The sequence below is a fragment of the Pseudarthrobacter sp. HLT1-7 genome (genome assembly GCF_059383435.1).
On sequence record NZ_JBWZCH010000001.1, the window covers coordinates 227,172 to 282,348 of the forward strand.

57 protein-coding genes and 2 pseudogenes (1 of these 59 running past the window's edge) are annotated in these 55,177 nt (G+C 67.0%); 33 read left to right on the forward strand and 26 right to left on the reverse strand.

Features of this window, described 5'->3' with window-relative positions:
• Positions 1-112 precede the first annotated feature (112 nt).
• Positions 113-1,021, reverse strand: coding sequence for a LysR substrate-binding domain-containing protein (locus AC50X6_RS01070; RefSeq protein ID WP_494964477.1), 909 nt, complete (start codon positions 1,019-1,021; stop codon positions 113-115).
• A 173-nt stretch (positions 1,022-1,194) separates the two neighbouring features.
• Here AC50X6_RS01070 and AC50X6_RS01075 point away from each other — a divergent pair, with 173 nt between their 5' ends.
• The 7 genes from AC50X6_RS01075 (at position 1,195) to AC50X6_RS01105 (ending at position 8,052) form a co-directional block, all read left to right on the forward strand.
• Positions 1,195-2,445, forward strand: a complete 1,251-nt coding sequence (locus tag AC50X6_RS01075) for a CaiB/BaiF CoA transferase family protein (RefSeq protein WP_494964478.1) — start codon at positions 1,195-1,197, stop codon at positions 2,443-2,445.
• Positions 2,438-2,902, forward strand: a complete 465-nt coding sequence (locus tag AC50X6_RS01080; RefSeq protein WP_494964479.1) for an acyl-CoA thioesterase — start codon at positions 2,438-2,440, stop codon at positions 2,900-2,902. Before AC50X6_RS01075 ends, AC50X6_RS01080 begins: the two co-directional genes overlap by 8 nt.
• The gene (locus AC50X6_RS01085; RefSeq protein WP_494964480.1) at positions 2,899-4,110 is read left to right on the forward strand and encodes an acyl-CoA dehydrogenase family protein; all 1,212 of its coding nucleotides are present in this window, start codon (positions 2,899-2,901) and stop codon (positions 4,108-4,110) included. The genes AC50X6_RS01080 and AC50X6_RS01085 overlap by 4 nt, the downstream gene beginning before the upstream one ends.
• A 32-nt stretch (positions 4,111-4,142) precedes the next feature.
• On the forward strand, positions 4,143-4,919 hold the full coding sequence (fabG, locus tag AC50X6_RS01090) for a 3-oxoacyl-ACP reductase FabG (protein ID WP_494964481.1): 777 nt from the start codon (positions 4,143-4,145) through the stop codon (positions 4,917-4,919).
• Complete coding sequence (locus tag AC50X6_RS01095) at positions 4,919-6,112, forward strand: thiolase family protein (RefSeq protein WP_494964482.1); 1,194 nt, start codon at positions 4,919-4,921, stop codon at positions 6,110-6,112. Before fabG ends, AC50X6_RS01095 begins: the two co-directional genes overlap by 1 nt.
• On the forward strand, positions 6,112-6,564 hold the full coding sequence (locus AC50X6_RS01100; protein ID WP_494964483.1) for a MaoC family dehydratase: 453 nt from the start codon (positions 6,112-6,114) through the stop codon (positions 6,562-6,564). The genes AC50X6_RS01095 and AC50X6_RS01100 overlap by 1 nt, the downstream gene beginning before the upstream one ends.
• A 111-nt stretch (positions 6,565-6,675) precedes the next feature.
• The gene (locus AC50X6_RS01105) at positions 6,676-8,052 is read left to right on the forward strand and encodes an MFS transporter (RefSeq protein ID WP_494964484.1); all 1,377 of its coding nucleotides are present in this window, start codon (positions 6,676-6,678) and stop codon (positions 8,050-8,052) included.
• 335 nt (positions 8,053-8,387) lie between these two features.
• Here the strand turns inward: AC50X6_RS01105 and AC50X6_RS01110 are convergent.
• The 11 genes and pseudogenes from AC50X6_RS01110 to AC50X6_RS01160 form a co-directional block, all read right to left on the reverse strand.
• A pseudogene (locus AC50X6_RS01110) lies at positions 8,388-9,419 on the reverse strand (NADPH:quinone reductase).
• 62 nt (positions 9,420-9,481) lie between these two features.
• A complete protein-coding gene (locus tag AC50X6_RS01115; protein ID WP_494964485.1) occupies positions 9,482-10,156 on the reverse strand; it encodes a response regulator in 675 nt (224 codons plus the stop codon).
• Positions 10,153-12,861, reverse strand: coding sequence for a DUF4118 domain-containing protein (locus AC50X6_RS01120; RefSeq protein ID WP_494964486.1), 2,709 nt, complete (start codon positions 12,859-12,861; stop codon positions 10,153-10,155). Before AC50X6_RS01120 ends, AC50X6_RS01115 begins: the two co-directional genes overlap by 4 nt.
• A 12-nt stretch (positions 12,862-12,873) precedes the next feature.
• Positions 12,874-13,503, reverse strand: coding sequence for a potassium-transporting ATPase subunit KdpC (kdpC, locus tag AC50X6_RS01125; protein WP_494964487.1), 630 nt, complete (start codon positions 13,501-13,503; stop codon positions 12,874-12,876).
• A gap of 10 nt (positions 13,504-13,513) precedes the next feature.
• Positions 13,514-15,679, reverse strand: coding sequence for a potassium-transporting ATPase subunit KdpB (gene kdpB / locus AC50X6_RS01130; protein ID WP_494964488.1), 2,166 nt, complete (start codon positions 15,677-15,679; stop codon positions 13,514-13,516).
• Complete coding sequence (gene kdpA / locus AC50X6_RS01135; protein WP_494964489.1) at positions 15,676-17,343, reverse strand: potassium-transporting ATPase subunit KdpA; 1,668 nt, start codon at positions 17,341-17,343, stop codon at positions 15,676-15,678. Before kdpA ends, kdpB begins: the two co-directional genes overlap by 4 nt.
• A 7-nt stretch (positions 17,344-17,350) precedes the next feature.
• On the reverse strand, positions 17,351-17,449 hold the full coding sequence (locus AC50X6_RS01140) for a potassium-transporting ATPase subunit F (RefSeq protein WP_326965807.1): 99 nt from the start codon (positions 17,447-17,449) through the stop codon (positions 17,351-17,353).
• A gap of 430 nt (positions 17,450-17,879) precedes the next feature.
• Positions 17,880-18,083, reverse strand: coding sequence for a cold-shock protein (locus AC50X6_RS01145; protein WP_013599688.1), 204 nt, complete (start codon positions 18,081-18,083; stop codon positions 17,880-17,882).
• A gap of 245 nt (positions 18,084-18,328) precedes the next feature.
• A pseudogene (locus tag AC50X6_RS01150) lies at positions 18,329-18,433 on the reverse strand (IMP dehydrogenase); the annotation flags it as partial.
• A gap of 20 nt (positions 18,434-18,453) precedes the next feature.
• The gene (locus AC50X6_RS01155; RefSeq protein WP_494964490.1) at positions 18,454-19,080 is read right to left on the reverse strand and encodes a response regulator; all 627 of its coding nucleotides are present in this window, start codon (positions 19,078-19,080) and stop codon (positions 18,454-18,456) included.
• Complete coding sequence (locus tag AC50X6_RS01160) at positions 19,077-20,267, reverse strand: sensor histidine kinase (RefSeq protein WP_494964491.1); 1,191 nt, start codon at positions 20,265-20,267, stop codon at positions 19,077-19,079. The genes AC50X6_RS01155 and AC50X6_RS01160 overlap by 4 nt, the downstream gene beginning before the upstream one ends.
• A 206-nt stretch (positions 20,268-20,473) precedes the next feature.
• Here AC50X6_RS01160 and AC50X6_RS01165 point away from each other — a divergent pair, with 206 nt between their 5' ends.
• Entirely contained in the window at positions 20,474-21,052 is a 579-nt protein-coding gene (locus AC50X6_RS01165; RefSeq protein WP_494964492.1) for a GlcG/HbpS family heme-binding protein, read from the forward strand.
• Between the two features lie 9 nt (positions 21,053-21,061).
• A complete protein-coding gene (locus tag AC50X6_RS01170) occupies positions 21,062-21,793 on the forward strand; it encodes an ankyrin repeat domain-containing protein (RefSeq protein WP_494964493.1) in 732 nt (243 codons plus the stop codon).
• Between the two features lie 83 nt (positions 21,794-21,876).
• On the opposite strand, the gene AC50X6_RS01175 is transcribed toward AC50X6_RS01170, so the two are convergent.
• From AC50X6_RS01175 to AC50X6_RS01185, 3 genes are read right to left on the reverse strand one after another with little or no spacing between them, the layout of a single operon-like run.
• Positions 21,877-23,073, reverse strand: coding sequence for an acetyl-CoA acetyltransferase (locus AC50X6_RS01175; RefSeq protein WP_494964494.1), 1,197 nt, complete (start codon positions 23,071-23,073; stop codon positions 21,877-21,879).
• On the reverse strand, positions 23,070-23,741 hold the full coding sequence (locus tag AC50X6_RS01180; protein ID WP_494964495.1) for a CoA transferase subunit B: 672 nt from the start codon (positions 23,739-23,741) through the stop codon (positions 23,070-23,072). The genes AC50X6_RS01175 and AC50X6_RS01180 overlap by 4 nt, the downstream gene beginning before the upstream one ends.
• Positions 23,742-23,774: 33 nt before the next feature.
• Positions 23,775-24,536, reverse strand: coding sequence for a CoA transferase subunit A (locus tag AC50X6_RS01185; RefSeq protein ID WP_494964496.1), 762 nt, complete (start codon positions 24,534-24,536; stop codon positions 23,775-23,777).
• A 201-nt stretch (positions 24,537-24,737) separates the two neighbouring features.
• Here AC50X6_RS01185 and AC50X6_RS01190 point away from each other — a divergent pair, with 201 nt between their 5' ends.
• Positions 24,738-25,526, forward strand: coding sequence for an IclR family transcriptional regulator (locus AC50X6_RS01190; RefSeq protein ID WP_494964497.1), 789 nt, complete (start codon positions 24,738-24,740; stop codon positions 25,524-25,526).
• A 166-nt stretch (positions 25,527-25,692) separates the two neighbouring features.
• Here the strand turns inward: AC50X6_RS01190 and nadE are convergent, their stop codons facing one another.
• On the reverse strand, positions 25,693-26,514 hold the full coding sequence (gene nadE, locus AC50X6_RS01195) for an NAD(+) synthase (protein WP_494964498.1): 822 nt from the start codon (positions 26,512-26,514) through the stop codon (positions 25,693-25,695).
• A 228-nt stretch (positions 26,515-26,742) separates the two neighbouring features.
• On the opposite strand from nadE, the gene AC50X6_RS01200 reads away from it, so the two are divergent.
• From AC50X6_RS01200 to AC50X6_RS01220, 5 genes are all read left to right on the forward strand, one after another.
• The gene (locus tag AC50X6_RS01200; RefSeq protein ID WP_494964499.1) at positions 26,743-27,999 is read left to right on the forward strand and encodes an FAD-dependent oxidoreductase; all 1,257 of its coding nucleotides are present in this window, start codon (positions 26,743-26,745) and stop codon (positions 27,997-27,999) included.
• A gap of 91 nt (positions 28,000-28,090) precedes the next feature.
• Complete coding sequence (pyrE, locus tag AC50X6_RS01205) at positions 28,091-28,675, forward strand: orotate phosphoribosyltransferase (protein WP_494964500.1); 585 nt, start codon at positions 28,091-28,093, stop codon at positions 28,673-28,675.
• Positions 28,676-28,800: 125 nt separating this feature from the next.
• Positions 28,801-29,595, forward strand: a complete 795-nt coding sequence (locus AC50X6_RS01210; RefSeq protein WP_494964501.1) for a GAF and ANTAR domain-containing protein — start codon at positions 28,801-28,803, stop codon at positions 29,593-29,595.
• A gap of 139 nt (positions 29,596-29,734) precedes the next feature.
• Positions 29,735-30,286, forward strand: coding sequence for a hypothetical protein (locus AC50X6_RS01215; RefSeq protein ID WP_494964502.1), 552 nt, complete (start codon positions 29,735-29,737; stop codon positions 30,284-30,286).
• A 150-nt stretch (positions 30,287-30,436) separates the two neighbouring features.
• Positions 30,437-31,420 carry a thioesterase domain-containing protein gene (locus AC50X6_RS01220; RefSeq protein ID WP_494964503.1) on the forward strand — a complete coding sequence of 328 codons (984 nt, stop codon included), beginning with the start codon at positions 30,437-30,439 and terminating at the stop codon, positions 31,418-31,420.
• A gap of 48 nt (positions 31,421-31,468) precedes the next feature.
• Here AC50X6_RS01220 and AC50X6_RS01225 read toward each other — a convergent pair whose 3' ends face one another.
• The gene (locus tag AC50X6_RS01225) at positions 31,469-32,323 is read right to left on the reverse strand and encodes an HAD-IIA family hydrolase (protein WP_494964504.1); all 855 of its coding nucleotides are present in this window, start codon (positions 32,321-32,323) and stop codon (positions 31,469-31,471) included.
• 54 nt (positions 32,324-32,377) lie between these two features.
• Here AC50X6_RS01225 and AC50X6_RS01230 point away from each other — a divergent pair, with 54 nt between their 5' ends.
• The 3 genes from AC50X6_RS01230 to AC50X6_RS01240 all read left to right on the forward strand — a co-directional run bounded on the left by AC50X6_RS01230 (position 32,378) and on the right by AC50X6_RS01240 (position 34,673).
• On the forward strand, positions 32,378-33,073 hold the full coding sequence (locus AC50X6_RS01230) for a TrmH family RNA methyltransferase (RefSeq protein WP_494964505.1): 696 nt from the start codon (positions 32,378-32,380) through the stop codon (positions 33,071-33,073).
• Between the two features lie 149 nt (positions 33,074-33,222).
• A complete protein-coding gene (fbaA, locus tag AC50X6_RS01235; protein WP_326968441.1) occupies positions 33,223-34,242 on the forward strand; it encodes a class II fructose-bisphosphate aldolase in 1,020 nt (339 codons plus the stop codon).
• Between the two features lie 2 nt (positions 34,243-34,244).
• On the forward strand, positions 34,245-34,673 hold the full coding sequence (locus tag AC50X6_RS01240) for a DUF3151 domain-containing protein (protein WP_494964506.1): 429 nt from the start codon (positions 34,245-34,247) through the stop codon (positions 34,671-34,673).
• Positions 34,674-34,886: 213 nt separating this feature from the next.
• Here the strand turns inward: AC50X6_RS01240 and AC50X6_RS01245 are convergent, their stop codons facing one another.
• On the reverse strand, positions 34,887-35,519 hold the full coding sequence (locus AC50X6_RS01245) for a uracil-DNA glycosylase family protein (protein WP_494964507.1): 633 nt from the start codon (positions 35,517-35,519) through the stop codon (positions 34,887-34,889).
• A 381-nt stretch (positions 35,520-35,900) separates the two neighbouring features.
• On the opposite strand from AC50X6_RS01245, the gene AC50X6_RS01250 reads away from it, so the two are divergent.
• The 11 genes from AC50X6_RS01250 to AC50X6_RS01300 all read left to right on the forward strand — a co-directional run bounded on the left by AC50X6_RS01250 (position 35,901) and on the right by AC50X6_RS01300 (position 43,927).
• Positions 35,901-37,190 (forward strand): adenylosuccinate synthase, encoded by a 1,290-nt coding sequence (locus AC50X6_RS01250; protein WP_494964508.1) that lies wholly within the window; start codon positions 35,901-35,903, stop codon positions 37,188-37,190.
• A 296-nt stretch (positions 37,191-37,486) separates the two neighbouring features.
• Positions 37,487-37,978 carry a hypothetical protein gene (locus AC50X6_RS01255; protein ID WP_494964509.1) on the forward strand — a complete coding sequence of 164 codons (492 nt, stop codon included), beginning with the start codon at positions 37,487-37,489 and terminating at the stop codon, positions 37,976-37,978.
• A gap of 89 nt (positions 37,979-38,067) precedes the next feature.
• Positions 38,068-38,616: an RNA polymerase sigma factor gene (locus AC50X6_RS01260; protein WP_494964510.1), complete on the forward strand. Its 549-nt coding sequence runs from the start codon at positions 38,068-38,070 to the stop codon at positions 38,614-38,616.
• Entirely contained in the window at positions 38,613-39,380 is a 768-nt protein-coding gene (locus tag AC50X6_RS01265) for a hypothetical protein (RefSeq protein WP_494964511.1), read from the forward strand. The genes AC50X6_RS01260 and AC50X6_RS01265 overlap by 4 nt, the downstream gene beginning before the upstream one ends.
• Positions 39,381-39,582: 202 nt before the next feature.
• Entirely contained in the window at positions 39,583-40,008 is a 426-nt protein-coding gene (locus tag AC50X6_RS01270) for a CoA-binding protein (protein WP_494964512.1), read from the forward strand.
• 88 nt (positions 40,009-40,096) lie between these two features.
• Entirely contained in the window at positions 40,097-40,990 is an 894-nt protein-coding gene (locus AC50X6_RS01275) for a polysaccharide deacetylase family protein (RefSeq protein WP_494964513.1), read from the forward strand.
• A 52-nt stretch (positions 40,991-41,042) separates the two neighbouring features.
• Positions 41,043-41,462 carry an MmcQ/YjbR family DNA-binding protein gene (locus AC50X6_RS01280; protein WP_494964514.1) on the forward strand — a complete coding sequence of 140 codons (420 nt, stop codon included), beginning with the start codon at positions 41,043-41,045 and terminating at the stop codon, positions 41,460-41,462.
• The gene (locus AC50X6_RS01285) at positions 41,459-42,013 is read left to right on the forward strand and encodes a DUF1990 domain-containing protein (protein WP_494964515.1); all 555 of its coding nucleotides are present in this window, start codon (positions 41,459-41,461) and stop codon (positions 42,011-42,013) included. The genes AC50X6_RS01280 and AC50X6_RS01285 overlap by 4 nt, the downstream gene beginning before the upstream one ends.
• Positions 42,014-42,142: 129 nt before the next feature.
• The gene (locus AC50X6_RS01290; protein WP_494964516.1) at positions 42,143-42,460 is read left to right on the forward strand and encodes a putative quinol monooxygenase; all 318 of its coding nucleotides are present in this window, start codon (positions 42,143-42,145) and stop codon (positions 42,458-42,460) included.
• Between the two features lie 79 nt (positions 42,461-42,539).
• A complete protein-coding gene (locus tag AC50X6_RS01295) occupies positions 42,540-42,833 on the forward strand; it encodes a DUF503 domain-containing protein (RefSeq protein WP_494964517.1) in 294 nt (97 codons plus the stop codon).
• Positions 42,834-42,952: 119 nt separating this feature from the next.
• The gene (locus AC50X6_RS01300; RefSeq protein ID WP_494964518.1) at positions 42,953-43,927 is read left to right on the forward strand and encodes a type IV toxin-antitoxin system AbiEi family antitoxin; all 975 of its coding nucleotides are present in this window, start codon (positions 42,953-42,955) and stop codon (positions 43,925-43,927) included.
• A gap of 177 nt (positions 43,928-44,104) precedes the next feature.
• Here AC50X6_RS01300 and purL read toward each other — a convergent pair whose 3' ends face one another.
• From purL to purS, 3 genes are read right to left on the reverse strand one after another with little or no spacing between them, the layout of a single operon-like run.
• Positions 44,105-46,438, reverse strand: coding sequence for a phosphoribosylformylglycinamidine synthase subunit PurL (gene purL / locus AC50X6_RS01305; protein ID WP_494964519.1), 2,334 nt, complete (start codon positions 46,436-46,438; stop codon positions 44,105-44,107).
• A complete protein-coding gene (gene purQ / locus AC50X6_RS01310) occupies positions 46,435-47,193 on the reverse strand; it encodes a phosphoribosylformylglycinamidine synthase subunit PurQ (RefSeq protein ID WP_494964520.1) in 759 nt (252 codons plus the stop codon). Before purQ ends, purL begins: the two co-directional genes overlap by 4 nt.
• A gap of 1 nt (position 47,194) precedes the next feature.
• A complete protein-coding gene (gene purS, locus AC50X6_RS01315; protein WP_326968456.1) occupies positions 47,195-47,446 on the reverse strand; it encodes a phosphoribosylformylglycinamidine synthase subunit PurS in 252 nt (83 codons plus the stop codon).
• Between the two features lie 264 nt (positions 47,447-47,710).
• Between purS and AC50X6_RS01320 the strand changes: the two genes are divergently transcribed.
• Complete coding sequence (locus AC50X6_RS01320) at positions 47,711-47,896, forward strand: hypothetical protein (RefSeq protein WP_494964521.1); 186 nt, start codon at positions 47,711-47,713, stop codon at positions 47,894-47,896.
• 269 nt (positions 47,897-48,165) lie between these two features.
• A complete protein-coding gene (locus AC50X6_RS01325; RefSeq protein WP_494964522.1) occupies positions 48,166-51,426 on the forward strand; it encodes a S8 family serine peptidase in 3,261 nt (1,086 codons plus the stop codon).
• A 131-nt stretch (positions 51,427-51,557) separates the two neighbouring features.
• Here AC50X6_RS01325 and AC50X6_RS01330 read toward each other — a convergent pair whose 3' ends face one another.
• The 4 genes from AC50X6_RS01330 to AC50X6_RS01345 are packed head-to-tail and all read right to left on the reverse strand — an operon-like array spanning position 51,558 to position 53,978.
• On the reverse strand, positions 51,558-51,923 hold the full coding sequence (locus AC50X6_RS01330; protein ID WP_494964523.1) for a serine protease inhibitor: 366 nt from the start codon (positions 51,921-51,923) through the stop codon (positions 51,558-51,560).
• Entirely contained in the window at positions 51,920-52,888 is a 969-nt protein-coding gene (locus AC50X6_RS01335; RefSeq protein WP_494964672.1) for a 3-methyladenine DNA glycosylase, read from the reverse strand. Before AC50X6_RS01335 ends, AC50X6_RS01330 begins: the two co-directional genes overlap by 4 nt.
• On the reverse strand, positions 52,881-53,459 hold the full coding sequence (locus AC50X6_RS01340; protein ID WP_494964524.1) for a serine protease inhibitor: 579 nt from the start codon (positions 53,457-53,459) through the stop codon (positions 52,881-52,883). The genes AC50X6_RS01335 and AC50X6_RS01340 overlap by 8 nt, the downstream gene beginning before the upstream one ends.
• Before the next feature lie 27 nt (positions 53,460-53,486).
• Positions 53,487-53,978, reverse strand: coding sequence for a MarR family winged helix-turn-helix transcriptional regulator (locus AC50X6_RS01345; protein WP_494964525.1), 492 nt, complete (start codon positions 53,976-53,978; stop codon positions 53,487-53,489).
• A 79-nt stretch (positions 53,979-54,057) separates the two neighbouring features.
• Between AC50X6_RS01345 and AC50X6_RS01350 the strand changes: the two genes are divergently transcribed.
• Both AC50X6_RS01350 and AC50X6_RS01355 read left to right on the forward strand, forming a co-directional pair.
• The gene (locus AC50X6_RS01350) at positions 54,058-54,282 is read left to right on the forward strand and encodes a hypothetical protein (RefSeq protein ID WP_494964526.1); all 225 of its coding nucleotides are present in this window, start codon (positions 54,058-54,060) and stop codon (positions 54,280-54,282) included.
• Positions 54,283-54,507: 225 nt separating this feature from the next.
• Positions 54,508-54,702, forward strand: coding sequence for a hypothetical protein (locus AC50X6_RS01355; RefSeq protein WP_494964673.1), 195 nt, complete (start codon positions 54,508-54,510; stop codon positions 54,700-54,702).
• Between the two features lie 71 nt (positions 54,703-54,773).
• On the opposite strand, the gene AC50X6_RS01360 is transcribed toward AC50X6_RS01355, so the two are convergent.
• On the reverse strand, positions 54,774-55,177 hold the 3' end of the coding sequence (locus tag AC50X6_RS01360; RefSeq protein WP_494964527.1) for an aspartate kinase. It continues 955 nt past the right edge of the window; only the last 404 of its 1,359 coding nucleotides appear in the window; its start codon lies beyond the right edge, outside the window; its stop codon occupies positions 54,774-54,776.

The window sequence follows — 55,177 nt, forward strand, 5'->3', positions numbered from 1 at the left end:
GAGCGGCAATCCCCCTTGATTCCGGCACGGGCCGGCGGGTACTGACCACTGTGCCAGCCGGATTGAACCGGAGCCAATACCAAATAATGCACCCGTCGATACCTCCGACGCATCAATCCGGTGGCGAGTCCGGCGACGGGAGGACGGCTTCGGAGAGGAGCAGAACCCGGCGCAGCGCCGGGCTGGTGTTGTCCTTGCGCCAGACCAGGCGCAGCTGGATGGTGTCGGCAGGATCATCCAGCGGCAGGAAAACGACTCCCGGATGGCTGAAGTTCGCCGGCACCGAAGACACCGTCAATGCGACCCCGATGTCGGCGGCAACCAGTGCCATCAGCGTCTGGGAATCCGGCGCCACCTGCACGATATCCGGGGCATAGCCGGCGGCGTTGGAAAGCCGGCGAAGGTAGTCGTGCAGAATTGCGCCCGGATGCTCGGGCAGCGTGACAAAAGGCTGCCCGGCGAGATCGGCCATAATCAGCGAGTCGCGCCTGCTCAGGGGATGGGCTTCGTGCAGGGCCACCACAAGCCGCTCATTCGCCACAGTTCGGGAGTCGAGGGCCGCCGGGATGAAGTTCCAGCGGCCCAGTCCCACTTCCATAGCGCCCCGCATGACGCGGTCCATGGCCGGCAGGGCAAAGTTCGAGCTGGAGAGCTGGAACTCGATGCCCGGATGGGTCTCCCGGACCCGTTTGGCCAGCTTACCCACCATGACGTGGGAGGAAACCCCGGCGAAAGCCACCCGCACCCGCCCGGTCTCGCCCTTTCCCACTGAGGCCACGGCGAGGGCCGATCGGCGGCAGGCCGCCAGGATCTCCCGCGCCGGCATCAGCAGCGCCTCGCCCTCAGCCGTCAGCCGGACCGATCGGGTGCTCCGGACAAAGAGGGGTGCCTTGAGCTCGTGCTCCAGCCGTTGGATGGCCCGGCTCAGCGGCGGCTGGGCCATGTGGAGTTTTTCTGCCGCCCGGCCGAAATGCAGCTCATCGGCGACCGCAAGAAAGGCCCGGATTTGTTGGATTTCCATGCCGGGTTCAGTCCCGGCCCAGGTAAACGACGATGTTCATCTGCCCAAGATACCGAACAATCCGCCACCGTATTGATGCCCCTGCGGTATGAATACAGCACCAAATGCGTATTGGACGCGGATCAATCCGCTTGCAAAGGTGGGTGATGCAGACCACACACCGGAGGAACTACATGAAACAACCGAACTCTGAAACTGCCGCCGGAGCGGGCCGCGGTCCTACCCCTGACGCTGTCAACCCGGCCGCCGAGGCCCTCGGCCGCTCAGCGTCCGGGCCGCTGGCCGGCGTCGTGATTGCGGATTTCAGCCGGGTGCTCGCCGGCCCCTACGCCACCATGCTGCTGGCCGATATGGGCGCGACGGTGATCAAGGTTGAGGGGCCCGGGGGTGACGACACCCGCAGCTACATGCCACCGGTCCGCGACGGGGAGGCCACGTTCTTCCTGGCAGTGAACCGGAACAAGCACTCGATCGCACTGGACCTCAAGGACCCGGAGGACCTTGACGTGGCCCGGTCCCTCGTGCGCGCTGCGGACGTCATGATCGAAAATTTCAAGCCGGGAAACATGGAACGCCTGGGCCTGGACTACGCCGCCGCCGCGGAGTTGAAGCCGGACATCATCTATGCCTCCATCACCGGGTTCGGCACCGGCGCCGGCGCGCACATCCCGGGCTATGACCTACTGGTCCAGGCAGCCTCCGGCATGATGAGCCTGACCGGGGGCCCGGACACGGAACCCTACCGGGCCGGCATCGCGTTGTTCGACGTCATCACGGGACTGCACGCTGCCATCGGCATCCTGGGGGCGCTTCACCATAAGACCCGGACCGGCGAGGGACAGCTGGTGGAACTCAATCTGCTGACCTCGGCCCTTTCCGGCATGGTCAACCAGTCCGCGGCGTATGTCTCCGGCGGCGTGGTGCCTGCCCGGATGGGCAACGAACATCCCAGCATGTACCCCTATGCGCCGATGCAGACGGGTGATGGCATGATCATCATCGCGACGGGCAATGATGCCCAGTTTGTCCGGCTCTGCGTGGCACTGGCCATCCCCGAAGTCGCCGCGGACCCGAAGTTCGCCAAGACCCTGCAGCGGAACGCGCATCGGGACGAACTACGGGAGATCCTCCACGCCAGGCTGGCCACGCAGTCCGCCGCGCAGTGGTTCTCGCAGCTCTCCGACGCCGGCCTGCCGTGCGCCCCGATCCAGGATGTGCGCGGCGGTGTCGACTTCGCCGAGCGGCTGGGACTGCAGCCCGTGGTGCTGGCTGGCAGCGGGACGCGGACGATCCCCACGGTCCGGCACCCCGTGGAGTACTCCCGCACCCCCGTCGACTACCGGCTCGCGCCGCCGGAATTGAACGAAAGCTCGGAGCTGGTCCGCGACTGGCTGCTCCGGCAGAAAACCCTGGCCCATGCCTGAGCCGTACCGGGCGCGGATCTCCCCGCGCTGGTCGGACCAGGACCTCAACGGCCACGTGAACCACGCCGCCGTCGTGACCCTGCTTGAGGAGTCCCGGATCCAGTGGCGGGCTACCATGCCGGGCCGCGGGACTGCCGCGGTGACTCCGACCGTGGTGGCAGCCCTTGAACTGAACTACCGGCACCCAGTGGTCCACGGCCAGGACCTGACGGTGGAACTGACGGTCAGCCGGATCGGCACAAGTTCCTTCACCCTTGAGTGCATGGCTACCCAGGGCGGCGCTGTTGCCGTGGACGGCCGGACCGTGCTGGTTTCCGTCTGGCCGGAGACCGGGATGGCGAGGCCGCTGGCGGAGCAGGAGCGGCGCTGGCTCGCCCAGTTCCAGCCCGGGCAAGACCGCACCGAAGCACCCGAACCGCAGATTTCCGATCCCACCCCCATGGAGCTGACCCGATGACAACCGAACAGATGACAACCGACCCGGCCGAACACGGCACCGACTTCTACCTGATGGACGATTTCCTCACCGCCGAGGACCGCGCCCTGCGGCTGAAGGTCCGAAGTTTCGTGGACAAGGACCTGCTTCCGGTCATCAACGGCTATTGGGAACGGGCGGAGTTCCCGTTCGAGCTGATCCCCAAGCTCAAGAACCTCGGCATCGTAGGCACGACCATCAAGGGCTATGGCTGCCCGGGGCTGAGCCGGCTCGCTGCCGGGATCGTCGCGGCCGAAGTCTCCCGCGGCGACGGCTCCGTCAACACCTTCCTCGGCGTCCAGTCCGGCCTGGCGATGGGCACCATTAACATGCTGGGCAGCGATGGGCAGAAGGAACGATGGCTTCCCTCGATGGCCGCCCTGGAAAAAATCGGGGCCTTCGCCCTGACCGAGCCGGACCACGGCTCCGACTCGGTGGCGCTGGAGACCAGCGCCCGGCGGGAGGGCGACAGCTACATCATTAACGGCCGCAAACGGTGGATCGGCAACGCCAGCATGGCCGACGTCGTCATCATCTTCGCCCGCGACGAACAGGACGCCAAAGTCAAGGCCTTTGTTATGGAGCGCAACGCTGACGGCAGCTACCCGGCCGGATATCACACCGAGGTCATCACCGGAAAAATCGGCAAACGTGCCATCCTGCAGCCGGACGTCACTCTGAAAGACCTCCGGGTGCCGGCTGACAACAGGCTCACCGGCTGCCACTCCTTCAAGGACGTCACCCGCGTCCTGACCGCCACCCGCAGCGGTGCGGCCTGGGAGTCCCTGGGCCACGCCATGGCTGCTTATGAGGCGGCGGTGGACTACGCGAAGACCCGCCAGCAGTTCGGCAAAGCGATCGGCAGCTTCCAGCTGGTCCAGAACAAACTCGCCAACATGCTCGCCGAGCTGACGGCCATGCAGCTGATCTGCTTCCGGCTGGCAGTCCTGGCCGAGGACGGGCGCATGACCGGGCCCATGGCGTCGCTGGCCAAGATGCACACGGCACAGAAGGCCCGGTGGATCTGCTCCGAAGCCCGGGACATGCTGGGCGGCAACGGCGTGCTGCTGGAGAACCACGTGGCCAGACACATGACGGACATGGAAGTGGTGTCCACCTACGAGGGCACCGACTCCATCCAGTCACTGCTGATCGGCCGGGAGATCACCGGCATCTCAGCCTTCAGCTAAATCCGCAACCCCACGCAATCAAAGGAAACGTCATGAGCAATTTCACGAACAAGGTGGCCGCCGTCACCGGCGGAGCGCAGGGCATCGGTGCCGCCACCGCCCTGAAGCTGGCCACCGGGGGCGCCACCGTCGTCGTCCTGGACCTCAACGAGGACGGCGCCAAGGACACCGCGCAGCAGATCTCCGCCCATCCGCAGGTGCTCTCGGCCGGCGGCCGGGCCGTCGCGGCGGTCTGCGATGTCACGGACGAAGCCACTGTAGACAGGGTCTTCGCGGAGCTCCACCGGGAGTTCGGCCGGCTCGACATCCTCGTCAACAACGCCGGTATCACCCGCGACAACCTGTTCTTCAAAATGGAGCGCCCGGACTGGGAATCGGTTCTCACCACCAACCTGACCAGCGCCTACCTCTGTTCCCGGGCCGCGCAGCGGTACATGGTCCCGGCCCGGTACGGAAGAATTGTCTCGCTCAGCAGCCGCAGCGCCCTCGGCAACCGCGGCCAGGCGAACTACGCCGCTGCGAAGGCCGGCATCCAGGGCCTGACGGCTACTCTCGCTATTGAGCTTGGCCCGTTCAACATCACCGTCAACGCGGTGGCCCCCGGCTATATCGCCACGCCCATGACCGCCGCGACAGCCGAGCGGCTCGGCAGCAGCCAGGCCGAGCATCAGGCGGCGGTTGCGGCCCGGACACCGCTGGGCCGGGTTGGCCAGCCCGAGGAAGTGGCCGCCGCGGTGGCGTTCTTCGCCAGCGACGATGCTTCCTATGTTTCCGGCCAGACGCTCTACCTCAACGGCGGGGCACGCTGATGCCGGAGGCGTTCCTCGTCGGCGGTGTCCGCACGCCCGTGGGCCGATACGGCGGGGCGCTCGCCACGGTCCGACCCGACGACCTGGCCGCGCTGGTTCTGCAGGCCGTGGTGGCCCGGGCGGGCATCGACCCTGACAGCATCGACGAGGTCATCCTGGGCTGCGTCAACCAGGCAGGGGAGGACAACCGCAATGTTGCGCGGATGGCGGTGCTGCTGGCCGGACTGCCCGACGCCGTCCCCGCCGTCACGGTCAACCGGCTCTGCGCCTCCGGCCTGACCGCCATCAGCATGGCGGCGCAGTCCATCCGCAACGGCGACGCCGACCTGGTGGTGGCCGGCGGCGTCGAATCCATGTCGCGGGCACCCTGGGTGATGGCCAGGCCGGAGAAGCCGTTTGCCGGGCCGGGTGAACTGGCGGACACCTCGATCGGTGCGCGGTTTGTCAATTCGCGGATGCATGCCAACGCCCGGTTCTCGATGCCGGAGACGGCCGAGGAAGTGGCCGGGCGCGAGGGCATCTCCCGTGCCGATGCGGACAGCTTCGCTTTGCGCTCGCACAACCGGGCGCTGGCGGCGATCGACGCGGACCGGTTCCGGGGCGAGATCGTCCCCGTTCCCGTGGCCGGCCGTCACGGCGCAGTGTCGCTGGTGGACACCGACGAGGGACCGCGCCGCGGCTCCACCCCGGAGGCGCTCGCGGCCCTGCGGCCGATCGTACGGCCGGACGGCGTCATCACCGCGGGCAACTCCAGTTCCCTCAACGACGGTGCTTCTGCCGTGGTGGTGGCCAGCGGCGAGGCTGTTGCCCGCTGGGGCCTGACGCCGCGGGCGCGGATCGTCACCAGCCAGGCGGCCGGGGTTGCCCCGGAGGTCATGGGCATCGGCCCGGTGCCGGCTACGCGTAAGGCGCTGGCGAAGGCCGGCTGGAGCATGGACGGCCTAGGCGCTGTTGAACTCAACGAAGCGTTCGCCGCGCAGTCGCTGGCCTGCATGCGTCTGCTGGGGCTGGACCCGGGAATTGTCAACAACGACGGCGGTGCGATCGCACTGGGGCATCCGCTGGGATCCTCCGGATCCCGGATCGTTGTGACGCTGCTTGGCCGGATGGAACGCGAAAACGCCGCCCGCGGCCTGGCCACGATGTGTGTGGGCCTGGGCCAGGGCGCCGCGATGCTGCTGGAGAGGGTCTGATGAGGCTGTTCGAAAATGTTGCCGAGCTGGAGTGCCTGACGGGGCAGGAAATTGGGGTGAGCGGCTGGCATCGGCTGGAGCAATCCCAGATCCAGGCGTTCGCTGACGCCACCCTGGACCGGCAGTGGATCCACACCGATCCGGAGCGGGCCGCCAACGGTCCCTACGGCACCACCGTGGCCCACGGCTACCTGAGCCTGGCGATGCTCCCGTACCTGGCCGGACAGGTTTACCGGGTCCGGGGCGCGGCAGCGATCATCAACTACGGGCTGGACAAGGTCAGATTCCCGGCGCCGGCCAGGGTCGGTTCCCGCATCCGCGACCGGCTGACGCTGACCTCGGTGACCGGGACGGTCAATGGCCGGCAGCTGAGGGTCCTGCACCGGATCGAGCTGGAGGGCTCCGAGAAACCGGCCTGCATTGCCGAGACCGTGTCCCTCGTGAGGATCTGAGGAACGGCAGCAGGATCCGCGCTCCACCACTGCACTACCTGCACCAACACCATCCGAACAATGACGTTGCGGCTGAGCCGGCTTGCTGGCTCCTCACTAGGGAGATACTCCGTGGTTACTGAAAACATGAATGTGAAATACGCCGAGGCAGGGCCGGAGAGCGTTGCGGCCGATCCGGAGGTGTCGCCGGCGGAACTGCGCCGAACCTCGATCTCCTCCTGGCTCGGCTCGGCGCTGGAATACATGGACTTTACGCTCTACACGCTGGCAGCCGCCCTGGTCTTCGGGCCGCTGTTCTTCCCCAACGCAGACCCGGCGATGGCCCTGCTGGCCAGTTTCGCCGCCTATGGTTCCGGTTTCCTCGTCAGGCCCCTCGGCGGCGTCTACTTCGGATATCTGGGGGACAAGTACGGCCGCAAATTCGTTCTCGTCATCACGGTGGGCATGATGGGCGTCGCCACCCTCGGGATGGGCCTGTTGCCCACGTATGCCCAGATAGGCGTCGCCGCGCCGGTACTGCTGGTCCTGCTGCGGCTCATCCAGGGCTTCGGCGCCGGCGCCGAACTGTCAGGCGCCTCGCTCTTGCTGGTGGAATCGGCGCCCAGCGGACGCCGCGGCTTCTACGGCGCGGTGGTGGCCCTGGGCACCGCGACGGGGGTACTCCTGGCCAGCGCCCTGTGGCTGCTGATGTCGCAACTGCCGAAAGAGCAGTTCCTGAGCTGGGGCTGGCGCGTCCCGTTCCTGCTGAGCATTGGCACCACCCTCGTAGCGTTGTACCTGCGGCGCAGCGTCAGCGAATCGCCGGTCTTCGAGGTCATCAAGCAGCGCCGGGCCGCGGCCAGCGCCGGAGCGAAGCGGCAAAGTGTGTGGCGCGACGCTGCGGATGCCAGGAAGCCGTTCCTGGTGTCGCTGGGAATCAAACTGGGGGAGAACGGCTCGGTCTACCTCGTCAAGGGCTTCCTCATCGGATGGACCGTGTCCGTCGTCAAGATGGACGCCAACCTCGTCACCACCGGCGTGACGCTGGGCTCCATCCTGGGGATCGCCACCGTCCTGTTCACCGGCAAGCTCACCGACAGGTACGGCCGCAGAATAGTATGGCTGTGGCTCTCCGCCTTCCAGTTCGCCTTCACCATTCCCGCGATGCTCCTGATTGAAACGCGGAACCCCGTCCTGGTGGCTCTGGTGTTCGTCATTTACATTGGCGGCCCGATTCCCAACATGTATGGGGTGGAGTCCACATGGCTCGTGGAAATGTTCGGTTCCAAGCGCCGGTTCTCCTTCATGACCACGGTCAAGGAGGTGGGCGCCGTCCTCTCCGGCGGCCTGGGCCCCATCCTGGCGGCCGCGGTGGTGGCCGCGACGGGGCCGGGATGGGTCCCGGTGGCAGTGATCCTGATGAGCTACGCGGCCATCGGCTGGGTGGCCGGGTTCTTGGCGCCCGAAACCCGGGGCCGGGACCTGAACGCCGAGGCGGACGCCTGCTGACGCCTGCTGGCGCCTGAGATACATGGCTGGTGGTCATTCTCGCTGGTTCGCCGGCAGTTAGACGGAGCCTGGGCCTTTTTTCGGGGGACATGCCCATTCTTCGCACCTTGGACTGGGCAAAATGACACTATGTCCACCCGCTGGCCCCGGCGCGGGGCATGTCCCCTCGGGCCGGTATCCAGTCCAGGGGGACATGCCCATTCTTCGCACCTTGGACTGGGCAAAATGACACTATGTCCACCCGCTGGCCCCGGCGCGGGGCATGTCCCTGAGCAGGGGCCATCGCCCCCTGGACTCAGACCCCCGGACCCCCGGCTAACCAACGAAAATGCCCACTAGCCCGGGGTCACGTCAATCAGGACCTTGCCCACAATGTCTCCTTCGACCGCCGCGTGGGCGTCGGGGGTGTGGGGCAGATCAAAACGGTGCAGCGGGAGTCCGGCGGCCTCTCCGACCGGAAGGGCGCCGTCGGCGATGGCCAGGTTGATGTCCTCGGCGGCGGCGCGCACCGCCTCCATCCCAACGGTGTAGAGCAGCACGAACTGGTACCGGACGTTGAGGCTGAAGTGCCTGCGCACGTCCAGGCGCATCTCATCTCCGCCATTGTTGGCGTACACGGCGACTGAACCGCGGTTGCGGATCACGGCCAGATCGAGTTCCGCATTCTGGGCCGGTGCCACCTCGACGATCAGATCAACCCCGGCCGGAGCGAGTTGGTGGATCTCCGCCGCCGCATCGGTCTCCCGGTAGTTGATGACGTGATGGGCGCCGGCGGCCTGGACCAGCGCGGCTTTCACCGGACCGCTGACCGTGGTGATCACGACGGCGCCGGCCCACCGGGCGAGCTAAATAGCGGCATGGCCCACGGCGCCGGCCCCGCCGGCGACGAGCACCGTTTTACCCGTCAAGGCGCCGGGACGCAGCCGCCGGGGGCCGTCCTCGGCGATGGTCAGGGCCCGGTGTGCGGTGATGGCGGGAACTCCCAGGCTCGCGCCGACGTCGAACCCGGCATTGTGGGGAAGCGTGAAGACGCGCTCGGCCGGCAGGACCGCGAGTTCCTGGGCGGTTCCGCCGTCCGCGCGCTCAAAAGCGGCAAGGGCCAGCCAGACCCGGTCGCCGATGTGGAGATGCTCGACACCGGCGCCGACGGCGTCGACCACGCCCGAACCGTCCTGGTTCGGTACCACCTCCGCGAAAGGCAGCGGCTCACCGGGCGCGGATCCGCGCCGCGACTTCCAGTCCGTGGGGTTCACGCCGGAGACCATGATCCGGACCCGGACCTCCCCGGGTCCTGGCTCGCGGACCTCCCGGTCGACGAGCCGGAGGACGGACGGATCGCCAGTGGCGCGGTACACGATTGCTTTCATACCCAGATCTAACATCGGCCCGGGCTGAAAATTCCCGCCGGTCCGTCTCTGCACAGAAACTGTCAGGGCAGGAAACGGTAGCCGATGCCTGCCTCGGTGAGAAGATGGCGCGGGTTGGCGGCCTCCGGTTCCAGTTTCCGCCGGAGCTGGGCCATGTAGACGCGGAGGTAATTGGTCTCCTTGGCGTAGGCGGGCCCCCATACCTCGGACAGCAGCTGCTGCTGGGTAACCAGCTTCTCGGAATTCCGGACCAGCACCTCCAGAATGTTCCACTCTGTTGGGGTCAGCCGGACGTCCTGGCCGTCCCGTGTGACCCGGTGTTTGCCGAGGTCCACGGTGAAGGCATCCGTCGTGACAACCGGTGACTCTTCCGGGTCAACGCTGCGCCGCAGCAGCGCGCGCAGCCGTGCCAGGAGTTCATCCAGCCCGAAGGGCTTGGTGATGTAGTCGTCGGCGCCGGCGTCGAGGGCCTCCACCTTGTCCTCGGATCCATGCCGGGCGGACAGCACCAGCACGGGCACCCGGCTCCAGGCACGGAGTTCCCGGATGACACTGGTCCCGTCCATGTCCGGCAGGCCGAGATCCAGGATGATCAGCGCCAGCGGAGTCTGGGAAGCTGCCAGCAGCGCAGAGTTCCCGTCCGCCGCGGTGGTGACGGCGTAGCCGCGGGCCTTCAGCGTGATCCGGAGTGCCCGCAACAGGTGCTGGTCGTCGTCGACCACGAGGATTGCCGTCATCCCGCGTCCGGTCCGGAAGTGCGTGGCACGGCGTGGCCCCGGCGGGCCAGCGCCGCCTGCCGGGCCAGCGCCGCCTGCCGGTGCACGGGCGGAGTCTGGCTGCGGTGCGATTCGAACGGCGCGCCGGTGGACAGCGGAAGCCGGATGACCATGGTCAGGCCGCCGCCCGGCGTTGCCTCGGCGGTCAGGCTCCCGCCCATGGCGTCCGTGAACCCCTTTGCCACCGCCAGTCCTAGCCCGATGCCGGTGGTCTGCGGGGCGTCGTCGAGCCGCTGGAATGGCCGGAACATTTCGACAACCTTCTCCGCCGGGACCCCCCGGCCATGGTCGATGATCCGCAGCTCTCCCGCAGGACGACCGTCCAGGGTCGCAGGGCTGAGCCCGCCGGCCGCGCCGACGAGCACGATATCCGATTCGGGGGCGTATTTCGCGGCGTTTTCGGCGATGTTGGCAATGACCCGCTCCAGCATGCCGGGGTCGGCGTCAATCTCGGGCATATTGGCGGGAATATCCACCCGGACCCTCCCCTCGGGGATTGCGCGTACTGCCTCCGGAATCACTTCGTACCAGCGGACCGGCCGGAGCAGGGGATTGACGGCATCCGAGGTGATCCGGGACATGTCCAGCAGATTACCCACCAGCGCGTCCAGCCGGTCCGAGCACTCTTCAATGGTGGCAAGCAGTTCCTGCTCGTCGTCTTTGCTGTACTCGACGTCGATAAGGCGGAGTCCGCCGACGGCGAGCTTGATCCCGGCCAGGGGAGTGCGGAGGTCGTGGGATACCGCACGGAGGATGGACGTTCGCATCGTGTTGCCTTCTGCCAGGCGCAGCATTTCCCTCCGGCTGGCCACCAGTTGCTGGCGTTCAAGCTGTGCGGCCAGATGGACGCCGAATGCCCCGAGGAGGCGCCGGTCGCTGGCCGGCAGTATCCGTCCTGACAGGACGAGGCGGGTGGCGGCATCGATTTCTTCGACGTTGTCCCCCTCGGCGGCGTCGGGCCGGTCCTCCGGTGACGGCGGGGAAAGCTCGCCAGCCGAGGCCTGTAGCCGCCACTGCCCGCCGCCGGAGCCGGTGCCGCTGTCGCTGTCGCCGTCTGAATGGCTCCCGGCCAGGCTGAACAGTGCGGCGCTGCGGACCTGGAAGACGCCCAGCGCCTGTTCCAGCAGCGCCTGGACCGTGTCCTCCGAGCGGGCGGCGCCGCGGGTCAGGTCGCCAAGGGTGGTCGCCTCGGCGCGGGCCCGGGCGGCCTCCTTGGACCGCCGGGCAGAAAGGTCGACGACGACGGCGACGGCCGCCGAGACGCCAACAAACACCAGCAGCGCGAGGAAGTTCTGCGGATCGCTGATGGTGAGGTTTCCCACCGGCGGGGTGGAAAAATAGTTCACCAGCAGGCTGCTCCAGAGCGCGGCGAGGATGGCCGGCCACAGCCCGCCGACCAGCGCCACCGCGACTGACCCGCTGAGCTGGACGAGCATGGCAGTGGCCACGTTCTGCTCAGGGTTCAGGGCCAGCAGCAGGAACTGCAGGAGGGTGGGGAGCACAATAGCGAGAACAAACCCGACGGCCACCCTGACGCGGCCCAGGTCGCGTTGCCGGGACGGGCGGGTACCGCGTCCGCCGAGCGGGTGCGAGACCATGTGGACGTCAATGTCGCCGGAATCGCGGACCACCCTGGTGCCCACGCCGCCGCCCAGCAGGTTTCCGAGCAGCGCGGCGATCTTCTTCTGGCGGGAGATGCCGACGACGATCTGGGTGGCGTTGACGCTGCGGGCGAAGTTCAGGAGGGCTCCGGCAGGGTCCTCCCCGGTCACGATATGGTAGCTGCCACCCAGATCCTGGATCAGGTGGCGCTGGGATTCGAGCGCCTGGGGGGATTCACTGGCAACTCCGTCCGCCGCGCGGACGTGCACCGCCAGCAGGTCCCCGCCGTTGACGCGGTTCAGGATCCTGGCGCCGCGGCGGATCAGGACGTCCCCCTCCGGGCCGCCGGTCAGCCCCACCACGATGCGCTCGCGGGCCGGCCAGCTGACATCGATGCCGTTTTCGGCGCGGTACTTGGACAGGCCCTCGTCCACACGGTCGGCCAGCCATAGCAGCGCGAGTTCCCGCAGCGCGGTGAGGTTGCCCAGCCGGAAGTAGTTCGAGAGGGCGGCGTCAATCTTGTCGGCAGCGTAAATCCTGCCGTCGCCCAGGCGCTGGCGGAGCAGCTCGGGGGAGATGTCCACCAGGTGGATCTGGTCCGCCCGGCGGACGATGTCGTCCGGCACCGTCTCCGTCTGGTGGACGTCGGTGATGGCGCTGACGACGTCGCCCAGGGAAGCCAGGTGCTGGATGTTGACGGTGGAAAGGACGTCGATGCCGGCGTCGAGCAGTGCATCGACGTCCTGCCAGCGCTTCGGATGGCGGCTGCCGGGGATGTTGGAGTGGGCGTATTCGTCCACCAGCGCGATCCCGGGCGCCCGGGCCAGCACGGCGTCGAGGTCCATTTCCTCAAACTCAGTGCCCCGGTAGGGCAGGAGCCTCGGCGGGATGACGTCGAGTCCCGCCAGCAGTGCCCGCGTCTCGCTGCGCCCGTGGTGCAGGGCAAATGCGACCACAACGTCCTCGCCCCGCTTGATCAGCCGGTGTGCCTCCTCGAGCATCTCGTAGGTCTTGCCGACCCCCGGCGCTGCTCCCAGGAAGATGCGCAGCGTTCCACGTTCCATGCCGTCATTCTCTCACTTGGACGGTGTGGCCTGCGTCGGCTGTGCGGCGGCGGCCACCGCGAGGTTGAGGGCTGTAACGTTGACCGAAGGCTGGCCCAGGAAGGCGATCAGCCCGCTGCTGGTGTGCCGTGCAACGAGCGCGGCCACGGCATCGGCGTCCAGGCCGTTGGCTGCTGCCACCCGGCCAAGCTGCAACCTGGCGTACTCCGGAGAGATGTGCGGGTCCAGCCCGGAACCGCTGGCGGTCACGGCGTCGGCCGGCACCTCAGCCTCGGCGACGCCTTCGGCCGCCGCGACGGCAGCCCGGTTGGCGGTGACGGCGTCGAGCAGCTTCGGCTCGTTGGGGCCGAGGTTGCTGGCCGAGGACGACGCCGGATCCCACGACACCGCCGAGGGCCGGGCGTGGAACCACCGCGGGTCCTGCACGCCGGCTTCGTCGGTGGAAGCCTGGGCGATCAGGGCGGACGCGGCGGGAGACCCGGTGCCGTCCCTGATGATCGAGCCGTTCGCCTGGTAGGGGGCTATGAGCTGCCCGACGCCGAAGACGGCCAGTGGGTAGGCCAGGCCGAGGACCAGCGTGGCGACGATGAGGAAACGCAGGGCGGTTCCTGCCTGGCGGAGGTAGCCGGTGAGTATGTTCATGGGGACGTTCCTAGCCGATTCCGGGAATGAGGGAAACCATCAGGTCGATGATCTTGATGCCGATGAAGGGTGCGATCAGCCCGCCGAGCCCGTAGACCAGCAGGTTCCGCGCCAGCGCCTGGTTGGCGGAGACGGCCCGGTACTTCACGCCGCGCAGGGCCAGCGGCACCAGGGCCACGATGATCAGGGCGTTGAAGATGACCGCGGACAGGATGGCCGAGGCCGGTGTAGCCAGTCCCATGATGTTCAGCAGCCCGAGCCCGGGGAACGTGGCGGTAAAGAGCGCCGGAACGATCGCGAAGTACTTGGCGACGTCATTGGCCACAGAGAAGGTGGTCAGCGCGCCGCGGGTGATCAGCAGTTGCTTGCCGATGCCGACGATGTTGATCAGCTTGGTCGGGTCGGAGTCGAGGTCCACCATGTTGGCGGCCTCCTTGGCGGCCGGTGCCCCGGAGTTCATCGCGACCCCGACGTCGGCCGCCGCCAGTGCCGGGGCGTCGTTGGTGCCGTCGCCGGTCATGGCCACGAGGCGCCCCTCGGACTGCTCCTTTTTGATCACGGCGAGCTTGTCCTCCGGCGTGGCTTCGGCCAGGAAGTCATCGACGCCCGCCTCGGCGGCGATCGCACGGGCGGTAATGGGATTGTCGCCGGTGACCATGACAGTCCGGATGCCCATCTTCCGCAGTTCCGCGAACCGGGCGCTCATCCCGGGTTTGACCACATCGGCGAGGTGTACGGCGCCGAGGATCCTGGCTTCGCCGCCATCGTCGATCCGGGCCCCGTCGATCTGGGCCACGAGCAGCGGGGTGCCGCCCTGGGCGGCGATTTCCTCCACAATGCGTTGCATCTCTGCGGGCGTGGTGCCGCCGTGGTCGGCGACGAATGCCGATATTGAGGAGGCGGCGCCCTTGCGGATCTGCGTTCCGTCCAGGTCCAGCCCGCTCATGCGGGTGCTGGCACTGAACTCGACCACCGCGAACTCGCCGGTGATCTTCCGGAGCTCGGCAAGATCGTGGCCGCCCACGCCCTTTACCGCCGCGAGGTCGGCGATGGAGCGTCCCTCCGGGGTTTCGTCGGCCAGGCTGGAGAGCCGTGCCGCCTCGGCGAGCGTGGTGTGGTCCACGCCGTCGGCGGGCAGGAAGTTGACCGCGCGGCGGTTGCCGTAAGTAATGGTGCCGGTCTTGTCCAGCAGCAGGGTGGTGATGTCGCCCGCGGTCTCGACCGCGCGGCCGGAGGTGGCCAGGACGTTGTGCTGGACCAGGCGGTCCATGCCCGCGATGCCGATCGCCGGCACCAGGGCCCCGATGGTGGTGGGGATCAGGCAGACAAGGAGCGCCACCAGCACGATCGGTGAGGGCGTGGCACCGGCGAGGGAGGCAAACGGTGCCAGGGTCATGGTGACCACCAGGAACACGATGGTCAGGGACACCAACAGCACGTGCAGTGCGATTTCATTGGGCGTCTTCTGCCGTACCGCGCCCTCGACCAGCTTGATCATCCGGTCGATGAATGTTTCACCGGCTTCGGCGGTGATGCGGACGACGATCCGGTCCGAGAGGACCCTGGTGCCGCCGGTGACGGAGGACCGGTCCCCGCCGGATTCGCGGATCACCGGAGCCGATTCACCGGTGATGGTCGATTCGTCCACGCTCGCCAGGCCCTCGATGATTTCCCCGTCTGAAGGGATCACATCCCCGGCTTCACAGATGACGATGTCACCCCGGCGCAGTTCGGTGCCCGGCACCTCCGTGATGGTGCCGTCAGGCAGCCGCCGTGTGGCCTGCACACCCTGCCTGCTGGCGCGCAGGCTGTCTGCCTGGGCTTTGCCCCGGCCCTCGGCGATGGACTCCGACAGGGTACCGAACAGGGTTGTGAGCCACAGCCAGACGGTGATGGCCACGCTGAAGACCGAGGGCCGGACCAGGCAGATTCCGGTGCACAGCACTGCGCCCACCAGGACGGTGAACATGACCGGGGAATGGATCATCTGGCGCGGGGAGAGCTTCCGCAGTGCCAGAGGCAGAGCGGCGGCGACGCTGGCGGCTGTCAGTTTCGCCGGGGCCTTCGTGTGGTGCTTGTGCTCGCCGGGGGTGCCCAGCGGGTTGCCGTCGGCAAAGGTGGTGGCGGCCGTGGCGGCGGCGGTGTCCGTGGCAGAGGCCGTGCTGGACCGGATCATTTGAGGAGTCCTTCTGCGAGTGGCCCCAGAGCAAGGGCCGGAAAATAGCTGAGGGCGGTCAGGATCACGGTCACGCCGAGAAGCAGTGAGCCGAAAAGCGGACCGTGGGTCGGGACGGTACCGGCCGAGGCGGGGGTCTTGCGCTGCCTGGCCAGGGAGCCGGCCAGGGCGAGCACCAGGACGATCGGCAGGAACCGGCCCAGCAGCATGGCCAGGCCCAGCATGACGGACAGGTAAGGACCGGAGCTGGTGATGCCGCCGAACGCGGAGCCGTTGTTGTTGGCTCCGGAGGTGAAGGCGTAGAGTACTTCGCTGAACTGGTGGGGGCCGGTGGCTGGCGCGTTGGACATGATGCCCGGCAGCAGGACGGTGATGCCGGCCAGGACCAGTGCCAGGGTGGGGGTCACCAGGATGTAGAGGGCTGCTATTTTCATTTCCGTTGGCCCGATTTTCTTGCCCAGGTACTCCGGGGTGCGGCCCACCATCAGGCCGGCGATGAAGACGGAAATGATGGACAGGATCAGCATGCCGTAGAGACCTGAGCCGGTTCCGCCCGGTGCTACTTCGCCGAACATCATGTTCACCATCGCCGCGCCGCCGGCCAGCGGAGGCAGTGAGTCGTGGGCGACGTTGACGGCGCCGGTGGACGTGAGTGTGGTGGAGGCGGCGAAGATGGCGCTGGGGACCGCGCCGAAGCGCTGCTCGAAGCCTTCACCGAGTCCGCCTGCCGCGGCGGTCGCAGTTCCTTGTCCGGCGGATACGGCCCAGCCCATGAGGGCCGTCGAGGCGAGCCAGAGAATACCCATGACGGCGGCCACGGTGAAGCCCTGCTTCTGGTTCCCCACCATCCGGCCGTAGGCGTACGGCAGGGCCGAGGGGATGAGCAGGATCAGAAACACCTGGAAGAGGCTGATGAACGCATTCGGGTTCTCGAAGGGGTGGGCCGAGTTGGCATTGAAGTAGCCGCCGCCGTTGGTTCCGAGCACCTTGATTGCCTCCTGCGAGGCTACCGGTCCGCCGGGAATGATCTGGGAGACACCGGAGGCCTGGTTCACGACGTCGGCGGACCAGAAGTTCTGGACAACTCCGCCGAGGACCAACACGATTGCGCCGGCGAAGGCGAGCGGCAGCAGCACCCGCAAGGACGTGCGGGTCATGTCGACCCAGAAGTTGCCGAGCCGGTCCGTCGTGGTTCGCGCAATTCCCCGGATGAGGGCGACGGCGACGACGATGCCGACGGCGGCGGAGAGGAAGTTCTGGACCGCCAGCAGTGTCATCTGCACGAAGATGCCGACGGTGGTCTCCGGGACGTACGTCTGCCAGTTGGTGTTGGTGACAAAGGAAATGGCCGTGTTCATGGCCACCCAGGGGTCAACGCCCGTCAGGGAGCCGGCGCCGGGCAGGAGATCCTGGGCCCGCTGGAGGCCGAAGACCACCAGAATGGACACCACGGAAAAGGCCAGCACGCTGCGGAGGTATACCGGCCAGGTCTGGTCCGCCCCGGCGTCGATCCCGGCGAACCGATAGATGAGCCGCTCTGGCGGGCTGGACTTCTGGCCCTCGAAGACGCGGGCCAGGTAGGTACCCAGCGGCTTGTGCAGGGCAGCCAGGACAATGAGGAGTGCGGCCAGCTGGACTACAAATGATGCGGTGTTGAATGTCATCGTCTGCTCACCACTTCCCGGGACGGATCAGGGCCGTGAGCAAGTAGCCGAAAAGGCTTAGACCCGCCAGCAGCAGGATCAGCCACATCACAGCATCGGCGCTCACTGACCAGTCTCCGGTCGTTCGCCGGTCCCGCTGACCACACTGGTCAGGAGGTGACCAACCCACATCACGAATCCCATGGACACCATGAGGATCCCGATGACAGCCACATCGGCCATTGCACGTTCCTTTCATCTGCGCCCCGATTCCGGGGCTGGGTCCAGTCAATCCCCCGGGAGCCGCGAAAGAGCCCGCACTGATGGATCCTTAACGCCGTTGGACCGGATCTTGACGGATCCTTGACGCTGCGGCCTTGCCTCGCGCCGCGGACGGGAATCACGTCCTGGTGGCCGGTGATGTGCCGCGCCGGCGCCGGCCGGGCGCACTGGCCCGCCAACAACAAACGCCCCTCCCGAGGAATCCTCGAGCGGGGCGTTTGTGGTCTTGGGGGACAGAGTCCCGGCCGGCTGGCCGGGGCTGCTATCCGGTGTACTTAGAGCGGGCGGATGTTCTCGGCCTGCGGGCCCTTCGGACCCTGGGTGACGTCGAACTCGACCTTCTGGTTCTCATCCAGCGAGCGGTAGCCGCTGCTGGCGATTGCCGAATAGTGGGCGAAAACGTCGGCTGACCCGTCATCCGGGGCAATGAAGCCAAAACCCTTTTCAGCGTTGAACCATTTAACTGTGCCTGTAGCCATGCCATATCCTTCTGAAATGCTGCTGATCTCCGGCGGCCCTGGGGCCAACGGCTGCGGAGACATTCGTCCGCTGTCCCCCAACGTACGGGTCTGCGGGCTGTGGTGCAAGGGGCCAACGGCGGGTTTTCGTCACGGCTGGAAGCTGTGGCCAGGGCCTTTTGATAGCCGTTCGGGTGATAATCCCCATCCGCAACGACGCCGGGATGCTCTCCGGCTGCCTCTGCGGGTTCCCCGGGGACCTCCGGTCAGGGGGTGAGCAGCACTTTGATGGCGCGCCGTTCGTCCATCGCCCGGTAAGCCTCCGGAACGTCATCCAGCGGCATCACGACGCCGAAGACCCGGCCCGGATTGGGCCGGAAACCGGGCTGCTTCAGCGCATGCCCTCCCGGCGGATGGCGGTGGCGATTGCCGCAGCCCGGGTCTCCACACCAAGCTTCGCGTAGATGTGGGCGAGATGGGTCTTGACCGTTGCCTCCGAGATGAACAGCCGCCGGCCGAGTTCCCGGTTGCTGAGCCCGTCCGTGAGGAGGCTCAGCAACTCGGCCTCGCGCGGCGTCAGCACCTCATCCGGATTGCGCAGCTGCTGAAACAACCGGGAGGCCACCGGCGCGCTCATCACACTCTTGCCCTGGACAGCGCCGCGAACGGCCGCGAAAATCTCCTCCGGGGCGGCATCCTTGAGCAGGTACCCCATGGCCCCTGCATCCACGGCCCGGACGATGTCGGCGTCGGAATCATAGGTGGTGAACACCAGCACCGCCTGTTTGCCGTTGCGCCGCCGGAGTTGTTTGATTGCCTCGATGCCGTCCATGCCCTCTCCCATGGCCAGGTCCATCACCACCACCGCGGGGGAGTGCTGCTCCGCTTTCACCATGGCATCTTCGCCGGTGGCGGCCTCGGCCACGACGTCGATGTCCGGTTGCGTTCCCAGGAGGGCCTTGAGTCCGCTCCGGACCACGAGGTGGTCGTCCACGAGGAGTACGGTGATGGCGCTCATTCTTCCCCGCCGGCAGGAAGTTGAGCGGCCACGATGGTCCCTTCGCCGGGGGTGCTTTCGATCGAGAATACCCCGCCGAGCTGCTCGACACGCTGGCGCATGGCGCGCAGGCCGTAGCCTCCGGCGTCCGACGGCGGTGACACCGCCGCGGGATCAAAGCCGGCGCCGTCGTCGTGAATGTCCAAGGTGACGGTGTCCGGGAGGAAGCCGAGCGTCAGCGTCGTGTTCGCGGCCCCGGCATGGAGATTGATGTTTGCCGCGGCGCTCTGAACCACGCGTAACAGTGTGTGCCGGACCTCCGGTGGCACGGGCCTCGGATCGCCGGTGACCAGCAGCCGGGCCTCGGCCGCATAGGGCCTGGCGGCGTGGAGCAGGGCCTCGGGCAGAGGGGAGGCATCGAGCCCGGGGGACGCGAGTTCGTGGACGAGGCTGCGGGTTTCCGACAGGCTCTGGCGGAGCAGGGTGCTGGCCTGGCGGACGTCCTGCCTCGCGGAAGGGCGGGGCCAGGCGCGGTTGGCCGCTTCAAGGAGCAGAAGGCTGCTGGCCAGCCCCTGCGTCACGGTGTCGTGGATTTCGCGGGACACGCGCTCACGTTCGGCGATGGCTCCGGCCCGGCGCTCGCTGGCCGCGAGCCGGCTCTGGGCCAGAGCTACTTCGGCGTGCAGGCGGCGCTGCGCGGCGGCGTCGTTCTCGATCCGGTCATAGATCAGCGTCAGCATGGCCGCCACGGCGAGCGGGCCCAGCAGCATCGCCAGATCGGTGCCGTTGCCGAGCCTGAACAGCCCGGCCGCCGTGGCGGCGGCAATTGTGCCCGCGGCGATGTAGGCCACGGCGCCGGTGAACGCGGTGCGGCAGAGGAAGAACAGCGCAAACGAACACCAGGCAAAACTGGGCGCCGCAAGGACCAGGATTGCCCACACTGCCACGAGGACGAACATCCAGAACGCCCACCGGCGCCGGCGCCGGGACAACACGGCGATGAAAGAGTAGAGGACGAACGCTGCCGCTGCGAGCCCGAGGATGGGGAGATTGTCCGCCGGGCTGTGCCGCATCAGGTAGCGCAACGCCGACACGACCAGGAGAACCGCAAACCCCAGGTGGACCGCGGCATCAATTCGCCGGAACCGTCCTTTCGGCGGACCGGCAGCCGGAGTCTCCGGGGAGTGGTCTGGGTCTGGCGGGGGCATAGGGGTCCGGTTCCGGTGGATGGAGTGCTACTTACCATGCTAGGGGCCCCGCCATTGGCGGTCTCTCATCCCTTTGGCTGATCAGGCCGACCCGACGGGTGAGCCGGTCGAAGCCGAAGGCCGGATGCCGCGGCCGGAGCCAGCCGAGAGGATGGAAGGACGCCGAGGGGCGAGCCCCCTGCACCGTCAGTCCAAAGGAGAATGCCATGAAGAAGTCCACCAGGATCGTGTCCGCAGCCGCCGGAGTGTTGCTCCTGACCGGAGGGCTGGCAGCCGCGGCCAACGCCGGCAGCGTCCCGGCGGCGCCAGGGGTGGCGGCCCCTGCGGCGGTGCCCGCCGTCGATCTCCCGCCGGCACCCGCCGCCGTCCTTGCCCAGAGCCGCATAACCGTGGGGGCGTCGGCCGACGCGGTCCGCGCGGCCCTCGAGAAGTGCCAGGCAGATAAACTGCCGTTCGTCACTGTCGCGCTGGTGGACCGGTTCGGCACCGTGCAGGCTCTGCTGCGGGGCGACAACGCCGCTGAGCACACCATCGAAGCCGCGCAGCAAAAGGCCTACACGGCCGCGGCATTCGGGGCACCCACCAGCGAACTCGCCAAGCGCATCAACGGAAGCGGGCCAAGCATCGCGGATCTCCCCGGCACCCTCTTCCTCGGCGGCGGCGTCCCGTTGAAGGTCAACGGCGTGTCCGTGGCCGGAATTGGCGTGGGCGGGGCTCCGGACGGTGCGCTGGACGAAGCCTGTGCCACAGCCGGGGCCGAGGCCATCGCCCGATTGGCCAGGTAGGCTCGGTCCATGACGAGGTTCGGGATCGGTCCCGGGGAATCCGTCCGGCGCGGCCGGCCGGGAGTTGTGGCCGGAGTCCTGGGCCTCGTGGTTGGCTCGGCAGCACTTCTGAACGGCTGCAGCACCGACGCCGGACCGCCAACGCGCCCGGAGTCTGCGCCGGCCGTCGCGACCTCGGACCCGCCGTCGTCGTCCTCCGCAGCACCGGCGCCTGCTCCGAGCAGCCGGGTCCCGCTGTCCCCGCAGGTCCAGGCGGAGCTCGACCAGAATCTGGTCCGGGCCGCCAAAAGCAACGATCTGGCCCTGGTTGCCCAGCTGATCCGGGCCGGCGGCAATGTGAACGCGAAAGACGCTCTCGAGGACTCCGCGTTCCTCTATGCCGGGGCCGAAGGATTCAACGAGATCCTGCAGCTGACCCTGGCCAGCGGGGCCGACGTCGCCAGCACCAACCGCTTCGGCGGGACTGCACTCATCCCTGCCTCCGAGCACGGTCACATCGACACCGTGCGGATCCTCATTGCCGCCGGCGTTCCCGTGAACCACGTCAACAAGCTGGGCTGGACCGCCCTGCAGGAAGCCATTCTGCTCAACGACGGCGGCCCGCGCCAGCAGGACGTGGTGCAGCAGTTGTTGGCGGCCGGTGCCAACCCCGATATCCGGGATCCGCAGGGGAGGACCGCACTGGAGAATGCGGAGCGGCTCGGTTTTGCGGCAATCGCCGGACTGATCCGGGGCCGCTAGTCCCGCCGAAAACCCACCAACGCGGGGTCAGATACGGCCCATCGACGCACCATACATGGGCCGTATCTGACCCCGCGTTGCTTTTAGAGGGCTTCGAGGACGCTGACGTAGTTGGCGATGCCCACGCCGCCCATGTTCTGCACGGCGGCGCGGCGGGCCGTGGGTAACTGCATGCCGCCGGCGGTGCCGGTCAGCTGCATCGCGGCGATGACGTGCTGCGAGACACCCGTGGCGCCGACGGGGTGGCCCTTGGCCTTGAGCCCGCCGGAGACGTTGACGGGCAGCTTGCCGTCCTTGAATACCCAGCCCTCCTCGACGGCGCGGGAACCCTGCCCCGGGTCGGTCAGCCCCATCGCCTCGTACATCAGCAGCTCGGCGATGGTGAAGCAGTCATGCACCTCGGCAAAGTCCAGCTCCTCAAGCCCGACGCCGGCCATCCCCAGCGCCCGCTGCCAGGAGACCCGCGTCGCCGCGAAGGCGGTGGGATCGCGGCGCTCGGCCGGGAAGAAATCATTTGCCTGGCCGAAACCGGCGAGCCGGACCGGGGCGGTGGCCCCGCCGGTGGGGGCGATGCTCAGTACGACGGCGGCGGCGCCGTCGGAGACGGGGGAGCAGTCGGTGCGGCGCAGCGGGTCGGCCACCAGCGGGTTCTTGTCCGAGACGGTCCGGCAGAACTCCTCGCCAAGGTCCTTGCGGAGCTGGGCGTACGGATTGTCCACGCCGTTGCGGTGGTTCTTCGCGGCGATGGTGCCCAGGACGTCGGATAGATTCCCTGCGCCAGCGCCATAGCGCTTCTCGTAGTGCCTGGCCACCTCGGCAAAGAGCCCGGTGAAGCCGGTACTGGAGGCCCGGCCAGCCATGTCGTAGTCCGCGCCGAGCAGCGCCGCACCCACAACGTCGGCGCCGGCGTGCGTCATCTTTTCGGCGCCGATCACCAGGACGGTCTTCGCGGTGCCGGCCAGCAGCGACTTGGTGCCTTGCTGGAACGCGGCCGATCCGGAGGCGCAGGCGTTCTCGACCCGGGTGGACGGGACGTTGACCAGCTGCTCCGAGACCTGCAGGGCCAGCGAGGACGGGAACGCCAGCGGCATCATGCCGGCGTTGAACTGGCCCAGGTAGATCTCGTCGATCTGGCCCGGTTCGATCCCGGCATTGCCGATCGCCTCCGTGGACACCTGGACGATCAGGGACTCGAGGGTCTCGTCCGTGAGCTTGCCGAAGCGGCTGTGGCCCCAGCCGGTCAGCAGGACATCTTTGCCGAACTGTTCGCGCAGACTCATGCGGTGGCTCCTTCGAGTTCAAGCGCGACGTCGTAGTCTGCTTCGGTTTTTTCGCGGATTTCCTCCACCGTGACGCCGGGGGCGAGGCGGGTCAGCGTGAGCTTCCGCCCGTCGTCGTCCTGCTTCACGAGGTCAAACACCGCGAGGTCGCTGATGATGCGGTCCACGCAGCTCAGGCCGGTGAGCGGGAGCGTGCATTCCTTCACGATCTTGGCGGTGCCGTCCTTGGCATTGTGCTCGGTGAGGACCACGACGCGCGGGGTGCCAGCGACGAGGTCCATGGCGCCGCCCATGCCCTTGACCATCTTGCCGGGGATGGTCCAGTTGGCGAGGTCGCCGTCGCCGGAGACCTGCATGGCACCCAGGATGGCGACCTTGACGTGCCCGCCGCGGATCATGCCGAAGGAAGCGGCGGAGTCGAAGATGCTGCCGCCGGGCAGAACCGTGACGGTCTGCTTGCCGGCGTTGATGAGGTCCGCGTCCTCCTCGCCGTCGTAGGGGAACGGGCCCATGCCGAGCAGGCCGTTTTCGCTCTGCAGGACGACGCGGACGCCGTCGGGCAGGTTGTTGGCGACCAGCGTGGGGATGCCGATGCCAAGGTTGACGTAGTCGCCGTCGTTGAGTTCTTCGGCCGCGATGGCAGCCATTTCATTCCGGGTCCAGGCCATGATGTTTCTCCTCAGGTTTGTGGGGGTGGCGGGTCAGGCCGGTACTGCGGCGGGCGCCGCTGCCGGTACGACGGCGGACGTTGGGTCGGCTGCCCCGTTGCGGGGACGGACGGTCCGCTGTTCGATGTCCTTGACCCGGGCGCTGGCCTGGACGAGGCGCTGGACGAAGACGCCGGGGGTGATGATGTGGTTGGGGTCGAGGGCGCCGGGTTCGACGATGACCTCGGCCTCCGCGACGGTGACGGCGCCGGCGGTGGCGACCACCGGGTTGAAGTTCTGCGCGGTGTAGCGGTAGATCAGGTTCCCGTCGGTGTCGGCGGTGTGCGCGTGGACCAGGGCGACGTCGGCCCTGATGGCCCGTTCCAGGAGATACGTCTCGCCGTCGAACTCCGCGAGCGGCTTGCCTTCGGCGACGAGGGTGCCGACGCCGGTCTTCGTGTAGAACGCCGGAATGCCGGCGCCGCCGGCGCGGAGGCGCTCTGCCAGAGTGCCCTGCGGGGTGAACTCCACTTCCAGGTTGCCGGCGAGGTACTGCTCGGCGAAGAGCTTGTTCTCGCCCACGTAGGAGGCAATGACCTTGCGGACCTGGCCGGCTTCAATCAGCACACCGAGGCCTTTGCCGTCCACGCCCATGTTGTTGGACACCACCGTGAGATCCTTCACGCCCGAATCGCGGACGGCCTCGATCAGGTCCGCCGGGATGCCGCTGAGGCCAAAGCCGCCGACGGCGAGCGTCATACCGTCCCGCAGCACGTCCTGCAGCGCGGCGGCCGCCCCGGATTTCAGCTTTGACATTGAATCTCCTCATTGAGCTCTCGCAGCAATCCACTTTGTGGACTGTCCCTCTGAGCTTGGAGCCTACGGTGCCCAAAAGGGGGCTGTCAACGGGCGACTTCGGCCTCTAGTATCGCGATATTACAGTGTGGACAGTAAGCTGGTAGACGTCCACAATGTGGATATTTTGGATATTTCATGAAGCATCTATGGGAGAAGTCGATGAATTCAGCAGCGGTCCATTCGCCGGTCCAGGGCGCCCAGGTGGTCAGCCGCGTCGCGTCCCTGCTGCGCATCGTCGGGCGGAAGCCGGAGGGCTCCCCGCTCGTGGAGCTGGTCCGGGAGTCCGGGCTGACCCGCCCCACCGTGCACCGGCTGCTGTCCTCGCTGGCGGCCGAGGGTCTACTGGACCAGGATCCGGGCAGCGGCCACTGGGTGCTGGGGCCTGAGATCCTGCTGATGGGTTCCGTGGCCTCGGCACGCTTCCCGCTTGAGGAAATCGCGCGGCCAAGCCTGCGCCGGCTCGCCGAGGAGACCGGCGAAAGTGCCTTCTTCTCCATCCGGCGCGGCGCGGAAACGGTGTGCCTGCTCCGGGAGGAAGGCAGCTTTCCGGTGCGGTCGTTCGTGCTGCACGAGGGCGTCCGCTTTCCGCTGGGAGTCGCGTCCGCGGGGACCGCCATCATGGCGTTCCTGCCCGAGGCGGAGCAGGAGGAGCTGCTGACGGGCTGGGCCACCCACGCGGGCAGATTCGCGGCGGCCCACACCGGGCCGCTGGTCCGCGCCCATCTGGAAGCGACGCGGCAGGCCGGCTACTCGGTGAACCCGGGGCTGGTGCTGGAAGGCAGTTGGGGGATGGGTGCCGCAGTTTTCGACCAGCGCGGACGCCCGGCCTGGGCGCTGTCGCTGACCGGCATCGAGTCGCGCTTCAGGGAGGACCGCCGGGCACAGTTGGGACGGGTGCTGATGGACGAGGCGCACCGGATCTCGACCCTGCTGCAGGGCGGACGGTAGGGCGGTCTCGGCGGGTTTCGACGTCGTGGTTCACCCCAGGCTGCCGTCCCGGGGTCCTTCCACACTGACGCGCCGGCCCCGGCGGCCCTCGTCACGCCCAAAGATGCCCACTCGGCCAAACATTGCGACGCGTAACACTCCCGGACGGAGCGCGACCTTGGGCCGGTTACTTCCACCAGGTGTCGAAGAGGGTGACCGGGACCGTGCGCTTGTGGCGGGTCCGGAGGTATTTCTGCTCGATCAGCTCGGCGACCTCATCCGGGACCTCGCGGCCCTCAAGGTAGTCGTCGATCTCGTCGTACTTGAGGCCGAGCTCGTCCTCGTCGGTGCGCCCGGGTTTGCCGTCGAGCAGGTCGGCGGTGGGCACCTTGTCCCAGACCCGGGCCGGGGCACCCAGCTCGGCGAGGAGCGCGCGGTTCTGGCGCTTGTTGAGCCCGAACAGCGGCAGCACATCAGCCCCGCCGTCGCCGAACTTGGTGAAAAACCCGGTCACGGACTCGGCGCCGTGGTCCGTGCCGATCACGAGGTAGTTGTGCTCCCCGGCCAGCGCGTATTGGGCGACCATGCGGGAGCGGGCCTTCATGTTGCCCTTGGTGAAGTCGGTAACCTGGTTGCCGGTGGTCTTCTCGAACTCCTGCTCGAATCCGTCCACGGCCGGGGCGATGTTAAACGTCCACTCCGTCTCGGCACCGACGAAGTCCAGGGCGGCCTGCGCGTCGGGCTCGTCATGCTGGACACCATAGGGGAGCCGGACGGCCACAAAGCTCGCGTCCACCCCTTCCGCTTCGAGCTCATTGACCGCCAGCTGGGCCAACCGCCCGGCCAGGGACGAATCGAGGCCGCCGGAAATTCCCAGGACGAACCCCTTGGTGCGGGTCGCCTTGAGATAGTCCTTCAGGAACGCAACGCGTTGGCGCACCTCCTCGGCGGGGTCGATCCGGGGCTGCACGCCCATTTCTTCGATGATCTTCGCCTGGAGTTCACGCATGACTCAAAGCCTAGCCAGCGGTGTCAATCGGACTCAACTGTTGCACGGCGGGACCCGGCCAGCGGCAGGGCCGCCAGCGGCGCCGGACGCTGCGCTTTCGGCCCGCGCTGCGCAAATTACCCGGCGCTACGCGGATACCCGCAGCGCCGGGAATTTCGTGCAGCGCCGGGAATTTCCCGCAGCGAAGAACTCCTCCCGCGGCACCCCGCACGGGCGTAGCGTATGGGCATGGAGACGACGGGATGTGTGGTGGTGGGCGGCGGGCCGGCCGGGATGATGCTGGGCCTGCTGCTGGCCAGGGCCGGGGTGGAAGTAACGGTACTGGAGAAACACGCGGATTTCTTCCGGGACTTCCGCGGGGACACCGTCCACGCTTCGACAATCAGGCTGATCGACGAGCTGGGCCTGGGCGAGGAGTTCCGCCGGCTGCCGCAGAGCCGGCTGACCAACGTTGCTTTTCCGGTACCCGGCGGCCCGCCTGTGACGATGGGCAACTTCGATTCGTTGCCCGCACCCTACAACTACGTCGCCCTGATGCCGCAATGGGACTTCCTGAACTTCCTCGCCGGTGCCGCCGCCCAGGAGCCTTCCTTCAGCCTGCGGATGAGCCACACCGCCACCGCGCTGGTCCGGAACGGCGGACGCGTCACCGGTGTGCGCTACCGGACAGCGGACGGCGCCGGGGGTGAACTCCGCGCGGATCTGGTCATCGCCACGGACGGACGGCATTCCACTCTGCGCCGCGAGGCCGGCCTGGCGCCGAAGGCGTATCCCGTCCCGTTCGACACCTGGTGGTTCCGGCTGCCGCGCTACACCTCGGAGCGCGGCGCGGTGGCGGGAATCGTGCCGGCATTCGGCCGCGGTGAGGCGCTGCTGGCCCTGTTCCGCACCGACTATTTCCAGATGGGCTACCTCGCCCCGAAAGGCACCGACGCCCGGCTCCGCGCCGAGGGCATCAAGGAATTCCGACGGCGGATCGCGGCCCTCCGCCCGGACTTCGCCGACCGTGTCGACGCCATCGCCTCACTGGAGGACCTGCACTGGCTGGACGTCCGGCTGGACCGGCTGCGCGAATGGCACATCAACGGGCTGCTCTGCATAGGGGACGCAGCCCATGCGATGTCGCCCGCCGGCGGGGTGGGGATTAACCTCGCCATCCAGGACGCAGTGGCCGCCGCGGACTGCCTGGCCCCGTCACTTCTCCGCGGCCGGGTGTCCCGTGCGGAGCTGGCCAAAGTGCAACGACGGCGGCGGATGCCCACCGTCGTCGTGCAGACCGCCCAGCGCGCTATGCATCGCCTGCTGTTCGAGCCGATCATGTCCGGAAAGCGCTCCGGCGCTCCGGCGGCCCTGCTGTTCCTCGCGCGGCATCTCCCGGCGGCAGGCCGCGTGGTTCCCCGCTTCATCGCCTTCGGCCCGCGGCCCGAGCATGCGCCCGGGTTCGCCCGGCGCACTCCTCAGCATCTGCGGCCCGGCGCCGGATAAGGCGGGCGGCGATCCGGAGTCCCCGGCGATCCGCCGGACTCTCGCGGCCCCGGCCGGATGCCGTTACGGGCCAGCCACTAAACTGGGTCCCATGACTGCCACCCTCGACTCCGCGTCGAACACTGCCGCTGCCCGTGCCCGCCTGCTCGAACTGATCAAGGAACTGGCCATCGTCCGCGGCAAGGTCATCCTTTCCAGCGGAGCCGAGGCCGACTACTACATCGACCTGCGCCGGATCACGCTGCACCATGAGGCTTCCAAGCTGGTCGGCCAGGTCATGCTCTCACTGCTGGACGACGCCGGGATCGACTTTGAGTGCGCGGGCGGGCTCACCATGGGTGCCGACCCGGTGGGCACCGCCGTGATGCACGCCGCCGTCGATACCGGCCGGCCCGTGGATGCGTTCGTGGTCCGCAAAGCGCAGAAGTCCTACGGCATGGGCCGCCAGGTCGAAGGCCCCTCCGTCTTGGACCGCAAGGTCCTCGTCCTGGAGGACACCTCCACCACCGGCGGCTCCGCGCTGACCGCGGTCGAGGGCGTCCGCAAGGCCGGCGGCAACGTCGTAGCCGTCGCCGTGATCGTGGACCGTGACACCGGTGCCAAGGAAAAGATCGAAGCGGTGGCGGGTGTTCCCTATCTCTTCGTCTTCGGCAAGGGCGAACTCGGCCTCAGCTAGGCGCCACCCCTCAGCCCGGCACAGGGCCGGTACCGGGCGGGCCGGCCCGAGGCATGTGGACTGGTTCCGAAGTGTGACCTATCCTTTGGCTAACCCGCTCTTACCGCATCTGGAGAACCCCCGCCATGCTCCCGTCCGATCCAATCCTCACCGCCGACGCTCCTGCGAGCGCCGACCCGTCGTTGAGCACCGTGGATCAGATCCAGAACCTTATCCTGGACAGCGCAGATTTCGAGGAGTTTCTCAACGAACTTGCACGATTTTCCGCCCACCAGGTGGCAGGCTCAGGCGACGACGCGCTGTGCGGCATCACCCTGCTGCGGGACCGCAAGGCTGCAACGATCGGCTGGAGCAGCAACCACGCCCGCGAAGTGGATGAGGTCCAGTACTCGCTGTCCCAGGGCCCGTGCCTGACCGCGGCCAAGGAAGAACGCGAAGTCCATGTTCCGGACCTTTTGGCCGAAAACCGCTGGGGTCCCGAGTACGCCGGAGCCGTCGCCTCGCACGGGCTGCGCTCGGTGCTGTCAGTGCCGTTCCACCTTCAGGGCGAAGCCCAGGCCGCCCTGAACCTGTACTCGGAGGCGCCGCACAAGTTCGACGGCGACGTGGCCGCCCGCGCCCGGGGCTACACCCGCGAAATCTCGCAGGCGCTGAGGCTGGCTGTCCGCATCTCCCTGCACACGGACAGCGCCACGAACCTCCGGGCCACGCTCGAATCCCGGACCGTCATCGACATGGCGGTCGGGATTATCATGGCGCAGAACCGCTGTGACCAGGAAACCGCCGTCAGGATCCTCACCGATGCGTCCAGTAACGGCAACGTGAAACTGCGCGATATTGCGAAGTCGCTGGTCCAGTCCGTGGGCGGCGCGGCGACGCGGACGCACTTCGAAGAGCCGGGCCGCCCAGAGCCACACTGATCCCGCGCTGGTGATCCGGTATTGCCGATCCGGACTCCAGATCCGGTCGCGGCGAGATGACTTGTGCCCCGCCGACTCCTGCAGTTAAACTCAACGAGGTTGAGCCGCCGGCCATAGACACCCCTCTTTTGGAGTACCTATGGACCAGACACTGCTAGCCCGCGTCAAACTCGACATCGTCTCGGATGCCGTCCGGATTGACGTCCGGGGGAGCCTCACGCGGGACACCCGGCCCGCGCTGATGCGGACTATCCAGCGTGTCCGCCGGATGGGAATAACCTCCCACATCACCATTTATCTTGGCCGCGCCGCTTTTGTGGAATCCTCGGCCCTGGCCGGGCTTCGCAATGATCTCAACATGATCGACGGCGGCCTGGCGCACGCCGGCGTGGCCGGCGCCCTTCCCTCCGGCGGCGGTGTCTGCCTCGAACTGAGCCCGCACAGCGATGGCCCCGCCACCGAACTGCAGTCCCTCAACATCTCGGGAGACTTCACCGCCTCTATCGACGCCTCGGGAACCCGGCCGCTGAGCGGATACTCCGACGACGAATTGCTGGCCGCGAGCGATTCCGTGTTCGGGCTGCTCGACGACCCCGCTGATATGGCGCGCTCAGAACTCCTCGCCACCTACGACGACATTGGCCTCGAGATCACCCGGCGCGAAGTCGGCGGGGCGCCGGACCCCGCCTAGCTCCGCCTGCCGTGTGGGTGCCGGGGCGACTTCGGCCGAGCTGTTCTCCGGCCCCGTTTCAGATCCGCGATCCACGGTGACTACGGTAGAGGTGTGCCGCGTGCGACGCAAGCAGATGATGTGGGCGGGCCAGCTAAAAACGCGGCCCGTATGCTCCGCCACGCCGCCGAACTCAAGCGGTTCTCGCGGCGCAGTTTCCTGGCCGGCAGCGGGTCCGCGTCGCTGCTCGCGGCGGACATGCTGGTCACCCGCAGGGTGCAGGCCGAGCGCCGCGTCAACAAGATCCTCCGGGTGCCGGATGACACCGCGGAGAAATACTTCCCCAATGCCAGCTGGTTCCTGTTTCCCGGCTACAAGACCAGCTGGGAAGAGGCGCAGTGGATCCTGAACGTGCTGCGCGGCGCGCTGAACAAGCGCGGCCAACTGGCCGCCGTCGGCTATTCCAATGTTGGCCTGGACATCGACAAGATCGTCATCGCCGTTGTGGAGTATGCGCGGGTCCACAAGCTCGGCACGCTGTACTTCTACGGCCACAGCTTCGGCGGAATGGTGGCAACGCAGGTGGCGGCCCGGCTACGGGAGTTGCACGGCATCGAGGTGGCGCTTATTCTGCTCGATTCCAGCCCGTACAGCAAATACGATGTGCTGGACCGGAGTTGGTTCGAGGGGGTCGTGTTCCTCTACGAGAGCGGGTTCCGCTTCCCCACCGTGCTGCGCGGCGGGTATGAACTCGGCGAGCGGATACTGCACAAGGACGAACGGAGTTGGGGGCAGATCCGGGACCAGACGCTGGAGCAGCTGTCTCCGATTGCGCCCTCGAGCGTGCTGATCCAGTCCGAGTCTGCGTACATCTACCACTTTGACGGCAGCCGGTTCGCGGGAAAGCTGGGCGGCACCAGGATGGCGTTCATCGGCAATCCCGAGGACCGCACCGTGGACTACGGGACGGCCCGCGACTCCTGGGCGCTGACTTACAAGGACAACATGGCGTCCGGCCTTCTGCGCACCGACGGGGCGACGCCGGCGCATGCCAGCCCGGGCTGGAACCCGTTCGTCTACCGCCCGGTCATCGAAGAACTCCAGAACGAACTCTTCCCGCTGCCCTCCGGCGGAGGGAAGAAGACCGCCTTCTAGTGCTTGCGCCTGGCGCCAGGCCCCGTGTTGCTGGTCCCGGGCCGGAACCTAGATCTGGTTCTTCAGATCCGCCACGGAGTTCAGGATCTGGTTCGGCCGGAACGGGTAGGCGGCGATGTCGTCGCGGTGGGTGATGCCGCTGAGCACCAGCACGGTGTGCAGCCCCGCCTCCATGCCCGCGATGATGTCGGTGTCCATCCGGTCCCCGATCATGGCCGTCGTTTCCGAGTGCGCGTCGATCTGGTTCATGGCTGAGCGGAACATCATCGGGTTCGGTTTGCCCACGATGTACGGTTCGCGGCCGGTCGCCTTGGTGATGAGTGCCGCGATGGCGCCGGTGGCCGGCATCGGACCGTCCTTCGACGGGCCGGTGGCGTCCGGGTTGGTGGCGATGAACCGTGCGCCGCCGAGGATCAGCCGGATTGCCATGGTGATTGCCTCAAAAGAGTAGGTGCGGGTTTCGCCGAGCACCACAAAGTCCGGGTCCTGGTCGGTGAGAATGAAGCCGGCCTCGTGCAGCGCCGTCGTGAGCCCTGCTTCACCGATCGTGTAAGCGCGGTTGCCGGAGTCCGAGCCGCGCACCTGGTCCTTGAGGAACTGCGCCGTGGCCAGTGCCGAGGTCCAGATGTTCTCCTCCGGGATCTCCAGGCCGGAACTCTTCAGCCGGGCGGCGAGGTCCCTGGGCGTGTAGATGGAGTTGTTGGTCAGGACCAGGAACCGCCGGGAGGTGTCCACCCAGCGCTGGATGAGCTCCGCGGCGCCGGGGATGGGCTGGTTTTCGTGCACCAGGACACCATCCATGTCCGTCAGCCAGCATTCGATGTCCTGGCCGCTGCGGTACATCGACGACGTCGACCGTGCTTCGTCTGAGTCTGTCCGCTGGTCTTCGTTCTGGTCCGACATGGTGTCCTCCGCCGTTAATGTGCCGCTTCCTGTTCCTAAGTCTAATGTTGAGTCGTGACTGAACCCGAGAGCCCCAGAGAACCCGCCGTCCCGGCGGCGGAGCCAGCCTATGCGTCAGAGGCCGGGGCGGAGCCCAAGGCGGCGGTCGGCGTCGGACCCTGGCGCGGCGAGCTGCCGCAGGGCGGGCACTGGGACCCGGATCTTCTGGCGGACGGGGACCGGCGCAACGTGGTGGACCAATACCGATATTGGAAACACGAGGCGATCGTGGCGGACCTGGACTCCAAACGCCACAACTTCCACATCGCGATCGAAAACTGGCAGCACGACATGAATATTGGCACCGTGGTGCGGACCGCCAATGCGTTCCTGGCCAAGGAAGTGCACATCATCGGACGACGCCGGTGGAACCGCCGCGGGGCTATGGTCACCGACCGCTACCAGCACATCCGCCACCACCCCACCGTTGACGACTTCGTCGCCTGGGCGCAGGGGGAGGGACTGGCAATCATCGGCATCGACATTTTCCCGGATTCCGTGCCGCTGGAGACCTACGAACTGCCCAGGGACTGCGTGCTGGTGTTCGGGCAGGAGGGCCCCGGACTGACCCCCGAGGTCCACGAAGCCGTCGTGGACACCTTGTCCATCGAGCAGTTCGGTTCCACCCGCTCCATCAACGCAGCCTCCGCCGCGGCCATCGCGATGCATGCCTGGATCCGCCGGCACGTCTTCAGCCAGCTCCCGGGGTAGGTTCCCGCACCCGACTCACGAGCGAGTATTACAGGCCGGGCGTGACCGGAACCACTGCCCGGCGCAGGAATGGCTAGGATGGTCCTAGCCGACGAGGTCCACTCCAGGGTCAACCCAGCCCGCAGACGAAATTCACTTTAGGAGTCAGCATGCCCATTGCAACCCCGGAGATTTACTCCGAGATGATCGACCGCGCTAAGACGGGCGGCTTCGCATTCCCGGCTGTCAACGTCACCTCCTCCCAGACCCTCAACGCCGCCCTCCGAGGCTTCGCCGAGGCCGAGTCCGACGGCATCGTCCAGGTCTCCACGGGAGGCGCGGCCTACTGGTCCGGCGCTTCCACCAAGGACATGGTGGCCGGCTCGCTGGGCTTCGCCGCCTTCGCCCGCGAGGTCGCCAGGAACTACGGCGTCAACATCGCCCTGCACACGGACCACTGCCCCAAGGACAAGCTTGACGGCTTCGTCCTGCCGCTGCTGGCCGCTTCCGAGGCAGAGGTCAAAGCCGGCCGCAACCCGCTCTTCAGCTCACATATGTGGGACGGCTCCGCCGAGACCCTCCCCGAGAACCTGCGGATCGCCCGCGAACTCCTGGCACGCACCGCGGCCGCCAAGATGATCCTTGAGGTTGAGATCGGCACGGTCGGTGGCGAGGAGGACGGCGTCGAGAACGCCATCAACGACAAGCTCTACACCACCGTCGACGACGCCCTGGCCACCATTGATGCCCTCGGTTCCGGCGAAAACGGCCGTTACATCACCGCACTGACCTTCGGCAACGTGCACGGCGTCTACAAGCCCGGCGGCGTGAAGCTGCGCCCGGAGATCCTCAAGGACATCCAGGCGCAGGTGGGCGCCAAGATCGGCAAGACCAGCCCGTTCGACCTCGTCTTCCACGGCGGCTCCGGCTCCTCCGAAAAGGAAATCGCGGACGCCGTCTCCTACGGTGTCATCAAGATGAACATCGACACCGACACCCAGTACGCCTTCACGCGCCCCGTGGCGGACCACATGCTCCGCAACTACGACGGCGTGCTGAAGGTCGACGGCGAGGTCGGCAACAAGAAGCTGTACGATCCCCGCGTCTGGGGCGCCTCCGCCGAGGCCGGCCTCGCGGCCCGCGTCGTCGAGGCAGCCCAGCAGCTCGGCTCCACGGGAAAGACGTTCTGAGCGTGTCCGAAGAGTTCCGCAGGAACCTGATGGGTCCCGAGCCCACGCTCCTGCCGGCCGAGACCGAGGTCTATGCGGCGCTGGACGCCGGCCAGGAAGCACTGGACCTGGTGGAGGACCAGCCCACATCCTCGCTGCTTTGGGCCGTGCTGGCCGAGGAAGCGTGGGACGAGGGCCGCACCATCGATTCCTACGCCTATTCCCGCGTCGGCTACCACCGCGGCCTGGATTCGCTGCGCCGCAACGGCTGGCGCGGCGTCGGGCCCATCCCGTGGGAGCACGAACCGAACCGCGGCTTCCTGCGCGCCCTGTACTCGCTGGGACGTGCGTCCGCCGCGATTGGCGAGGCCGAGGAGCCGGAGCGGATCGAAAAGTTCCTCAAGGACTCCGATCCCACCGCCAAAGCGGCCATCGAAGCCGAGAAGCGCTAACCAGGCACCACACCGCAACGCGGGGTCACTTAGCGCCCATTCCTTAGCGGCGGATGGGCGCTAAGTGACCCCGCGTTGCTCCTAAACGTCGACGGCGGGCGCCCACCATTGGTGGGCGCCCGCCGTCGTGCGGGGGTGCATGCGTGCGGGTGGGAGGGCCCACGCCCGCCGGGTTCCCTGGCCGAGCTTGCGAGGCTAGGGTGCGGGTGGGGACTAGTTGGTCTTGGCCAGACCCGTGCGGGCCATGGCGTCCGCGTAGACGGTGTTCATTTCGTCGAGATACTGCTCCTGGCGGGCCGGGGTGCCGGCGAAGGCGCGGCCGCTGAGTGAGCGGACCTTGTAGGTCTTAAGGCCGCGGCGCCAGATCATGGGCACCTCGGTCTTGAGGAGCAGGTTGGCGAGGCGGTTGGCCTCGGTGCCGTGCGCCACGATGACGGAGGCGCGGGGAACAACCGCCAGGAACTTCAAGAGCGGCTTCAGGCCGGCGGAAATCTGGTCCGGCGTGAACTTACCGTTCGGCTCACCCGGGACGTACCAGGGGTGGACGTTCCACGGCATGACGTATTCGGGGCGCAGGCCCAGCTTCCACTGGACGCCGAGCAGGCGCGCGGCCGCTTCCTCGTCTCCGGCGGTGATGAAGCCGGACTCATCCTCGGTGCCGATGTTGGAGAAGAGGCTGATGATGCGGCACTCGTCGATGTCGTGGATCGGGTCCACATAGGGGACATTCATGCCGGCTTTGGTGGACTGCAGCGTGTCGCACAGCTCGTTGACGGCCGCGACGCTAGGTTCGTAGCGGCGGCTCAAAAGCAGTTCGCGGGAATTTTCAGTGGCCAAGGCTGTCATATATTGCTGAGTCTCCTGCGGGATTGGTAACGCTGCCAGACCGTACGCGGGTGAGCCGAGCACCGGGCACGCCAAATACGGAGTGGTTTGAAAATGTGGTGTGGACCGATTCCTGGTCGATCCTTATTAGTCTATCAAGCCCTGCGAAATGACGGGCCGGCCCGGCCTAGCAATGGGTCCAGGGGGTGGTCAAATGGCTGCAGGCCACTGTGATCGGCTAAACTTGGGTGGTAAGAGCCCCGGACTCTGGCGTTGATGTTAAGAGCACAGCAACAGAGTCGGGGCATTCTCATGAACGGCGCTGACCTCCGGTGACCACCTTGGCGAATCAAGCACGGTGAATCACACGGTCGTCGGCCCGTACGAATGGGGGAGGATCCCATGCCAGCAATCGTGATCGTCGGAGCCCAATGGGGCGACGAAGGAAAAGGCAAAGCCACTGACCTGCTTGGCGGCCGCGTTGACTACGTCGTCAAGCCCAACGGCGGCAACAACGCCGGGCACACCGTCGTCGTGGGCGGTGAGAAGTATGAGCTCAAGCTCCTTCCGGCCGGCATCCTGAGCCCCAACGCGGTTCCGATCATCGGCAACGGCTGCGTGGTGAACCTCGAGGCGCTGTTCCAGGAGATCGACGGCCTTGAAGCCCGCGGCGCGGACACCTCCAAGCTGCGCGTCTCCGCCAACGCCCACCTTGTGGCGCCGTATCATCAGGTCCTGGACAAGGTCACCGAGCGTTTCCTCGGCAGCCGCGCCATCGGCACCACTGGCCGTGGGATCGGCCCGGCCTATATGGACAAGGTGGCCCGCCTCGGAATCCGCGTCCAGGACGTCTTTGATGCCTCCATCCTGCGCCAGAAGGTCGAAGGATCGCTGCGCCAGAAGAACGAACTCCTGGTCAAGGTCTACAACCGCCGCGACATCGAGGTGGACGAGATCGTGGAGTATTTCCTGTCCTTCGCCGAGCGCCTCCGCCCGCTGGTCATCGACAGCACCTACGTCCTGAACACCGCCCTGGACGAGGGCAAAGTGGTCCTCATGGAAGGCGGCCAGGCCACATTCCTGGACGTCGACCACGGCACGTACCCGTTTGTGACGTCCTCGAACCCCACGGCCGGCGGCGCCTGCGTGGGCTCGGGCATCGGCCCCACCCGGATCTCGCGCTCCATCGGCATCATCAAGGCGTACACCACCCGCGTGGGCGCCGGGCCGTTCCCCACGGAGCTGTTCGACGACATGGGCTTGTACCTGCAGAAGACCGGCGGCGAGTTCGGCGTCAACACCGGCCGGCCGCGCCGTTGCGGCTGGTACGACGCCGTGCTGGCGCGCCACGCCTCCCGGGTTAACGGCTTCACCGACTACTTCGTCACCAAGCTCGACGTCCTCACGGGCATCGAGCAGATCCCGGTCTGTGTGGCCTACGACGTCGACGGCGTCCGGCACGACGAAATGCCGATGACCCAGACCGAATTCCACCACGCCAAGCCCATCTTCGAGTACTTCGACGGCTGGACCGAGGACATCACGGGCGCCCGCACGATCGCGGATCTCCCGGAGAATGCCAGGAACTACGTGCTGGCCCTCGAGAAGCTCTCCGGCACTCGCTTCTCGGCGATCGGCGTCGGCCCGGACCGGGACCAGACCATCGTCATCAACGATTTGATCAACGACTGATACCGACTTTCGCGGTAACTGACGCACGACGGCGGCGGGTCACCTTGGAGGTGGCCCGCCGCCGTCGTTAAGTCGCTGGTGAGGGCTTCGAAGGGCCCATCCGGAGCAAAAAAAAAGAAATTCGGATCGGTGCGTAACCTTTCGGGGTAGCCCGGCGATTACTCCTTTGTAAGCGCCGCCGGAACCTGGACCCCCATCGGGGATCCGGCCGGCCTTCGACTGAAAAAGCGGGCTGTTGGCTTCCCCATCGGGCCTCGGCTGGCCTTCGAACAAAAAACAAAGGATGTACATTTCTTATGAAGAGTGTTAGCAAGACCACCAAGATTGCTGTCGGCGCTGCGATTCTCACAGTCGGAGGATTCTCCGGCATCGGCCTGGCCAACGCGGCCCAGGTGTCGAACACCCAGCAGGCCGAAGTGACCCCCGCTACGCCCGCCATCCCGGCAATCCCCGCGGTTCCGGCGACTCCGTCGGTTCCGGCGGCTCCGGAAATTCCCGCCGTTCCGGCCGTTCCGGCTGGCCCTGCTGTGCCGGCTTCCCCGTCCGCTGACGGCTCCGCCGAGGGCGACGCCGGCGTCGAAAGCACCGAGGGCTCCGCCAAGGGTTCCATCCAGGCAGACAAGAACGGCGCCGCCCTTGAGGGCAGCGCCAACGGTGCCGCACACGCCAACGCTGACCTGAGCATTGCCGTTCCGGCCCTCCCCGGCGGCAAGGGCGTGCCGGCTACTCCTGCTGTCCCGGCACTTCCGACCCTGCCGTCCGCCGAACTGCCTGAGCTCAACAAGTAGGCACCAAACGCCTTCCCAGGGAGGCCCCGGGGGTGCGGCCGCTAGACTTGCCGCGGCCGCACCCCAGCAGTAACCGGAAGGACAGCCTCTTGGCGGATCAGCTAAGCGATGACGAATTGTCAGCAGCCTTGGCTGGTGAGCCCTCGGGATTCAGCGCCGTCTACATAGCGGTTTCGCCCGCGGTACTCGGCTACTTCCGGGCCCGCGGCGTCGAAGATGCCGAGGCGCTCACCCAGGATGTGTTCGTGGCTATCCTGCCGAAACTGGCCAACGTCACCGGCGGGCACAAGGGCTTGAGGACCTTCATTTTCTCTGTCGCCCATGCCAGGCTCGTGGACTGCCGCCGGCGGGCCGAACGCACGCCGTATCTGGCCGAATATGATCCCCGGGACGACACCCGTTTTGCCGCGTCCGCCGAGGACGAGGCCCTTGGGTCCCTGGGCGGCATCTCGGACACCCTTGCCCGGCTCAACGAGGAGCAGCGGGAGGTGCTGGTCCTGCGGATCGTCGCGGACCTTTCCACCGAACAGGTGGCCGGCATTATGGACAAGACGCCGGGTGCCGTCAAACAGCTTCAGCGACGCGGGCTCAGCGCCCTGCGCGAACTCGTCTCCGAAAAGGACCACGCAGCATCATGACCGGCACCCGCGAACCCCAGCAGGAGGGCAGCATCCAGGCGATGCTCCGTGATTCCGGCCTCGACGCATCCACCGAGCTCCACAGCTCGCTGGAAGAACTCCGCGCCCTGGTTCCGGACTGTGCCCCTGCGCCCCGCGCCGACCTCGCGGCTCTGCTGGCCGCCGGCGCCCGCCGTGCCGCAGGCGGTGCCCCGGCAGCAACGACGACGGCGCTGCCCGCGGTCGCATCGGCGCCGGATCATAGCGACGAAGCACTGCCGGCTGGGGTTGTGAGCCTCGCCGAGCGCCGCGGACGGAAGCGAAGACTGGCAATCGTCGGCGGCGCCGTCGTAGCTGCCATGACCCTCGGCGCCGGTGCAGTGGCAGCCTCCAGCGAGGACTTCCGCCTCCGGGTCAGTGACACTGTCGGCGTCATCTTCCAGCCGTCCGGCGAGACACCCGATGTGGCTCCTGAGCCCGGCCAGCCGTCACCGGCGGAGATTCCTGCAGCTGCCGTGCCGTCGATTGCGGCGAACGGCACCACGCCGCCGGCGGCAGAAAACATACCGCAGGCTCCCGGATCCGTTGCCGGGGCTCCCGCGGCGCCGCCCGTCGCCGTTACTCCCCCAGCGGCTGGCCGCGGCGGTGTCCTTCCGGCGCCGCCCCATGGTCCGTTCGCGCCAGGGCTCCCCGGCCTGCCCCGCCCGGGCGAGGACCGGGGCCTTCCCACGGTTCCGCTGCCGGCTCTTCCGGGTGCGCTTCCCACCCTCCCCGGCCAGCCTTAGCCTGCGAACCCAGCCGTAGCCTGCCCAGTCCGGATGCCCGCCGCGATGGCCCCGTCCGGGGCTCCCGGCAGGCAATCGGATTTACGGAACACGTCCACGGATAGGGGTTCTCCGGCCGGCGAGCTGCGCGGCGCGCGGCCTTTGCGACGGCGCAGCGGTGGCACTTGCGGCAGGCAGGCTGCGGGGTGGTTAGGCTGTGCTCATGGCCCACGTCAATGATCAGGCAGTCCTCGAACGGCATATCCGCACCAAGGGGAGGTGGGCCATTGTGGGCCTCAGCACGAACCAATGGCGTGCCGCCTACGACACCTCCCTGTTTATCCGCGACCGGCTGGGCATGGAGATCATCCCGGTAAACCCTGCCGCCGATCCCGTCCATGGCGAAACCGGGTACGCGAGCCTGGCCGACATTCCGGCCGGGAAGCGGCCCATCGACGTCGTCGACTGCTTTGTGAATTCGCAGCGGGTCGGGGCCGTCGTGGACCAGGCGATCGCCGCCGGCGCGAAAGCCGTGTGGCTGCAGTTGGGCGTCATTGATGAAGCGGCGGCGGCGCGGGCCAAGGCCGCCGGACTTGACGTCATCATGAACGCCTGCCCGGCGCAGGACGCACAGCGTTTCGGCCTGTAGGTCACATCTGTGCAGCGTCCGTCAGAGACCGCCTTTTTGCCCTGTTAGTCTTCTGCTGACACCCCTTCATCCGAGCCCAGGATCACCCATGTGCGAAGACCAGCCACCCGCGTTTCCCTCGAACCCGGCACGCCGGGGGGCTTTGGGAATCCTCGGTGCTTCCCTGATGGCTGCCTTGGGCGCCTGCGCTGCCCCGGACGGCACCTCACCGGGATTCGCAGCCGCGTCCGGTGTTGCCTCGTGGACCGGGCGGGCGCTGCCCTCTGCGCTGGCTGCCGGGCACCGAAAGGCCGAGTTTTCCTCGGTGTCCGCGGCCCCCGCAGCGCTCCGGCGCCCCGGAAACAAACGCCTCCGGCGGAGCTTCATCCCCGACTTCAAGCTGCCGCCGGCGCAGGACGGCCTCGCGCCCGTGATCACGAAGATCGATACGCAGCACCCCGTCGTGTTCCTCACCATCGACGACGGCGAGACCAGGACCCCGGAGATGGTGCGTCTTATGACCGAATACGACTACCCGGCGTCGATCTTCCTCGCCCGGACCTTCGTTCAGTCCGATCCGGCCTTCTTCAAGCAGTTCGAGGCGCAGGGAAGCCTGGTGGAAAACCATACGGTGAGCCACAACATCAACATGGTCAACCAGCTCAACTACCGGCACCAGCTCGCGGAAATCACCGGCATGCAGGACTATGCCCAGCAGCACTACGGACGCCGCCCCACGCTGTTCCGGCCGCCCGGCGGCGCTTACTCCAACGTCATGCGGCAGGCGGCCGCATCCGCCGGGATGCAAGCGATCATTACGTGGGAGGCCAAAGCCAACGCCGGCCGCATGGACTACCAGCATGGCAATGTGCTGCGGCCGGGAGACATCGTCCTGATGCATTTCCGGCCCGAATTCGCCGCAGACCTGGCGGCCTTTCGCGCGGCCCAGCTGGCGGCCGGCCTTGAGGTGGTGCTGCTGGAGGACTTCCTCGGTGTCGTCTGAGCCGCGCCGCCTGCCGGGCCATAATGTCGGTCATGGGAAGTAGGCTCTAACCATGGATGTAGCTGCACTCCGGCGGTTGTGCCTCGGCTTCCCCGGGGCGTTCGAGGACTTTCCGTTCGGACCCGAGACTTCCGTGTTCAAAGTGTGGGCGGCGGTGTCCGGCGCCCGCCGCGAAGCTAAGATGTTCGCGCTTTCCGCCATGGCGGATGATGATTTTGCCGTTAGCCTGAAGTGCGAGCCGGCGCTGGCAGAACAGTTGCGCGCCGCGCACCCTGAAATCACCGGGGCCTGGCACCTGAACAAGACCCACTGGAACGGCGTTCGGCTGGACGGTTCATTGCCTGACTCGATGGTGTGCGACATGGTGGAGGACTCCTATGACCTCGTCGTCGCCACCCTGAGCCGGCGCCAGCAGGAACAGCTCGGCTGGGCCAGGCTGGCTCAGGACTCCGCCCGGACGGTGCGGCCGTGACCGGGCCGCGGATTGCCGCCGGTGAGCTTAACTACGAGGGGATCGGCTCCACGGAGCAGGGGCCGCCGCCGGACGTCGATTGCCTGGTGACCCAGGCCTACGTCGGCGAGGGCCTCGAGGCGTACCGGCGCGTTGTCCGGGAGCTGTTCAGCTGGCAACTCCAGAAGCGGGCAGGGCTGCGGGTCCGCGCGGATTCCGACGTCGTGGCTCCCGGGGCGCGCGTGGTGAGTGGCTTCGGCGTCGGACCGTTCCGGATCAACGCGCCCTGCGAGGTCGTCTGGGTCCGCCGGCCGGTGCCCGGTGGCGGGCCCCAGTCCGCGGGCTTCGGCTACGGAACACTCCCGGGGCATCCGGTCCGCGGCGAGGAGGCGTTCCAGATTCTTATTGACCACAAGGGCGTTGTTACCATCCAAATTACGGCCTTCGGTGTTCCGTCCACTTGGTTCTACGCTGCCGGGGGCGCCCTGACGCGGCGGGCGCGGCGCCGCATCACGTCCCGCTACATCAGGAGTGCACAGGAACTGGCACGGGAGGCTAGAGAGGCCTGCTGATCCTCCCCCCTCCGATTGCAACGCGGGGTCACTCACGGCCCATAAATGTCCGGGCAATGGGCCGGATATGACCCCGCGTTGTCCTGTTGCGAGAATGGAACACCATCCCGCCATACCGAAAGGCACCCCGTGATCTTCATTGTCGTTAAATTCAAGGTCCAGCCCGACTGGGCGGAGCGCTGGCTCGGCCTCGTCGAGGACTTCACCCACACCACCCGGCAGGAACCGGGCAATCTCTGGTTCGACTGGTCCCGCAGCGTGGAGGACCCCAACGAGTTCGTCCTGGTCGAGGCCTTCAAGGACGACGCCGCCGGGGACCATGTCAACAGCGCACACTTCAAGCAGGCCATGGCGGACATGCCGCAGGCACTGCGGGAAACGCCGCAGATCATCAGCCGCCAGTTTGACGGCGAGGGCTGGGACCGGATGGGCGAGCTCACCATCTAGGCCTCGTCGATTGCTCCGTAACCGCCCTTTTGGCACCACAGAACGGCAGTTGCGGAGCAATCGATGGGAATATTGGAGCATGTGGATTGGCTGGATCGAATTCGACATCCTCCTTGGTGACGTTCACAGCCTGAAGGCGAAGCGCTCCGTGGTGCGCCCCGTGCTCGCCGAAACCAAACGCCGCTTCGATGTCTCCGTGACGGAGGCGGCATTGCAGGACCAGTACAGGCGGACCGTCATCGGCGTCGGGCTGGTCGCCTCGGACCGCGCGCACCTCGTGGAGGTCCTCGCCGCCGTCGAACGCTTCGTGGCAGCGCGCCCTGAACTCGAGATGCTCAGTGCCCGCCAGCGGGAACTCCGCAGCGACGAATGAGCGCCCATCGATTGCTCCAGATCCGCCGTTTTGAGGCTCGAAAAGGGCGGATCTGGAGCAATCGATGGCTCATGTGGATAACTTCTGCGGCGCCGGCGCGGTTCTGGTTTTATGAGGGCATGAAGACCGCGCGCCCGCTGCCGGAGGAGCTCCAGAACCGTCCCTTTACGATTGCCGAAGCTGCAGAGGCCGGTGTGTCGCCCAAGCAGCTCCGCCACCGCTCCCTCGCAGCGCTGGGCAGGGGGATTCGTTCCTTGAACCCAACGCTGGAGCTTCCTCTGAGCGTGAGGGTGCGGCCTTTCGTTGAGGTCAATGAGCGATGCGCCGCGTCGCACCTCACCGCGGCGGAGCTTGGTTGGCTTCCGGTACGGCGACAAAAGGAGGGACCGCAGATGTATCACATGATTAGGCCCGAGGGCGCTGCCCATCTCAACCGGCCACATGTCATCGTTCATCGGATGAAGCTTTACGACGACGAGATCACGCTCGTGGACGGAATTCCCATCACCACACCGGAGCGAACCTGGCTGGATTTGGCCGAAATGCTGACCGTGGACGAACTCGTGGTGGCCGGCGACAGCTGTGTCCGGGTGCCCCGGCTTGAATTCGAGGGCAGGGACCTGCCGTTGTGCAGCCTCGGGGATCTGCAGCGGATGATCGACCGCCACAAGGGAAAGCGTGGAATCCGCAAGGCCAAGCAAGCTCTCACACTCATTCGAGTAGGCTCAGATTCGCCGCAGGAGTCCTTGCTGCGGCTTGCCATCGCTCGGGCCGGCCTTCCGGAGCCGGAGCTGAACGTGCCCATTATCGACGACGTGGGCACTCGGCACCACGAACCTGACTTGTCCTATCGGAAGTTCAGAATCGGTATTGAATACGAGGGTGAGCAACACGGTGATGAGGCGCAAATTGTCCGGGACATCGCCCGGTCCGACAGGTACACCGCCCTCGGTTGGACAGAGGTGCGCATCTCCAAGCGGCATATGGTCCATGATGCGAATGCCGCGGTGGCCAAGATCCGCACCGCACTTGTCCAGGCCGGCTGGCGCCCGGGCCGTCAAACCAAAACGGCTGCTCCGCAACTGCCGTTCTGAGGGTCCAGAAGGGCAGTTACGGAGCAGTCGACGGGATTGGGCGGAATTGGGCGGCGGCGGATGGGCCCACGCCGCCAGGGTTCCCTGGCCGAGCTTGCGAGGCTAGGGCGGCGGTGGGTGGGCCCACGCCGCCAGGGTTCCCTGGCCGAGCTTGCGAGGCTAGGGCGGCGGCGGGGACTAGCCGAAGTACTTCGGCAGGGTGGCCTCGTGGGCTTCGCGCAGCGCCTCGAGGGTCATGGTTTCGACGCCGTTGATCTCCAGCGTGCCGCCCTCGGCGTCCACGACGCCGATCCGGACGTGCGCGAAGCCGCGGGCAGTGCACATGTCCTTGAAGCGGATCTCCTCAGACCGGGGCACTGCCACGATGGCGCGGCCCTGGGACTCGGAGAACAGAGCCGTGAACAGGTCCACTCCGTCGCGGTCCAGGACGTCCTGAAGGGCGATCCGGGCGCCGACGCCGTAGCGCAGCGAGGACTCCACGAGGGCTGCGGCGAGGCCGCCTTCGGAGAGGTCGTGCGCGGAGTCCACCATGCCGTCGCGGGAGGCGTTGATCAGGATTTGACCCAGCGCACGTTCGGCGGCGAGGTCAACCCGGGGTGGCAGCCCGCCGAGGTGTCCGCGCATGTTGGACCATTCCGAGCCGTCCAGTTCCGCCGCCGTCGTGCCTAGCAGATAGATGGCCTGGCCGTCCTCGCGCCAGCCCGACGGTGTGCGGCGGGCGACGTCGTCGAACTTGCCCAGCACGGCCACTACCGGGGAGGGGTGGATCGGCGTCGAGCCGGTCTGGTTGTACAGCGAGACGTTGCCGCCGGTGACCGGAATGCCCAGCACCATGCAGGCGTCGGACAGGCCCCGGATGGCTTCGGCCAGCTGCCACATGACGGCGGGGTCCTCGGGCGAGCCGAAGTTCAGGCAGTCGCTGACGGCCATCGGCACGGCGCCGGAGGTGGCGACGTTGCGGTAGGCCTCGGCCAGTGCCAGCTGTGCGCCGTGGTACGGGTCGAGGTAGGTGTAGCGCCCGTTGGCGTCGGTGGCCAGTGCCACCCCCAGGCCGGTTTCCTCGTCCACCCGGACCACGCCGGCGTCGTCCGGGAAAGACATGGCGGTGTTGCCGCCGACGTAGCGGTCGTACTGGTTGGTGATCCAGGACTTGCTGCACATGTTGGGTGAGGCGACGAGTTCGGTGATGGCGGCGGCCAGTTCCGCGGGGGCGGACGGGCGGCCGGCGTCCTGCACGGACCCGGTGAAGGCGTCGGCCTGCACGGCGTCCTGCCACTCGGGGCGGGCATAGGGCCGGTCGTAGACCGGACCGTCGTGGGCCACGGTGCGCGGGTCGACGTCGACGATAACCGCGCCTTCCCACGTGATGATCAGGCGGCCGGTATCGGTCACCTCGCCCAGCCAGGAGTACTCCACCGCCCACTTGTCCATGACGGCCTCGAACGCGGCGATGTTCTCCGGGGTGACCACGGCCATCATGCGTTCCTGCGACTCGGACATCAGGATTTCGCCCGGTGTCAGGGTGGGGTCACGCAGCAGGACGGAGGTCAGTTCGACCTCCATGCCCCCGTCGCCGTTGGAGGCGAGCTCGGACGTGGCGCAGGAAATGCCGGCGGCGCCCAGGTCCTGAATACCCTCAACCAGGGAAGCCTTGAACAGCTCCAGGCAGCACTCGATCAGGACCTTCTCGGCGAAGGGGTCACCCACCTGGACGGCCGGACGCTTGGACGGTTTGGTGTCATCGAAGGATTCCGAGGCCAGCACGGAGGCGCCGCCGATTCCGTCGCCGCCGGTGCGGGCGCCGAAGAGCACCACTTTGTTGCCCTTGCCGGTGGCGTTGGCAAGGCGGATGTCCTCGTGCCGCATCACGCCGACGGCCAGCGCGTTGACCAGCGGATTGCCCTGGTAGACGGAGTCGAAGACCATTTCGCCGCCGATGTTCGGCAGGCCCAGGGAGTTGCCGTAGCCGCCGATGCCAGCCACTGCGCCGTGCATGACGCGGGCGGTATCCGGGTGGTCAATGGCACCGAAACGCAGCGGATCCATCACGGCCACAGGGCGGGCGCCCATGGAGATGATGTCGCGGACGATGCCGCCGATGCCGGTCGCGGCACCCTGGTAGGGCTCCACGAACGACGGCGAATTGTGCGACTCGATCTTGAACGTCACGGCCCAGCCGTCGCCCAGGTTGGTGACACCGGCATTTTCGCCGATGCCCACGAGCATGTCCTTCTTCATCTCCTCCGTCACCTTTTCGCCGAACTGGCGCAGGTGGTTCTTGGAGGACTTGTACGAGCAGTGCTCGCTCCACATGACGGAGTACATGGCGAGCTCGGCGCCGGTCGGGCGGCGGCCCAGGACCTTCACGACCTCCTCGAACTCGTTCTGTTTCAGGCCCAGCTCGGCCCAGGGGAGCTCGGTGCCCGGGGTGGTGGCCGCGTTCTCGACGGTGTCGATGTTGAACTTCCGGGCGGTCTCCGCGGGCGCCGCCACTGCGGGTGTCTCCGTCATTTGTTGTCTCCCACGATCTTGTTCAGGACAGAGGTGAAGAAGCCGAGGCCCTCGGTGCCGGAGCCGTTGTCTGGACCGAAGCCTGCCTCCACGGCGTGCTCGGGGTGCGGCATGAGGCCCACCACGTTTCCGGCGGCGTTGGAGATTCCGGCAATGTCCCGGCGGGACCCGTTCGGGTTGAAGCCGACGTAGCGGAACACAACGCGGCCTTCAGCTTCGAGGGCATCCAGGGTCTTCTCGTCCGCGATGTACTGGCCGTCCTGGTTCTTCAGCGGCACAGTGATTTCCTGGCCGGCGGCGTAGTCCCGGGTCCAGGCGGTGGTGTTGTTCTCCACCCGCAGGATCTGGTCGCGGCACATGAACAACAGGCGGTCGTTCTTGATCATCGAGCCGGGAAGCAGGTGCGATTCGGTGAGGATCTGGAAGCCGTTGCAGATGCCCAGGACGGGCAGCCTGGCGTCCGAGTTGGCGGCGTCGATGATCCTGGCCATGAGCGGTGCGAACCGTGAGATGGCGCCGGCCCGGAGATAGTCGCCGTACGAGAAACCGCCGGGGATCACGACGGCGTCGACGTCACCCAGGGTGGTGTCGGCGTGCCAGAGCGCCACCGGGATGGCGCCTGCCAGGCGGACTGCACGGGCGGCGTCGCGGTCGTCCAGGGTTCCGGGGAAGGTGACGACGCCGATCCGGGCGCCGGCGAGGCCCGGGTTGGCCGCGACGGCTGTGGGGAGACCGATCAGGGGGATTTCAGTCATCTCAGGCCTCGACGACCTCGACGTTGACGACGTCCTCGATGACCGGGTTGGACAGCAGGGTCTCGGCTGCGTTCCGGGCCTGGGCCAGGATCTCCTCGGTCACCTCGCCGTCGACCGTCAGTTCAAAGCGTTTGCCCTGACGGACAGAGCTGAAGGCGGTAAAGCCCAGCCGGGGGAGTGCCCCCGCGATGGCCTTCCCCTGCGGGTCGAGAATCTCGGGCTTGGGCATGACGTCGACAACGATCCGGGGCATCCGGCAACTCCTGTGCGTGAGCATTGGGTAAGGGCGCAGCGGAGTGGTGCCGTCTCACGCCTATACCGCTGTGTGCTGGGGACAACATGAAAGGGCGCTCCGCGAGCTTGCATGCCCATTCTACCGGCCGCGGCGGCACCGGCCGTCTTCGCCCGGTAAGTGTGAACCGCTCTGGGAAAACGGCCGGGTGGCGGGAGCTGTCACACGTCGCGGGCACCGGCGCGGGCTATGGTTTCCGCAGTGGACGGTCAGTAGGATGTGCCCATGTCTGAGAAATCAAAATCCGTGCTGTTGCCCGTCGTCGCTGCAGCCGTCTTTGCGGGCCTCGGCCGGATGGTACTGCAGAAGATCAGGGCGGACCGTGCGGCGAGGGAAACGAACGTGGCCGGACCCCTCGATGAGAAGACCCGCGCCTGGATCAGCGAAGTGGTCCGGACCCCGCGGCAATAGCAGCACGGCAACGGCGGCAGGGCACGTTGACGGCCGCCCGGCCCGGCGGAATTCCCGCGACCCCGGGTGCACGCCCGGGCAGCCTGTCGAATTGTGTGACAAATTCTAAATTGCCCTTGTGTTCTATGTCATATCTGGCTCTCAGTCTGTACTGTTTGAATCGGCTGGTATCCGTCGGTGCAGTGCGAGCCACCGCTCATTCCGCCCCGCCAGTCAATTGAACCCGGCAACCACGCTGGGACCGTTCCTTATGAAAGGTTCAACCACACGTGAAATCACCAGGAAAGAGCTTCCTTCGAAGCGGGGGACTCCGGAGGGCCGCGGCACTGACCCTGGGCCTGCCGGTTCTCTTGTCAACGGTCGCCATAGCCCCCGCCACGGCGGCGCCCGCGCAGGGACCGTCCATCGCCGGAGTCGCGCAGAAGACGCCGGCGCAGAAGAATCTGGATCCGAACAGCTACAAGGACGGCCGTTACATCGTTGTCCTGGCGGAAAAGCCGTCGGCCACCTACGACGGCGGAACCGCGGGGCTCTCAGCCACCAAACCGGAGTCGGGCAAGAAGCTGGACACCGCCAAGCCTGAAGTCCAGCAGTACGAGGCGCACCTCGAGCGGAAGCAGGCCGAAGTTGCCGGCCAGCAGAATGTCCAGATCAAGCGCCAGTTCACATCGGCGGTCAACGGTTTCAGCGCAAATCTGACGTCGGACCAGGCCATCAAGCTCGCCAAGAACCCCGGTGTCCTGGTAGTTGCCCCCGATACGGAGAACGCTCCGGACTACTCCAGCACCGACTTCCTCAAACTCAGCGGCGCCAACGGCACCTGGAACACGAAATTCGGTGGCCAGGCCGGAGCCGGCAAGGGCGTCGTCGTCGGCGTCATCGACACCGGCTACACCCCGGGAAGCGCCTTCTTCGCCGGGGAAGAGGTCAAGCCCCTCGTGGGCAATCCCATCGTCGGCGTCCCGTACCGCACGGCTGGCCGCAAGATCGCGATGCTCAAGTCCGACGGCGACACCTTCATCGGTGAGTGCCAGAAGGGCACAGGCACCGGCGCGGCCTTCGACGGCTCCGCGTGTAACTCCAAGGTCCTCGCCGCGCACTACTTCGCCGATGACTTCCTGGACTTCGCGACCCCTGCACCGCAGGAACAGATCTCCCCGATCGACGTCGCCAGCCACGGCACGCACACGGCCAGCACCGCGGCCGGAAACGCCAATGTGGAAACGTTTGTTGACGGCCGCAGCTTTGGCCTGACCAGCGGGATCGCCCCGGCCGCCAAGCTCTCCGTCTACAAAGTCTGCTGGGAGGACGCGAACCCCAACACGGGCGGCTGCTACAGCTCCTCCTCTGTTGCGGCCATCGACCAGGCCATCCAGGACGGCGTCGACGTCCTGAACTACTCCATCTCCGGTTCCACCACCACCACCACGGACCCGGTGTCCATGGCGTTCCTGTCGGCCGCCTCGGCAGGCATCTTCGTCGCCGCCTCGGCCGGTAATTCGGGCCCGACGGCGAGCACCGTCAACCACGGTGCCCCGTGGCTCACCACGGTGGCCGCGAGCAGCTTCTCCCAGGAACTCCAGGGCACCGTCGAGTTCTCGGACGGCACCAAGTACCGCGGCGCCAGCATCATGAACCGTACGGTCGCCAACGCCGGCGTTGTGCTGGCTGCCAGCGCGGCCGCCACGGCCGGAAATGCGAGCGCTGTCCTCTGCGCTCCGGGCAGCCTGGACCCCGCAAAAGTTGCCGGCAAGGTAGTGGTCTGTGACCGCGGCGTTATTGACCGCGTCGCCAAGAGCACTGAAGTCAAGCGCGGCGGCGGCGTGGGAATGATCCTGGTGAACGTCACCAACTCCTCGCTGGACGCGGACAAGCACGCCGTGCCGAGCGTCCACGTGAACCCGCCGGCCACCGAGGCCATCAAGGCCAAGGTGACCGCCAACCCCGCCATCACGGTCTCTCTGGTCAACAAGGACACCACGGGCCTGGCCGCCGAGGCCCAGCCGCAGATCGCCGGATTCTCTTCCCGCGGACCGCTTCTGGCGGCCGGATCTGACCTGCTCAAGCCCGATGTTGCTGCTCCCGGTGTTGCCGTCCTTGCCGGCGTCTCGCCGATCGGTGCGGGCGGGGACAACTTCGGCTTCCTGTCCGGTACCTCCATGGCCGCCCCGCACGTGGCCGGCTTCGGTGCGCTCATCCTGGGCAAAAACCCCAACTGGTCCCCCGCCGTCGTGAAATCAGCCATGATGACCACCGCGAGCGACGTCAAACTCGCCAACGGCAGCAAGGACAAGGATGTCTTCGCCACCGGCGCAGGCCAGGTGGATCCGGCCCGCGTGCTGGATCCGGGCCTGGTCTACGACGCCAGCAACGACGATTACCTGGCGTTCATCCAGGGCACCGGCATCGACGTGGGTATCCCGGGTCTGGCCACCACCAAGCCCCGCGACATGAATGTGCCGTCCTTCGCGCTGGGCAACCTGACCGGCAAGATCGAGGTCACCCGGACACTGACGGCGCTGACCCCGGGCACTTACCGGGTCAAGACCGACCTTCCCGGCGTCAAGGTCACTGTGAGCCCGTCCATTCTGACGTTCGGCGCAGCCGGCGAGAAGAAGACGTTCAAGGTGTCCTTCGAAAACCAGAGTGCTGCTTTGGGTAAGTTCGCGATGGGTTCACTGACCTGGCAGGGTGCCAACAAGAACGTCGCCTCCCCGATCGCGGTCCGTCCGCAGTCGGTCGTGGCGGCCCCGGATGTCGCCTTCACCTCCGAGGGCGGCACGGGCTCCGGCGATATCAAGCTCGTCTCGGGCAGCAATAACCCGATCAGCATGATCCTGGACGGTCTCTCCAAGGCGGATTCCTCCGCCATCGAGCTGGTCCCGGGCGAGGCGATTCCGGGGGCGACCAACGCCTCGAACTACGCCAAGACGGTCGAGGTTCCGGCCGGCAGCCCGCTGGCGAAATTCTCGGTCTTGTCCGCGGACCCGAATGCCGACTTCGACATGTTCGTGGTGAATCCCGCCAACCAGCTGATCCAGGTCGCCACCTCGTCAGCGAGCGAGTCGCTCTCCATCCCCAACCCGGCGCCGGGAACATACCGGATCTTCGTCAACCTGTACGCCAACCCGACCGGGCAGCCCACCAAGGCCAGCGTGGATTCGTCCGTCCTGGTTCCCAACGTCGGCAATGCGACGCTGACCCCGAACCCGCTGCGCCTCGCCAACGGCACTGCCGGCAAGGTCACGCTGAACTGGAAAGGTCTCGCCGTGGGTTCCTATGTCGGCCGGGTCACATTCGCCGGCGCCAGTGAGCCGACGTTCGTCAGCGTGCTGGTGACCCCGGCAGGCGCCGTGGTGGTTCCGCCGACGTCCGAGGACCAGGACAGCAATGCGGGGCCGGGCGACAGCGGTGACACCAGCCACGATGGCAAGGACAAGAAGGACAAGATGGACAAAGGCAAGAAGGTGAAGCAGGAGAAGGGCAAGCTCCAGAATGAGGAACCTAAGCGCTCCAACAACGCCATCTAGCCGCCAGGCGGCACCCTAGCAACGGCGAAGGCCGGCGGTTTCCACCGCCGGCCTTCGCCGTTTAAGAGTGCCGCAGCGAGCGGTTGCCGGGCCCGTCCGGTCGGCCCGACATGGTCCTCACACCGGTTGGCCTAGATTGCGCCGGTGGATCCCGCAGTCCCGCCGAGCAGCGGTGCCATCGCCCGCCAGCGTGCGATCTCGCAGCCGTCCGTGCGGCTGAATTCGCTGTGTACTTCGCGCCCCTGGAACCGGCCGGTCACCACGGCCACCTGCGGGCCGCCGTACTGCTGCGTGCACATCTTCGGGGGCCCGGGCTTGGGGAAAAAGACGTCTTCTCCAAAGCGCCGCACGGCCTCGAGGGCGGCAGCAGAATCGGGCAGGGTGCAGCCTGCGGAGAGAGCGCCGTCGACGGCCCTCAGCCGGAACGTGTACTCGGGGCCTCCCGGGGCCTCCGTCAGGCGGATGGCGAGGTCGATCTGATTGCGGTGAGCTGTCATTGCTGTCCGTCCTTGCTGTCGAGGGCATGCGAGGGGGCCGGGGCTTGGCTCATTGACTGCAGCAGCGGCGTCAGCTCCTGCAGCAGCCGCGCCCGCAGCTCCTGGGATTCGGCCGCGAAGGCCCGCTGGTATTGAACGTATTCGGCCTTGCCGTCAGGCGTCTCGATCCTGATGGCCGGATAACCCCACTCTTCCAGGTCATAGGGCGAGGCCTGCATATCCATGGCCCGGATCCGCCAAGAGAGTTCAAAGCAGTCCATCACCAGTCCGCTCGGCAGCAGCGGCGCAAGTTTGTAGGCCCACTTGTACAGGTCCATGTTGGCGTGGAGGCAACCGGGCTGTTCCATGGTCCGCTGGTTCTCGCGGCTCGGCGCGAGGCTGTTCAGCGGCTCGGCGTCCGGAGTGTAGAAGCGGTAAGCGTCGAAGTGCGAGCAGCGGATCCGGTTCTCCTCGACCACCTGATCCGTGCGTCCGGAACCAAGCCGCAGCCGCAGGTACTCGTGGCGCAGCTTGAACTTGTCCTGCCGGTAGACCATGGCCCATTCGTGCAGCCCGAAGCAGCCGAACTGGGCAGGCCGCGCGGCGGTCCCGCTGAGGATGATCCCGGCGAACTGCAATGCGTCCCGGCGGTCCCGCAGGAACGCGTCGACGTTGACGGTCACGGCCGCGGTGCCCGCCGGTAGCCCCGCGGCGGCGAGTTCGCCGCCGTCGGGTGCGCGGTAATACTTCCAGCCGGCCCGCTCGGCCACGGCAGGGCCGGAAAGCACGACGCCGGCGCCCGGGTGCCAGCGCAGCAACTGGCCGGGTTTCTGCGTGTAGTAGGTGAAGAGGAAGTCCTCCACCGGGTGCTTGCGGCCGGCCGACCGCCGGGCAAGGTAGGGATCCGAGTAGTGCCGGACGCGTTGCTGGTAGTCGGCCTGACGGGGGAGCCAGTCCTCCTGCGGGAGGTGCAGCAGCTTAGACAGCTCCGCCGGTGGAGCCCAGGACGTCCCTGGCTGCGTTCCAGGCGGCGATTTCGCAGCCGTCTTTCAGGCTGAAGCCCGCCTCCACCGATGTACCGTCTACGATGCCGGTGACAGTTGCCTGTTGCGGGCCGCCGTACTGCTGGGTGCAGGCCTGGTCTTTCGCCCGCGGGGCGGGGCTGAGCAGCGCTGCGTTGTTCTTCAGCGCGGTGCACGCCGCGGCGGCGCTGGGGTGCTGGCTTTCGTCCGCGGCCACGCCGTTCTGGCAGACGAGCGTGAAGTTCGAGGCGGCCCCGGTCTCGGAGGGCTTGACCATGATGGCGAGTTCGGCGTTGCCCGGGCCCGGGCCGGATGTCACCGGTGCGGCGGACGGGGAGGGTGCCGGGGCCGTGGTCTCGGTGTCCGGCGGGGTGGTTGCGGAGGAAGAGGGGCCGGGGCCGGTGCTCGCCGGCGCGGGGCTGCCGGACGTACTTGACGGGCCGGGCGACGGCGTGGTTCCGCCGCCTTGGGTGCAGGCGGCCAATCCGGCCACCGCCACCAGAACGAGCGCCGCGTGGCTCAGTTTCTTGCGCATCAGCAGTCCTCCTCTGTTTCGCCCAGTCTACCGCCGGGGAGCGTCCCCGGCGGCGGTCTTTGTGGCTGCGATCAGGTCAGTCATGGACGCATGCAACTGTCCGGCTTGTTCCCGGGTCAGGCCGAGCCTGGCCATCATGGTGCCAGGGACCGACGTCGCCTGCTCCCGGAGCGCGGCCCCCCGCGGAGTCAGGCGCACGGCCAGGGCGCGTTCGTTGCCCTCCATCCGCTTGCGGGTGATCAAACCGGCCGTCTCAAGCCGGCGCAGCAGCGGCGAGATGGTCGCCGGCTCCTGGGCCAGTGCCCCGCTGATGTCCCTAACGGAGCGGGGACTTGATTCCCAGAGGCACAGCATCACGAGGTATTGCGGGTGGGTCAGGCCGAGCTCATCAAGCACGGGCTTGTACGCGCCCACCACGCTCCGGGACGCCACGGTGAGGGCGAAGCAGAGCTGGTGTTCGAGCAGGAGGTCGTCCTGGGTTACTTCGGTCGCAACCGTCACATCCGTTACATCCGTCACAGGAGCCTCCTCAGATAGTTAGTGCACTAATAATTACTGTACACTCTTGCTAACATCTCGTACTTAGGAGTGGATAGCGATGGCAAAGGAAAACGCCTCCCAGCGGTTCATGCGGGCAACCGGCAAGCTCCGGATGATCTTCGGCCCGGCCAACCGCGGCCCCCTCGGCCACGAGATGACAGAGCAGAACAGGCAGCTGCTGGCGCAGCGCCAGGCCGAGACCCAGCAGTGGGAGACCCTGCACCGGCCCGACGGCAGCACGTACGTGGTACCCCGGAACCCCGAGGATAAATCCCTCCGCTAGGCAGCACACGCGCCTTTGTGGGCACCGCCCAGGCCGGTGGGGTGCCCACAAGCCACGGGATTCATGCAGAAATGTCCATCTGGGTTAGCCAAGCCTTTTCGCGCCGTCGGGCGTAAAATAGGGGCACCGGCTCGGTCGTCTTTAGGCGCATCGGGCCGCATCGGTCCCGCTTAACCCGAGGGCAGGAGAGGGGTGGGAATTGTGGCACATACAATCGGCGGCTTCATGAGGGTGACCGACAGGGCGAGGCTCCTGTTTGGACCCGCGACCCGGGGTGACACCAAGGCGCCCGTTATTCACCGGCACGATGATTTCGAGCTCGCTTCGGAACAGGAATTGTCATCGTTCGAGGTCGAAAGCGACTCGAGCGGGCATCACTACGCTGTTCGCAGGGAAGATCTCTGGAAAGAAGAGGTCTGACCACTGCCGGTTCGACGAAAGGAGCGGCGCGCGCCGCTCCTTTCGTCGTCCAATGGCTGTGATTCCGCGGGTCAGCGCCCGGTGCCGCCATAGACCGTTGCGTCGTCTTCGCTGTCCAGATCGAAGGCCTTGTGGATGGCGCGCACGGCGTCGTCCAGCAGATCAGCGTGTGTGACGACGGAGATGCGGATCTCCGAGGTGGAGATCATGTTGATGTTGATCCCTGCGGCGGAAAGAGCCGCGAAGAAGCGTGCCGAGACGCCCGGGTGGGAGCGCATTCCGGCGCCGATCAGGGACAGTTTGCCGATCTTCTCGTTGTATTCGATGCTCTCGAAGCCTATCCGGTCCTGGGCGGAGTGGAGGGCGGCCAAGGCTTCGGCACCTTCGACGATCGGCAGGGTGAAGGAGATGTCGGTCCTGCCGGTGCCGTGAGTGGAGACATTCTGGACGATCATGTCGATGTTCGAGTGCGCAT

Coding starts and splice junctions, on each gene's coding strand:
- AC50X6_RS01160 (WP_494964491.1), bottom strand. CDS start 20,267: ATGCCCCCGCCAGACCCAGACCACTCCCCGGAGACTCCGGCTGCCGGT.
- AC50X6_RS01155 (WP_494964490.1), bottom strand. CDS start 19,080: ATGAGCGCCATCACCGTACTCCTCGTGGACGACCACCTCGTGGTCCGG.
- fabG (WP_494964481.1), top strand. CDS start 4,143: ATGAGCAATTTCACGAACAAGGTGGCCGCCGTCACCGGCGGAGCGCAG.
- AC50X6_RS01275 (WP_494964513.1), top strand. CDS start 40,097: ATGTGCGAAGACCAGCCACCCGCGTTTCCCTCGAACCCGGCACGCCGG.
- AC50X6_RS01145 (WP_013599688.1), bottom strand. CDS start 18,083: ATGGCTACAGGCACAGTTAAATGGTTCAACGCTGAAAAGGGTTTTGGC.
- AC50X6_RS01350 (WP_494964526.1), top strand. CDS start 54,058: ATGGCAAAGGAAAACGCCTCCCAGCGGTTCATGCGGGCAACCGGCAAG.
- AC50X6_RS01225 (WP_494964504.1), bottom strand. CDS start 32,323: ATGTCGGACCAGAACGAAGACCAGCGGACAGACTCAGACGAAGCACGG.
- AC50X6_RS01100 (WP_494964483.1), top strand. CDS start 6,112: ATGAGGCTGTTCGAAAATGTTGCCGAGCTGGAGTGCCTGACGGGGCAG.
- kdpB (WP_494964488.1), bottom strand. CDS start 15,679: ATGATCCGGTCCAGCACGGCCTCTGCCACGGACACCGCCGCCGCCACG.
- AC50X6_RS01330 (WP_494964523.1), bottom strand. CDS start 51,923: ATGACAGCTCACCGCAATCAGATCGACCTCGCCATCCGCCTGACGGAG.
- AC50X6_RS01210 (WP_494964501.1), top strand. CDS start 28,801: ATGCTCCCGTCCGATCCAATCCTCACCGCCGACGCTCCTGCGAGCGCC.
- AC50X6_RS01200 (WP_494964499.1), top strand. CDS start 26,743: ATGGAGACGACGGGATGTGTGGTGGTGGGCGGCGGGCCGGCCGGGATG.
- AC50X6_RS01070 (WP_494964477.1), bottom strand. CDS start 1,021: ATGGAAATCCAACAAATCCGGGCCTTTCTTGCGGTCGCCGATGAGCTG.
- AC50X6_RS01245 (WP_494964507.1), bottom strand. CDS start 35,519: ATGACAGCCTTGGCCACTGAAAATTCCCGCGAACTGCTTTTGAGCCGC.
- AC50X6_RS01180 (WP_494964495.1), bottom strand. CDS start 23,741: ATGGCCTGGACCCGGAATGAAATGGCTGCCATCGCGGCCGAAGAACTC.
- kdpA (WP_494964489.1), bottom strand. CDS start 17,343: ATGACATTCAACACCGCATCATTTGTAGTCCAGCTGGCCGCACTCCTC.
- AC50X6_RS01295 (WP_494964517.1), top strand. CDS start 42,540: ATGTGGATTGGCTGGATCGAATTCGACATCCTCCTTGGTGACGTTCAC.
- AC50X6_RS01220 (WP_494964503.1), top strand. CDS start 30,437: ATGCTCCGCCACGCCGCCGAACTCAAGCGGTTCTCGCGGCGCAGTTTC.
- AC50X6_RS01340 (WP_494964524.1), bottom strand. CDS start 53,459: ATGCGCAAGAAACTGAGCCACGCGGCGCTCGTTCTGGTGGCGGTGGCC.
- fbaA (WP_326968441.1), top strand. CDS start 33,223: ATGCCCATTGCAACCCCGGAGATTTACTCCGAGATGATCGACCGCGCT.
- AC50X6_RS01170 (WP_494964493.1), top strand. CDS start 21,062: ATGACGAGGTTCGGGATCGGTCCCGGGGAATCCGTCCGGCGCGGCCGG.
- AC50X6_RS01075 (WP_494964478.1), top strand. CDS start 1,195: ATGAAACAACCGAACTCTGAAACTGCCGCCGGAGCGGGCCGCGGTCCT.
- AC50X6_RS01115 (WP_494964485.1), bottom strand. CDS start 10,156: ATGACGGCAATCCTCGTGGTCGACGACGACCAGCACCTGTTGCGGGCA.
- purL (WP_494964519.1), bottom strand. CDS start 46,438: ATGACGGAGACACCCGCAGTGGCGGCGCCCGCGGAGACCGCCCGGAAG.
- AC50X6_RS01080 (WP_494964479.1), top strand. CDS start 2,438: ATGCCTGAGCCGTACCGGGCGCGGATCTCCCCGCGCTGGTCGGACCAG.
- AC50X6_RS01320 (WP_494964521.1), top strand. CDS start 47,711: ATGTCTGAGAAATCAAAATCCGTGCTGTTGCCCGTCGTCGCTGCAGCC.
- AC50X6_RS01280 (WP_494964514.1), top strand. CDS start 41,043: ATGGATGTAGCTGCACTCCGGCGGTTGTGCCTCGGCTTCCCCGGGGCG.
- nadE (WP_494964498.1), bottom strand. CDS start 26,514: ATGCGTGAACTCCAGGCGAAGATCATCGAAGAAATGGGCGTGCAGCCC.
- purS (WP_326968456.1), bottom strand. CDS start 47,446: ATGCCCCGGATCGTTGTCGACGTCATGCCCAAGCCCGAGATTCTCGAC.
- AC50X6_RS01085 (WP_494964480.1), top strand. CDS start 2,899: ATGACAACCGAACAGATGACAACCGACCCGGCCGAACACGGCACCGAC.
- AC50X6_RS01270 (WP_494964512.1), top strand. CDS start 39,583: ATGGCCCACGTCAATGATCAGGCAGTCCTCGAACGGCATATCCGCACC.
- AC50X6_RS01255 (WP_494964509.1), top strand. CDS start 37,487: ATGAAGAGTGTTAGCAAGACCACCAAGATTGCTGTCGGCGCTGCGATT.
- AC50X6_RS01300 (WP_494964518.1), top strand. CDS start 42,953: ATGAAGACCGCGCGCCCGCTGCCGGAGGAGCTCCAGAACCGTCCCTTT.
- AC50X6_RS01265 (WP_494964511.1), top strand. CDS start 38,613: ATGACCGGCACCCGCGAACCCCAGCAGGAGGGCAGCATCCAGGCGATG.
- AC50X6_RS01190 (WP_494964497.1), top strand. CDS start 24,738: ATGAATTCAGCAGCGGTCCATTCGCCGGTCCAGGGCGCCCAGGTGGTC.
- AC50X6_RS01215 (WP_494964502.1), top strand. CDS start 29,735: ATGGACCAGACACTGCTAGCCCGCGTCAAACTCGACATCGTCTCGGAT.
- AC50X6_RS01095 (WP_494964482.1), top strand. CDS start 4,919: ATGCCGGAGGCGTTCCTCGTCGGCGGTGTCCGCACGCCCGTGGGCCGA.
- pyrE (WP_494964500.1), top strand. CDS start 28,091: ATGACTGCCACCCTCGACTCCGCGTCGAACACTGCCGCTGCCCGTGCC.
- AC50X6_RS01355 (WP_494964673.1), top strand. CDS start 54,508: ATGAGGGTGACCGACAGGGCGAGGCTCCTGTTTGGACCCGCGACCCGG.
- AC50X6_RS01175 (WP_494964494.1), bottom strand. CDS start 23,073: ATGAGTCTGCGCGAACAGTTCGGCAAAGATGTCCTGCTGACCGGCTGG.
- AC50X6_RS01185 (WP_494964496.1), bottom strand. CDS start 24,536: ATGTCAAAGCTGAAATCCGGGGCGGCCGCCGCGCTGCAGGACGTGCTG.
- purQ (WP_494964520.1), bottom strand. CDS start 47,193: ATGACTGAAATCCCCCTGATCGGTCTCCCCACAGCCGTCGCGGCCAAC.
- AC50X6_RS01250 (WP_494964508.1), top strand. CDS start 35,901: ATGCCAGCAATCGTGATCGTCGGAGCCCAATGGGGCGACGAAGGAAAA.
- AC50X6_RS01120 (WP_494964486.1), bottom strand. CDS start 12,861: ATGGAACGTGGAACGCTGCGCATCTTCCTGGGAGCAGCGCCGGGGGTC.
- AC50X6_RS01165 (WP_494964492.1), top strand. CDS start 20,474: ATGAAGAAGTCCACCAGGATCGTGTCCGCAGCCGCCGGAGTGTTGCTC.
- kdpC (WP_494964487.1), bottom strand. CDS start 13,503: ATGAACATACTCACCGGCTACCTCCGCCAGGCAGGAACCGCCCTGCGT.